This is a genomic window from Arenibacter sp. F20364, assembly GCF_023015905.1.
In the GTDB taxonomy this organism is placed as follows: domain Bacteria; phylum Bacteroidota; class Bacteroidia; order Flavobacteriales; family Flavobacteriaceae; genus Arenibacter.
Map to the genome: position 1 here is coordinate 1 of NZ_JALKBD010000016.1, position 57,671 is coordinate 57,671.

Here is a 57,671-nt window from a genome sequence, read left to right on the forward strand (position 1 = left end):
ACAGGTAGAGAGACAGTTAAAGGTATGAGTTATAAACTGAAGGTTTCCAGATCGTCATTTCGAATGCATATGAGAAATCGCACATCCAGCTCCCGGCCAGTATGTGCGACTTCTCGTCGTCCCGAAAAGGGACTCTGTCGAAGTGACTAGCGTTGTCTCCAAATTAGAATTGAAATAACTTTCGGCCGCTAAAACGATATCATATCAAAACATTGGTTATAAAATGTTTAGTAAAGTTGTCAATGGTAGCCTGCCTGTCTGTCCGAATAGCCGATGCCAACCAAGCAGGCTCGAGGGGACAGTAACATTTTTTTTGAATTTACACGAAATCAATGTCTTACAAATATTTTTATGCCGAACTCCCCTTCTATTATCAATGGAATAACTACCCATTTTGATCAAAAAAGAAACCCCGATGAATTTCATCGGGGTTTATATATCTAAATAAGTTTATATCGCTATTACCAGCTTACTTCCTCGGTCTCGCCATTGGGATAGGTAACGGTGCCTTTTTGATCACAGCTGCCAGTACCAAAGTCCAGGGAAGCCGTCATATCACCAACTTCCAACTGCATTAAACCAGTTGTAATAAAGGCACAACCCAAGTTAGCGCCAAGCGGTTCGGCCACTGTAAATTCGTACTTAATACCGTTTACAGTAATATCCCAATCTCCTGTACAGGTAACATCGGCTCCTTCAGCATTGATCTGATCCAAATGCCAGCTAAGCACTTTATTTCCCTTCCAATCAATAATGTCGCCATTGGCATCCTCAAAGGTGGCATCGGTAACTACAGTAAAGGTTGGACTGTTGGAATCTGAAAAGTCAAAAGAAAAGGTCTTGGTGCCGTTCAGCAAATGGCCGTTAAAGGTAAAGTCGGTAAAAGTAACTTCAAAACTCCCTGTGTTACCCTCCGTATTTCCATTGTTTCCAGTCAAAACAATAGTTCCACTTACGGTCTTACCGCGAATAATACATTGGTTATAGGCTACCGACATACTTTCCTCGGTAAATGTGATGGCAGCACAAGCAGAGTCGGTGTTTGATTTGTTACTTTTTCCAGCTTTGTCGTTGATCAACAATTCGGAAACCATCTCGTCCAATCCGTCCGAAATGGAATTGACCTGCATTTGCGACTTAACTTGTTCGCTTGTAAGACTTTCATTATTTAAATCGTTATCAGCATCATTGCTACAAGCAGCGATCAAAATAAATCCGAAAATCAAAACTAAATAATTAAATATTTTCATTGTTTGTGGGGTTTAAAACATATTTAACGCGGCTAAAATAAGCCCTTATATACTATTATGTTAAGAAAAACGCAATTTTTCGACTTACAGTATGTTTTATTAAGAAATATCTTACAAAGGTATTCGTTTTAGGACGATTTTAGCCTTGATTTTTGGATCTGGACCATTAAAAAACCACTTGATTTGCAGTATGTTATGGTGCAGTTAATCCAGTTGAAAGCTAAAATTGTTAAAATCATCCCGTTGATAGGCCATTTTTTGTGTAGTGGGCGATATGGCGAAATAAGGTGAAAATGTAGTGGTAATCACGGTCTTTCCATCAGGTAAAAACTCCATAATCCGTAGCCAACCGTCTCCCCCATTACCATGCCAACCGCCGCCAATAGCCTGGGCATTAAACGTAATTTGATTCACCTTTTTTCCGGCAACGTTCCTATCCACCCTAAATGCCGTATGAGCCTTAAAATTATCAGGGGAGCCAATATGGCCAGAGAAAACCATTTGTACATTTTTGGAAGGTGCCACCAGCTTTTCCCAGATGGCCTTGCCATAGTTGGCATCGGCTATGGGATAATTCTCTTTTTCCATATGCTCGTTTTGGGCATTTAGATAGGAATGGGTTAGCATTACCACGGTATGATCTTTATAAATTTCTTTAGAAATCTCATTGTTGGCCCACTGCAAAATAGTGTCCCTAGGCGCGAACTCCAGGTTCAGGAATAAAAATTTTCTTTGTTGGGGAGATACCAGTTCATAGGTGGCATTTTCTACCGAAGGCAGGCCGTCTATGTTCTTCCCCGCGGCCCGTAAGGCCTTTACATTCAATAAGTTTCTATGCACGGGAAAATACTGGCCGTAATTGGATTGTCTGTTTTCCACACTTTTATAGCCAAAATCGTGGTTTCCTGCCGCCAGGATATAGGGTACTTTCCCATCCAGACGCTCAAAGGCGTGAGACACGGCCCTCCATTGGTCCCTACTGGGCATATTTCCATTTACGTCATCTGGCACCAGAAGTTCGTTCTGCTCTACCAAATCGCCCGTACACAACACCATTTTTATATTTAGGGCATCAATATTTTCACTGATCCAGGCCGTCATGGTTTCCAAGGTGCCCTGGTTTCTTTCAAATTTCACGTAGGTCTGGGTATCCGGAACCAATATAATGGACCAAGAGTCCGGATTGGACAATTTGGGCGGGGCATAGGTTTCTTGTGCCTTTAAGGCCGTGGACAGTGTGATAAGGGAGAAAACAAAAAGACAATAGCGGTGTTTAAGGTTCATTTTGGTCGATTATTAAGGTTGCAGTGGATAAATTTAACCTTTTTAGCAAAGATAAAAAAGCCATTAACCATAGGCCATGAGCCACTGCTTTCATGTTTCCCAGGCCTTGGTTTGGTTTTTGGGATTTTAAGACCGTGAAAGTTGTTATAGGACTTCAAATATGATTATTTTCGTTCCTTACAAAAGTTTTAACGATACCCATGCCCGATTTCCAGAAGGAATTAATTCCTTACCTAAAAAAGTACTTTGGTTATGACCGCTTTAGAAAGCAACAAGAGGCCATTATTACTTCTGTTTTAAAAAAGGAGGATTGTTTGGTAATCATGCCTACCGGTGGTGGAAAGTCCATTTGTTTTCAGTTGCCTTCCCTCTTGTTCGATGGCACTACCCTAGTGATTTCCCCTTTGATTGCTTTGATGAAGGATCAGGTAGATGGACTTATTGCCAACGGTATCCCGGCAGCTTTTTTTAATAGTAGTCAGTCTGCCGAGGAACAACAGGCTATTTTGGACCGCACCCATAAGGGGGAACTAAAATTACTATATGTGGCCCCGGAAAGTTTACAGGGCCTATCCCCTATTTTAAAAGAGGAATTTGTTAGTTGTGTGGCGGTGGACGAGGCACACTGTATTTCCTCCTGGGGGCACGATTTTAGGCCGTCTTACCAACAATTGGGATTTTTAAAGGCATCCCTGCCCCTAACGCCGATAATTGCTTTAACAGCTACTGCGGATAAAGCAACCCGTCAGGATATTTTGGAACAATTGCAGATTCCCAAGGCACAGCAGTATTTGGCTTCTTTTGATAGAAAAAATATAGCCCTGGAAGTAAGGGCAGCACACGATAGGGTCTCCCAAATACTTCAATTTATAGAGCAGCGGCCGGATGAATCTGGCATTATATATTGTTTGAGTCGAAAATCCACCGAAACCCTGGTCGAAAAGATCCGCAATAACGGTATCAAGGCAGCGGCCTACCATGCCGGTTTGGATTTTGAAAGTCGCAACAAAGTACAGGAAGATTTTATTTTCGACAAGACCCAGATCGTATGTGCTACCATTGCCTTTGGGATGGGGATAGACAAATCCAATGTACGCTGGGTAATACATTATAATATGCCCAAAAATATTGAGGGCTATTATCAGGAAATTGGCAGGTCCGGAAGGGACGGTCTACCGGCGCATGCCCTTTTGTTCCACAGTTATGCCGATGTAATCCAGTTGCAAAGATTTGCCGCAGGGGCCACCAATGAGGAGGTGCAGCTGGCCAAGTTGGAACGCATGAAGCAGTTTTCGGAAGCATCGAGTTGTAGAAGAAAGATTTTATTGAGTTATTTTGGGGAGTATTTACAGGCCGATTGTGGCAATTGCGACGTCTGTAAAAATCCACCGCAGTTTTTTGATGGTACGATAATAGCGCAAAAGGTTTTATCTACTATAGCCAGACTAAAGGAGTCCGAAGCTACGGGGACAGTAATAGACGTGTTGAGGGGCGCCCAAAATGCCAACATTCTGGATAAAAATTATCAGGAAATAAAGACCTATGGCATAGGGAAGGATATTTCATGGAACCATTGGCAGCATTATACCATACAGCTTATAAACCAAGGCCTCTGTGAGATTGCCTTCCATAAGAACAACGTTTTGCGTCTGACGGATTTGGCCAAGGCTGTATTGTTCAATAACGCCAAAGTACAATTGAGTCAGCCCTTGTCCAAAGAAGAACAAATGGCGGTCCGCAAGGGAAGTAAGTCCAAGCCAGTCAATGAAAATTCCCTGTTTGAAAAACTTCGGCAATTGCGGTTTCATATTTCCTTGGAGGAGAATATTCCTGCCTATTTGGTTTTTAACGATGCCACCCTCAAGGAAATGGAGTCCAAAAAGCCAGTGACCAGTGAAGCTTTTAAAGAGATCAATGGGGTGGGCCAACGCAAATTGGAGGTTTATGGGGAGATGTTCATCAATGAAATCAAGGCCTTTGTAGAAGCAAAACCCAAGAAGAAGAAAAAGAAGACCAGAAAATCGGATACCGCTTTGGAAACCTATGAGCTGTTTAAGACGGGGGTAACCGTGGAAGAAATTGCGGAGACCAGGGGCCTAAAGCCCAATACCATTTTGGCCCATTTGGAAAAGTTGTACCATGATGGGAAAGACATTGATATCTACCGACTAATATCTAAAGACGATGTAGCCAAGGTAGCCAAGGCCAAGAAAGAACTTAAAACCCCGGAAGGCCTAAAACCCTATTTTGAGCATTTTAAAGAAAAAATGGAATATTCTACCATCCGCCTCGCTCTGACCGTGATTGAAAAGGAGGCGATTTTATAAGGAGTTATAAGGTAGGGTACGGAGTTGGAAAGTTGAATGTTCAAAGTTCAAGGCTTAGTCAGCTTAAAGAGTTTGCAGTGGGCATTAGAAAGTTCAAGGTCCGGACGGAGATTGAGCCTGCCTACCGGCAAGGCAGGCCTGCCCGGCCGGTAGGCGGGCGTAGTCGAAATCGGTGTTACAAGGGAGTGTTAAACAGTAATCAGTAAATAGCTGATGGTTAGCAGTTTGCAGTTCCTTATTTAAAATACTTCTCGATACAATTTTGCTCCACTTCGTTATGCAAAATCACTCGAAGTGACGGGTAGCTCCGGTCGGTGGGTTGAAGTTCAGGGTTCAAGGTTGAAAGTACCATCGTCAGTTCGAGTGGAATGCCAGTAGGCATTTTGTATCGAGAACACTTGATGGGATTGAAAGCCTCTAATCAGAGCGAAACAAAAAAGCTCCTTCCCCTAAGTAAGGGAAGGTGGAGAATACGGAAGGGGTTCAGGGCCCTTTCTTTAGGGAAGGAGCTAAAAAATGGTTACAATTGCATTTAAAAACTAAGGGATACCTTGCCTCTGACAAAAAAAGGTGTCCCAGGGGTAAAATGGATTTCCTCTACGGCTTCCGTTTCGTTGAACAATCTACTGGTGGTCGCAAATTGGGTCTCGTTCCATTCCGTATCAAAAAGGTTATCTACGATGAGTCCAAAATTCCAATTCTTCCATGAATAATTCAGATTGAAATCGGTTACAAAATACCCTCGAGCAATAATGGAATTATCTTCATTGGCCGGTCTGTCCTTGATAAAGCGATAGTTCACTCCCCCCGAGAAGTTTTTAAGCCCCTTAAAGGTAATTCCTCCAGAAGAAGTCAGGTCGGGCGCCAAGGGAATATAATCCTCCCCACTTGGGTCTTCCGAGCTTCTGGCATAAGTGTAATTAACATCGCCATAGGCGTACAACCAGTCGGTTAACTGATACCGAGCTCCAAAGTCCACCCCATACCGTTTGGTTTTACCACTGGGTTCCACAATACCCGCATCACCTACATATACAAACTCCTGCTCCAAAAAAAGATGCCAGAGCGCTATATTTAATACCAATCGGTCTTTGGGCTTGTAAATAGTTCCAATATCCGACCCAAATGCCAACGGCAATATTTCTTCACCGCTATTGGCGGTTACTACCCTGGTGTCATTGGAATGAAAACCGATACCCGTTTTTGCATACAACTGAAGGTCCTGGGACGCCTGGTAAATAGCGTTTAGCTTGGGACTGATGATGAGCTTGTTTTCACTGGATTGGTCATAGGCCTCCGTCAATAGATTTTCATAATCGAATTTTAAATAATCCAGACGTACACCAGGATTAATGTTCCACTTGTTGATTTTGTAATTTATATTTAAGAATCCATAGGCATTCAACTCATCAATATTGCCATATGCAAGTCGGTCCAAGGTAGTCTTCCTGTTTAGGGTATGGGAAAGCTCTACCTCGTTAATGTCGTCGTATCTAAAGCCTATACCCGTATTGAATCGGAATTGAGAATTATTGTGGTCCAAGTGTATGGTTTTATCATAACTGGTTTCTCCTCCAATGAGGGTTCTATTTTCCTTTTGCTTTATTTGATCGCCATTCACGGGATCCTCAAGGAAAAATGTAAAATTGGAATAAAGTTCAAAATCATATTTTGAAATAAAAAACTTGGATTTAAACCGACTGTGCTGGTCCAATTGTTTGTCATGGTTTAACAAAAGGTTGGTGCGGCTGGTATTGCCCCCTTCCGTATCGTCTATGGCGCCAAACCGACCAATGCTTCCGTTGTCTACTGCCCGTTGGGGAATTTGTCCCGAGGCATCCCATTTGCTCTGAAAGTGCGAGGCGGTCAGATTCACTTCGTTTCCGGCATCGTCCTTATGGTTATACCGGCCCATAATGTTTATTCTATTGAAATTCTGTGGAGATTCAAAGACGCCATCAGAAATCATATATTCAGAGGCTATATAGGCATTGTCATTATCGCTTTCCAAGAGTTTCAGCATCCCCAAACCCCGTAGGGTATTATACTTGCCGACTTCCATGCTAACCACATTTTTATCCAAAGTCTTCTTGGTGGTCAGATCCACATATCCGGCCGTATTAAAGTTTCCTTTATCGGCATAGTAAGGCCCTTTTCCAAAATCTATATGATCTATGGTTTCCGGTATTATAAAATGCATATCGGCGTAACCCTGACCATGGGCATGGGAAACCATGTTTACGGGCAAACCATCCACATTTATAGCGATATCCGTTCCGTGGTCTATATCAAATCCTCTTAGGAAAATTTGTTCGGCCTTACCGCCACCGGCATGCTGACCAATGATCAGGCCAGGGACTTTTCTAAGGATTTCTTGAGAGGATTTGACGGGGTTATTTTTGACGTCTACGTTTACGAAGCTACTCATAGCGTTTATATTGGATACCAATACTACTTGATCCAAAGAAACCGCAGCTTCCTCCAAGACGATCTCAAGAGTGGTATCCAATTGACTTTCGGTTATGAGAAGTTCTTTATTCTTAAAGCCAAGACTATAAAAATAGATGCGATCATTAATGCTTACGTTGGCCAAACTAAAGGCCCCGGAATTATTGCTGTAGGTATAATTTCCGGTATTCTTATTGTACACTCCTACTCCACTTAGGGGAAGGTTGTTTTGGCCGATTATTGTTCCATTTATAGTATGGGCACTTAAGGCGCTAGAAAGCAAAAGGAGAAATAAACAAAAGGTATTTTTAATCATTGTTATAGTTTTTTTCAGAATAGCCAGCCGCTATTCCTGATATATATTTTATGGCATATATATCCTGTTTAGGGGTTTAGCCTTAACAAGAAGATGATGAATGCCTATTTTTTAAAGTGTCTTGGGAGCTGGCAATAACAATGCCTAGGAAAACCAAATAAGCACAGAGTAGCCCTTGGATTCCTTTCAATAATTATCATGCCCCGAAAATTAACAAAGTGGTCTTGGGGGAGGTACTGATGGATAATGTATTCCTTTTGAAGTGTTTTCCTTTATGTTGGAAAAATGGGTTTTTTCAAATGTCGGTATAGGCTGGTAAGTAATGTACATTGCAACCACCAGATGCTTGTCATAATCCGACTGTACTTCCATCTTTTTATTGTCTTGATGATCTGGGATAGAAGCGCTAAATGCCATATTCACGAAATCTATAACCTCATGACTGTGGGATTCTGAATTGTGTGGGTGGGAATGGCCATTTAGGCCTATTTCAATTGCTCCTTTATGCTCGTGGGCTTCTGTGGAATAGTTTGATGTCCCATCTTGGGATTTACCCTGCCCGTCATGGTCATTAAAATCGTGGGTGTGGGAGGCAATGGAGTGATGACCTAATCCTTGATGAAGTCTATGGGACAAAAAGTGCATCAGTTCCGGTAATTCCTGCTGCAAGGGGGCCACTAGATAGCAGATGCCCATAAAGACAGCTACACTTTTGAACAACCACGGCCTCAAGCCTTGTACATTTTTCTGGGTCACGGATACCTTTTTTATACTCTACCTACGGAAAATTTATGCGATGGGTTTGTTTTTCGCGGAAAAATATAAAATCACAGCGATTTAACTGTTAAAATAGGGTGAAACATTCTAAAGTAATTGTCCAGAATCGAAGATTGGATATGGAGGATCTGAAGAAGGTAGTATTGAGTATTGAGTATTGAGAAGTGGGAATACAAAGATCCAAAAGCCTAGATCCTAGATGATAGGTATTTATAAGTGTCGAAAGAAGAAAGTTCTAACGAAATTTTAATAGTTGGTTATAAGTAGTATGTGCGACTTCTCAATCGCCTGAAAAAGGCTCATGTCGAAGTGACTGCGGTGGTATAATCTTTGGATTTTCACAACCCTCTGTTTTCGGCAATAACGAAGCTATCTCCTTTCGTTACAAGGGAGGAGACTTAAGTTTTTGACCATTCGGAAATGGATCAGGCCAAAGGCAAGGAGTAATGAGAAATGGGATTAAAAAGAACCAAGGGTCTAGATGATAGACATTTATAAGTGTAGAAAGTTCTAACAAAATTGGAATAGGGCCCATTGGATTGATGGTGTGATCATTAGTTTATAGTATGATATTTAAGTAATTGATTTACATAGTTTTACAACTTTAAATACTAATTGTAAAATATTTTTAAATCCTTATTGGGATTGTCTGGGGAGCGATATAGCCGTAGATATAGAGCAAAAAAATTAACAATTAAACAACAATTTAATTCCAAATGCGTTCTTAAAAAAAAGTAATTTTATATCACAAAAAAAGTTAGATATGTCATTTTTATCACCACAAATTGAAGCTTTGGCTAAAAGAAAAAAAGAACTATCTCTTGTAAAAAGACCGGATTCATGTGGTATTTTTCAGGAATATGGCAAATTCGAAAAGATTCAAAAGCCTGAAGAGCTGAAATAGCAGCCCTTTAGCGTATTTTTAATCTTTTGGGAACAAGCTCTTGTCCAATCCAGGAATGAGTTTCAACGCATTCTTGTAGTATAACTTTTTAAGTACTTCATCCGGTAGGTTCATTCCGTACATGGCCCAGAAAGCATGGTATTTTTTGTGATATGGAAAATATTCGTCATCGGATTCCAATACCCGAAAATAGGTAGGGAATTCTTCCGGTTTCCAACTGTCCTTACCAAATAGGACTCGGTCCTGATATTTCACAAAAAAATTATGGGCATTTTTGGGTTGTCGGCCCAGTTCCGCAATGATGGCCCCTATACCGACATACATATTGGGCATTTCGTCCATTAATTTCCCCAAAGTACCCAGATCATTGGCATACCATCCCATATGGGCATTGATAAACTTTGTATTTGGGTGTTTTTTAAACATTCTGTGCTGCTCCCCAATAATTTGTTCCCAGGAAGCTGGATCTGTATCCGAGCGTTTTCTACGGGGGTGTGTTTTTAGTTCCAACCATCTCTCGTTATCCGAATTTACTTCATCCCAAAAGGGTTTCGGGTCTGCGGAGTGGATAAGTACCGGGACGCCCAATTCACCACATTTTTCCCAAATGGCACCTAAACGGTCATCATCTACGGCCAATCGTTTTCCCGAGGTGTCGGTATTCCGTAACCCTAGACTCTTATAGACCTTAAGTCCTTTGGCTCCGTTCTTAATATCCGCCTCCAATTGGGCCACGGCCTTGTCCGACCAGCCGGGTTTGCCAACTCCATCAAAATCCACATTGGCAAAAACCGCAAATCTGTTGGGATAATGGTTCTTTATGTTTTCCAGAGATTGTTTTATCCTTTCCCCGGACCCACCACTGAGGTTGACCATGATTCCCAAGTTGAGTTTATCCATATCACTGATAAGTAGGGATAGGTCCTGTGTTGGCATTTGATACTGATGGCCATGAACATCTATAAATGGGAATTTGGCCCTATGTATTTCCTTTCCCGGCACTTTCAGGGTAGAAACAGGATTGTATTCCTCGAAACTCATGTTCTGGGACAAGGCTTCATTGGAAAAGATAATAAGCAAAATACAAAGGGGGGCTAAATTCTTAAAAGTCATTTCGTCATTAAATTAGATTCTAAATTTATGTTATATAACGGACAACCTAAAAGTTTGAAGCAAAAAAGTATTTGGAAAATGAATCCATGCCAATAGGGTTGCAACTGTTGTTTTGAGTTTGTCTCTTTCTGTATTGCGGTTTTTTCCACCTTGAACCGTAATACTCACCACTTTTTGACGTCATTGCGAGCAAGGCTACCACCAGGTAGACGTAGCGTGGCAATTTGTTTGTTAATGGAGAGATTGTCTTTTTACCGCTGCCAACTTATTAAGAAAGAGATTGCTTCTTCGCCCTAGCTCCCTATCTACCGATAGGCAGGATCGCAATGAGGTATTTGGTTTTGGCCAACGCATTTTGAATTCTTAAACCGTAGTATTGCTTATATGCAGTTCCCGACTCCGCTTTAACGGACAGCGTTAATATATGAGTCCTTGAACCTGCCTACTGCCAACCGCTACTGCCAACTCTATTATGAAACACTGTAAAGGAATTTGGGAATAACCAAATGTCCAGACTCTAGTCTCCAGAATCTAGGCCCCTTCTCACCTTCTCGTATTCCTCCTTGGTATCAATATCCAGCTCTTTTCCGTCAGCGGAAATACTTAAAACATCCTTAAGCTTGGTTTTGATAATATCCCTAGCCCCAAAATCTGAATTCAATTCCAATAGTGCCTCAAAATGGATTTTCCCAAAAATGGCGGGTACTCCTACCCTATTGTCATATTGGGTGGCCACTATGGTATGTTGGGAATTGGAAAAAGTATCGATCAGCGTATTTAAATATGGTACGTCTATCAAGGGTTGGTCTGTCAACATCACTAAAATACCATCATATCCTTGGTCCTGCTCCAGAAGCTGTTTCGTACCCCAGGCGATGGAGTTTCCCAATCCCATTTTCCAGTTGGGGTTATGGACGCATGCCGTACCAGAGAAATCGGTTACTTCCTTTATTTCATGGGTATAGGCCCCCAAAACCGTCAACACGTTGCTAGCCTTGGAATTTTGTGCATTTTTTAAGGCATTACCTATAAAAGTGCTGTCTTCCCAGGGCAACAATTGCTTTATGGCCTTCATGCGGGAGGAAGTCCCGGCCGCCATGATCAAAATGGCTATATTGGATAGTTTAGTCATTAATCGTGAATCCCGGTTTCTTTATTTTTCAAGAGCATAGGTTCTTTGTTCCTGACGACCGATAAAATTTCGGCAATAATAGCTATGGCAATTTCCTGAGGGGTCTCGGCCCCAATATTGAGACCGGCCGGGCCATGGATTCCGTCCAGAAAATCGTAGGTAATCTCCGGGCTAAGTTCCATTAGTTCGTTGAATAGTTTTTCCCTTCTTTTATGAGGCCCTAAAAGTCCTAAATATATGGGTTTTGAATCCTTTAATGTCAACAAATACTTTAAGTCTTTAGAGTAGCTATGGTTCATGAGGATAATGGCGGTATGTTGATCCACTTCGGCCAAAGGAAAGCCCTCGGGCAATATGCCCAAAAAATCATGGGCACCTTCAAAATCCAAAATATTTTTCTCCTCGGAGGGGTCGGCTATAATGGTGACTTCCCATCCGGCCATGGCAGCAAAATTGCATAACTGTACGCTATCATGCTCGGCACCAACAATAAATAGCTTAAAACAGGGTTTCATGCTTTGCTCAAATACCTCAAGCTTCTCTTGGGTACGGAACCCTGGCAATAGCGGCAATTGCTCTTGACTAAATATGACCATGGAGCCGTAGTTGGCATTGGAGCCCTCTTTTTTTTCAAAAAAGGATTGTATTTTAAAACGCTGTCTTAATGCAATGGTTTGTTCAAAAGTTTCCAAGAATACCTTATCAGGTCTAAAGGCCTCCAGTAAAATATAAAGAATACCCTCACACCCAAGTCTATATCGACCGTCATAGGTCATTACCTTGGATATATCATCGGCAAAAACGGACTGTGCCTGTCTTACTACTTCCTTTTCAACACACCCACCACTTACAGCACCGATCAAATGTCCGTCTTCCAATATCAACATTCTAACCCCAGGTCTCCGGTAAGAGGAGCCGTCCAGTGCCACAACGGTGGCTAAAACACATTTTAGGCCCTTGGAAGTGGCAGATTGATATTCGCGTATAATTTTTTTTAGTTCGTGTGTCATAATTATAATAAATCTCTGGTCGGGACAAAAGGGACCAACTCCCCTACTTCATATGTATTACTCCTAGGTTCGAGGACTATAAATCCATCTGTATCCACCAAGCTGCAGAGGTCGCCAGATCCATTCTCTTTTACCAAAGAAGCAATTAAATGCCCTTGGTTAAATGCAATTTTAGCTCTTAACAACAAAGTTAAATCCCCTTTTACGGCTACAGCTTCCTTTAAAATTACATCAATTTTTGGCAGCGGCACTCCCAAGGATCGTTTTAACCAATCCCTGAAGTAGACATTATAATTAGCAAAGGTCGATACAGGATTTCCCGGAAAGGAAAAAACAACTGTTTTTGTTTCTCTTTGAATTCCGAACCAAAATGGTTTACCGGGCCGTTGAAATACCCCGTGAAATATTTTTTCTACGCCCAGTTCATCCAATACTTGCGGAATAAAGTCGAACTTGCCCTTGGACACCCCGCCGCTCAAAAGCACGGCGTTATGCTCTTTTAATGTATTGTCAAGTGTTTTTTTTATGTGGTCTTTTTCATCAGGCAGGTGTAGTTTGTTAGGGGCAATACCCTCTTGGGATAGAGCTGCAAACAAGGTATGGATATTGGATTTTCGTATTTGGTGGGGCAAGGGCATCTCTTCTACTTCTACCAGTTCGTTGCCAGTGGAAACAATGGCCACTTTTGGAAGTGTTCTTACTGAGATCGATGCTTTGCCCACAGCAGCCAAGACCCCTATTTCTGCAGCTGAAATAGCACTGTGTTTTTCCAAAACCAGATCTCCTTTTTTCTGATCGCTGCCGTTCAGGTGAATGTCCTGTCCCCGGGTTGGGTTTTTGGTAAGGGTGGCCGATCCGTTTTCAATAATGAGATGTTCGTACATCACTACGGTATCCGCATCGTTGGGAACCACGGCCCCGGTCATTATTTCAATACAATTATCACTGTCCTTTAATTGTTGGGACGGCATGCCTGCAGCCAATACCCCTTCTATTTTAAAAGTAGTCAGGCCTTTTTCAATGGCATCGTAATTTATAGCAATGCCGTCTTTGGTTGCCCTGTTAAATGGCGGAAAATTTCTATCGGCAATAATATCTTCTGCAAGTATACGTCCCATAACTTTTTGTAGGGAAACCTGTTCATTGCCAAAGTCCTGGGATAGGTCCAATACTTTTTTATACGCGTCTTTATAGGAAATCATGGAACACAAGGTACAATTAATAGGAGATTTGTTAAAGGGTTATCTTTTGTATTTCTCGCCAAGTTATGGGTTTTACGTTCTTTTCTTTTAACAAATTTGCCGTATCGGGATTAGTAAAGAAATCAAAATCCATTTGCCGCCATTGGGAACCAAAATTGGGATGGTCCACGCAGATTTGTTTCATTTCCATATTGTCAAAGGCTGGGTGGATCAAAATCACATTTAAGCCCGCCTTAAGGGTATTGATCTTTTGGGTATACAATTCAGCCAAACCGGTACTTTTCATGGCCTTTAAATTACCTAGGTGCACTTCATTCACTATGTTATCCGATTCTAGGAGCGCATCAGGGTTCCCAATATCCATAAGCAACTGATCGCTTAAAAAAATAGGCAGGTGGTATTCTTTGCCCAACTCCCTGTAGACCTCCAAGAGTTCTTTGGTTAAGCCCAAGGTGAACATATGTGAATCCAAATGGGTGGGTTTGATTCCAGCTGCCAATGCCGTATCAATTTGCGCCTTAAGTTCTTTTTTAACCTCTTGGGGTTTGGCCAATTTCTTAACCAACTCCCTTTTGGCATGGAAAAACCCGTGATCGTCCACCAAGCTTGGCACTTCGGAATACGGCAGCAACGGACCAAATTTATAGTGCTTCCATTCGCAGGTCAAGGTTAAATGGATACCACAGTCGAAATGAGGGTGATGTTTGGCGAAATTGGCCATATCCCGAAACCAGGGACAAGGCACCATTATACTATAGGAATTTACAATTCCCATTTCCAGGGCTTGTATAGTAGCTGCATTTTCCGAACAGGATAATCCAGCGTCATCGGCATGAATCATTAACAGGATATCATTTTTGCCGTATCCCAATCGTTCCAGGTCGTAATGCTTAGCCATGTAATTTGGTTGTTTAAACAGCCTTAGCCAGGTTAAAATTAATTTTATCCGTGAAGGGCAAGGAATCTGTCCACTCCCCCTTCAATATTGAAAAGTTTAAGTTGTTTGTTTTGTTCCAATAAAAGCCTAAATGCCATTTCACTTCTTTTTCCGGACTGACAAAGCAAATAGACGGGGCTTTGGAAATCCAATTCGTTTATTCTGCCCTTTAACTCATTCAGAGGGATATTTACTGCTTTTACTTGTGACAAGGAAAAATTTTCGAATTCCGTTTTGGTTCTTACATCGATTATTTGAACGGACTTACCACTGCTTATTTTCTGTTCAATTTCCGCAACACTTATGCTTGGACTTGTTTCACATAGCTCCGCCCCATAGGATTTTAGGAGTTTTTTTATAGTCGCATTTTTAGGTTGAAGATTGAAATTAATGGTTTGGTAAGCTTGATTTAAACCATTGAACAACAATAACTTGCCACTAAGAACTTCTCCTACTCCGGTTGTTGCTTTTACAGCTTCCAAGGCCTGAAGATTTCCTATGATTCCAGGAATCACCCCCAACACCCCATTATCATTGCAATTCGGGATTTCTTCTAAGGAAGGCATGTTTGGAAACAAACATCTATAGGTTGGGCCGCCTTTATAATTAAAGACGCTAAGTTGTCCCTCGAAGCCTTGAATGGCACCGGAAACAAATGGTTTTTTTAAGATTACACAGGCATCGTTGATCAAGTACCGTGTTGGGAAATTATCGGATCCATCCAGTACAATATCAAATTGTGAAATGATTTCCAAGGCATTGTTCCTGGTAAGAAATGTGTCAAATGTCTTAAATTTTGATGTTGAATTCTGTAGCCTTAATCGTTCCAGCACCACCTCTATTTTAGGCCTTCCAAGATCACTTTCGGTATATAGGACCTGGCGCTGAAGATTGGTAATTTCAACTATATCCTGTTCCACAATGCCTATGGTGCCTACCCCCATGGCATTCAGGTATAAGAGCGCAGGAATTCCCAGGCCACCGGCTCCAACGACCAAAATACTGGAGTCTTTCAGCTTTTGTTGGGCTTCCGGTCCAAAATCTTTTAAAACGGTCTGTCTTTGATATCTATTGAAATCCATCTCTAGGTAACAATATTAATTTTACATGTTCTATACCTCTTTGGTCCAAATTAATTTGGTGAAAGTTTTAGCAGTACCTTTTCATAATCTTCCTTGAAGTTGGCATTCCACAACACTTCTTCGTTCTCTGGAAATACCAACTTAACATTCTCATTGATCAGGAATTTACGAGGGCAAGTACCTGGCCCGTTCTCCAGATAATCCAAGGATTTTTTTAAACCTGTAGGTTCCCAAATGGCGCATAGTGGTTCAGGTAGGCCACTTTCCCTAGTGGCAAAGGCAGTGGCTATTTTGTCAGGATCTCTAGTCCCGATCAACTGTTCAAGTGCTTGTTTGTCCATCAAGGGCAAATCGCAGGCCAAAACCAACCAAGCTACATTTGGGTTAAAATTGTGGGCGCTTAAAAGTCCGTTATAGGGTCCTTTGTATTGGTTTTGATCAACAATTAGTTGGTGCTCTGACGAGAATTCGGAAGCCTGTTCTCCTCGGATGCTCATATAAACGTTGTCGCATACCGTCTGCAGGAGTTGGTATAGGTATTCCCGTTGTGGTATACCATGATATTCTATCAATCCTTTGTCCGTTCCCATTCTGGTACTTTTTCCGCCGGTAAGTACAAGACCATATATTTTTGAGGAGCTCATTATTTGTAGTTGTCTTTTAATTGCTGTGCCAAGAACAAGATAGTGCTTGGTAGTAGCTATTTGGTATTATCCACCGATGGAGGTCATTGAATTTTGAAATATTCCATCATATTTTTCCTGTTCCTCAAAACCGGTTTTGGATCTACTGCCTATAGCCTTAAGGATATGCTCTTTAATTTTGGATTCTGCATTATCCCCTCTCATTACGTCCCTTAAATTCATTCTAGGTTTTCCGTATAAACAGGTGATTACATCGCCCGTCGCCGATATTCTTAATCGATTGCAGCTACCGCAAAAGGTTCTGGTAAAGGAAGGAATTAGTCCAAAAGTACCCTGGTGACCTTTTATCTTGTAATTAATGGAGGTTGATGTTTTGGGCGATTCCAATTTGGTTATATCTGGATATTCCGATTGTATGTGGTCCAGTATTTTTTTATAATCCCAAGTAATGGTGTTGAAGGATTTACTCCCGCCATTGAATGGCATTTCTTCCAAAAACCGAACGGACACGGGATAATGCTTCATTACCTCTAGAATAGGTATTATATCCTGGGTATTCTGATTTTCGAGGGCGATAAAATTGATACGTACATTGAAACCTTCAGTTATCAACTTTACCAAATTACCATATACGGTATCATATTGATTGCGTCGGGTGATCCTTTCAAAGGTTTCCTTATCAATGGCATCCAAACTCACGTTGATATTTTTGATACCCAAGGATTTTAATTCTTGAATATAGGGGCCTATCAATGTGGCATTGGTGGTAATGGAAATATCGTTCAATCCCTTTAAAGTGGAAAGTTTTCGCAATAATACCATTAGGTCCTTTCTAACAAAAGGTTCACCACCTGTAATCCTAATTTTGTCGATCCCCTGCCCTACCATGATTTCACTCAATTTACAGAGTTCTTCTATGGTGAAAAGCGATTTTTTTTCGGCAAAATTTATCCCTTCAGAAGGCATACAATAGTTGCATCGCAGGTTGCAGCGATCTGTAACCGCCAAGCGCAGATAATTTATTTTCCTATTGTGATTGTCTATCAGCATTTATCCTCTTTTTTTACTTATCCCCCGCTTACTGGTGGAATTAGTGCAATTTCATCAAAATTATCGATTATGGTGTCATCATTTGCATAAGAATTGTTCACGGCGATGGCCAGAGATGATAATTTTTTCAATTCAGGGTACATTTTTCCCAAATAATCCTTCAGCTCTTTAACGGTCTTGGATTTTTTCGACCCAAATTCACTGGAGCTGGGCATGGACAGGGTTGAGGTACCTATAATGTCTTTGGTTATACCAAAAAGTAATATGGTCATATTATCCAATTATAGCTTTAGCCGGTACTTGCATCAGTTCCGGGAATTTTGAAAATGGCTGTTGGGTAAATCTGTTTCCCGTAGCTGCCTTAAGTGCATTGGCAACCGCTGCTCCAGCTGGGGGCAATGTTGGCTCGCCAAGGCCTGTTGGTGCTATTTCATTTTGTATCAGATGGGATTCTACTACCGGTATTTCCCCCATCCTTATCAAACGGTACTTGTCATAATTCTGGGATTGTGGCTGTCCTTCCATAAAAGTGAGATCGCCATACATGGCATGTCCAACCCCATCTATAACACCACCTTCTATTTGATTTTTGGCGCCCAAAGGATTTACCACAATTCCGCAATCCACTACACAGGTAACTTTTTTTACGACAGGCATCCCATTTTCAATTTCAACATCGGCCACTTCCGCTACATGGGAATTATGGCAATAATAGGCAGCAAAACCTTGGTAGATTCCGTCAGCTTTCTTTCCCCAACCTGATTTGTCCACGGCCACTTTTATAACATTCTGCATACGTTCTGGGGAATATTCGATACGTTCATCCGTAGTTCCCTTAACTTTTTCCAATAGATCCAAACGCAACTGAATGCGATCTACTTCCATGGTTTCTGCCAGTTCATCAAAAAAACTTTGTTCGGCAAAGGCCAGGAAATTGGTATAGGGGGCCCTCCAGGCACCGGTAGTGATGTTACTTTGATAGTTGGCCACATCCACTTGGTAATTCTCTATGGCCCCGGCAGGGAAGAAATTGGGTATTAATCCGTACATGTTCCCCCCAATGGCAGCCTCTTTTAAATGGTAGGCAGATACTTTCCCATCTCTTATAGCTGCTTTTATTCTATATTTTATTGCCGGTCTATAGGTGCCGGCCGTCATATCATCCTCACGTGAAAATACCAACTTGACAGGTTTTTTTACGGCATTGGCAATTTCAGCAACCTCGTAAACAAAATCCCCATATAATCGCCTTCCAAAACCTCCTCCCATGCGGGTCATTTCCAAATGAACGTCTTTCACGTCCCTACCCAACATACCCGCTACCGCAGTGGCAGCGAATTCGGGTGTCTGTACAGGCCCAACCAAATGAATTTTTTCGTCGGTAATATTGGCGAAAAAATTCATGGGTTCCATACAATTATGTGGAAGGAATGGCGATTCATAGGTGCGCTCCAAAATTTTATCGGCCTGGGAAAATGCTTTATTTATATCCCCGTCCTTTCTAAGGGTCTTGAACTCCTTTCCATCCAAAAGTCCCAGTAATTGTTTATCCTGAAATTCAGTGCTTTCCAAAGTGCTGTCATCTACCCAAGTAGCAGATATGGCTTCTTTTGCCTTTAGGGCTTCCCAAGTAGTTTTGGCAATGACCACCACTTTATCACTTTTACCCAAGGTCACGGTCCAATTGCCTACCCCTTCTTTTGAAAGTTCTTTGGCCTTCTCCCCTATTCTGATTACATCCAAAACGCCCGGCATGGCCTTGGCTTTGGTATCGTCATAGGAATCCAATATTTTACCAAAAGCAGGAGGGCGCAACACACTGGCGTATACCATGCCTTCAACCTTATAATCCAACCCAAAAAGTGGTTTTCCGGTAATTATTTTATCAATATCCACATTGGGTGCATCGGTTCCGATAACTTTAAAATCCTTGGGTTTCTTAAGTGTTACGTTTTCCGGTACTTCCAAAGCCGCTGCTTCCTTTACCACATCGCCATAGCCCAAAGTCTCCCCTTTGGCATTGGTGATTACCCCTTCCGAGGTGGTACATTCAGATGGATCAACGCCCCATTTGGCGGCCGCGGCATTTACCAACATTTGACGTGCCGTAGCACCGGTCTGCCTCAAAGGCTCCCATCCAAGTCGGATAGATTGACTCCCGCCAGCAAGCTGCCGGGTATAATTCTCGGTATCCAAAATACCCTGTTGTACATATACATTCTTCCATGCGACATCCAATTCTTCGGCAATCAACATAGGCATTGCGGTTTTTACACCCTGTCCAATTTCAGGATTGGGCGAAAAAATAGTCACCGCACCATTATCGGCAATTTTTATAAAGGCATTAAAATCATTAAAATTTAGCTGTGAAATATCTACCGGTGGTTGCACCTTGGGTTTACAGGCCGTAAAGAGGTTGAAACCTATAAGGAGTCCACCACTGGCCAGTGAGGAAGTTCTAATAAAGGACCTTCTATTAAATGTTATGGATGATGTTGACATAATTTTTTGTTTTTTATCCCTAGTATTTCAAGGATATATTTTTTATTGGTACTTGAATATGGTAATTGGGATGCCCTCATTGGCCAAGGACTACCCTATTTTGGTAGCGGCAATTTCCACGGCCTTATGGATCCTGGTGTAGGAAGCACATCTACATATGTTCCCGTGCATGGCTGTCTTTATTTCGGCTGAAGTAGGGTTCGGATTCTTGTCCAAGAATGCCGAAGCGGTCATTATCTGCCCCGCTTGACAATACCCACATTGTGGAACGTCCACTTCTTTCCAAGCCTGCTGTACAGGATGGCCGCCATCTTCCGATAGCCCTTCAATAGTGGTGATCTTTTGTCCGGCCACAGAGGCTATCGGCAAAGAGCAACTTCTTACTGCGTTGCCGTCCAAATGTACCGTGCATGCACCACATTGGGCAATACCACAGCCATATTTGGTTCCTAACAAGTCCAAATGATCGCGCAAGACCCATAGTAAAGGGGTGTCTTCCGCAACATCTACACTTTTGGTAATTCCGTTAACATTGATGTCGTATTTTGGCATAGTCGATGATTTTAAGTTGAAAAATTGTAATACTCTACAAGTTACCAAATTTAGGAAAAGTATGTGTTATTTTAACAGTTTGTTAAGGGGGGTATAATATTCTTATTGTCGTCGCTTTAAATAGGGATTGATAAGCACCATGGCATAAAAACCAAATAATAAAACTCCTTTTATTTAAAAGGAGCTTTTATCCAAATAACATTCCACGTTGGGATGCAACCATAAAAAGGAAGCTGGTAAGGAAGTGGTTATTTCCCTACTCAACAATTTTTTGATGGCTTTTTTCTTGCTAGGGCCCGTTACCAAAAGAATAATTTTCTTCGATTTTAGAATGTTGGCCATGCCCAAGGTTAGGCCATAGGTGGGTTTGGTATTCATTTTATTGGCCATGGGATGCTTTAAGGAGGATTCGCTTAAATTGGCAATATGACAATCAGGAATCAGCGTTTTTGAAGGTTCGTTAAATCCTAAATGCCCATTTTTTCCAAGACCTAGTATACAGATGTCTATTGGACCGTGTTCCTGAATTTCATTTTCCATACGATAACATTCCTTTTTTGCATCTGTTGGGCTACTATCGAAAGAAATATAATTGCTTTTAGGAATCTGTAAGGGTTCCAAAAGTTTTTCTTCAAGATAATAATCATTGGTACTGGTATAGTGTCCATTGGTTCCACCCCATTCATCCAGTTTGATGATCTTTATTTCCTTAAAAATCTTTGGGTTGCTTTGGTAGGATTCTGACAATTTCCCGTAAAGCCTTGTGGGTGAATAACCTGTGGCGGTACAGATCAATTGCTGTGGCTTCTCTTTTATTTTGGGCAATAGGGAATCAAAAGCCATTTGGCTCATATTTTCATAATCGGTACAGTAGTGTATCTTCATAACAAGCCCAAGCATTATCTTTCAATGGGATAGTTAAAATACAAAAATTTGGTTTTGGTCTTGCTTTGGGCCCAAAGTTTTCAACTTATTTTTTCAAACCTTTAGTATTGGACATCCATAAGGGGTCGTGCTATTGCCGATTAAAAAACCTAATTTTTGAATTGTATATGGTGTACGGATTGGTTTTCAAAAAAATGTGAATAAAGTCTTTAACAAATATTAACACCTATTTTTAATCGAATTATAATTTTAAATAGTTTTGAGCGTTCTGCTAGGTGAACGTTAAAAATTATGAAAATGAAATTATATATGAAAATGGCGGCTATCTGCTTCAGTATGGCCTTATTTGTTTCTTGTGGAAATGCTGATGATGATGTTGAATTTGGAGTAAATGGTAACGGTGGAGATCTGGGTCTTGGAGAACCGGTGGACGACTGTTTAAATTTAGGAGATGGGGAATTGGTCCTATCCATACAAGATCAATACACCACTCTGCCCGGTAAAGTGTCCATCTTTTTTAAGGTCTCCGATACAGATGGGGATCCCGTTCCCGGACTCAAGGCAAGTCAGTTTACCATATATGAGCAGGGTAGAAATGATGAATGTTTTAATACAATATCCACTTCCGAATCTTTCGCTAGAATTTCTCCCAACTCGCAAATTTTCAACAACAATACCATTTTGGTGCTGGATTTGAGCAACAGTGTTTTGAGCAGTAGTATGGAAGAATTGAAATCGGCCTCCACAAGCTTTGTAAACAATGTGATGCCAGAGGTGGATACACAATCTTTTAAAATGGCGATCTATTGGTTCGACGGCGAGGACAAACTACATGTGTTAAAGGAACTTACCCATATAAAGCAGGATTTGGTGTCTTCTATTCAAGGAATTACTGCAGATATCAGCAATGATCCATCTACCGATCTATATGGAGCGGTTATTAAAGCTACGGACAAGGCCGAAAAATTGTTGGCAGAGAGTACCACTAATGACCGTATTGGTGCCGCATCGGTAGTTATATTTACCGATGGTACCGATCAGGCTTCCCGTTACACCCAAAGTGCCGCTTTAAAAAAGGTGGATAATGCCAACAAGAACATTGCTTTCTTTAGTATTGGATTGGGAGCGGAAATTGATGCTGACATTTTGGGAAAAATAGGAAAGACTTTTAGTGTGTATGCTGGAAATAAAGAGCAATTGGAAACTACTTTCAACGATATTTCCTTCAGGGTTTCCGAACAGGCAAACAGTTTTTACCTGTTTGAATACTGTAGCCCAAAACGGGATGGAAGTGGTGAGAACAACCTGGCCATTCAAGTGAAGGAAGGTAACAGGCAGGGTGCGGTACAAACTAAATTTAACGCAAAAGGATTTACGGGAGGTTGTGAATAACCTAATTTAAAATTCTTTAAATCAAAGAGTTAGAGTATCAAATTGTTTTGATGCTCTTTTTTTTGTTAAAATTTCTTTAAGGCATGACATCTTTTTCTGCTATATGCCCGTATAACCTTACAGAAAACTATTTGTAAATTTTTTAACAAAAAAGAAATGAGAAAAGTAACGTTAGTTGGTTTGATGGGAATGGCGGTTTTGGCCTCCTGTGTATCTAAGAAAAAATATGTAGCTCTTGAAGGGGATTTGTCCAATACAAAAAGCATGTTGACAAAAACCCAAGTTGAAAAAGAGGAATTGGAATCCAAAGTTTCTAAAATTGAGGCTAGGGTTGCGGAATACAATGAAAAAATAAATTCCTTACAGGAAATCAATGATTCCCAATTTACTTCTGTAGATGATGTTGCTGTTATGAGCAACAATACAAAGGCAAAAATGAGAGCTACTTTGGCAAAAATTGATCCTAGTGAATTGGCCAAGGCCCAAACCTTGGAAGATTCCATGAATCTTGCCATTTCTTACAATTTGAAGAAATCCATTGCTGATGACGACGATGATATTAATATTGACATTAACAAAACTGTTGTAATGATCAATATATCCGATAAATTATTGTTTAATTCCGGAAGTTACAGGGTAAGTAATAAAGCCAACACTATATTGGCCAAATTGGCAGAAGTTATCAACTCTGAGCCTAGTATGGAAGTTATGGTAGAAGGGCATACCGATTCTAAAACCATTAGCACCGAAATGTTTCAGGATAACTGGGATCTAAGTGTAAAAAGAGCCACTTCCATTGTTAGACTTTTACAGAACAAGTACAATGTAGATCCTGCTAATTTGATAGCAGCGGGTAGAAGTAGCTACTTGCCTTTGGTTGAAAACAACAGTAAGGAAAACATGGCTATAAACAGACGAACAAGAATCGTAATTATTCCAAATTTGGATAAGTTTTTTGCGCTTTTGGATGCTGAATCCCTTTAAGATATTATTTATTATAGAATTTTTGTTTTAGCTTAAAAAACCCCCGATGCGCGCATCGGGGGTTTTTTTATTCTTTTTTTGAGGAAATATGGTGTACAGGAAATTTCTATTTCTTGGTTACTTTATATTCAACACCTTTAGTATCTTGTGATAAACCTCATTGTTTTCATAAACACCTTGGAACTCTTGTGAATGGGGTCCGTAGGCAAAAATAGGAACCATGGTGCCCGTATGATCATCGGTAGTGAAGTCGCCCTCGATCATTTTATGGTCCATATTCCCCTGTGGCATGGTGAATCCTGAGGTTTCGTGATCTGCCGTTATGACTACCAAGGTGTTCCCCGTTTTGTCCGCGAATTTAATGGCTTCAGTTATGGCTACATCAAAATCTATCCCCTCTGTGACTATACCGGATACTTCATTCCTATGTCCGTACGAGTCTATTTGGGCTGCTTCCACCATTAAAAAGAAAGGCTTTTTCTTGGCGTTTAAGAATTGAAGTCCATTTTTGGTGGCTTTCGCCAATATATTTCCTCTACCCTCCAAAAAGCTGGGAACATCGTTTTCCGCGATGAACAATCCTATTTTATCTTTTTTGCTAGCTCCTAATTCTTTAACATCCTTCAGTATGGAAAAACTCTTTTCCTGTAATTCGGTTGTATTAAATATGGATTCCCCTCCCCCGACGAATAGTGAGAGCTTACTTTTTAATAAATCTTGGACGATGCCCTCGGTATCATCCCTATCCTTTTGGTGGGCATAGAAAGAACTGGGGGTGGCCCCAACAATTTTATCAGTGGTGATAATTCCCGTTACAAATTGATGTATATCTAGCAATTCGGTGATATTTACTAGGGGTTGCCCGTTAGGGGCCATACCAATAGACCTGTTATAGGTTTTTGTGCCAGTGGCCAAGGAAGTGCCTGCAGCAGCTGAATCTGTTGTAAAGTCGTCCGAAGATTGGGTTTTAATAAACCCTATGCTTTTCAATTGCGTCAGGGTAAGGCTGCCTCCATTGGCCAAAACCGATGATGAGATTTGGGTAAGCCCGTTGCCATCTCCTATGAGCAATATAACATTCTTGACATGCTTTTCCGTTTGGTCGGATTTGTAGGAGGGCTTGTATACATCAGATTTAGCCTTGTTGTAATATACCCTGTCCCCCAAGGTTTGTAAATATACGGATGATTTATCTGGCATATCCGTGTTTATATAGTCCACCCCCAAATCATGGAAGGCTTTCCATGCGGTCTTGGAGTCCGGAGTGGCCCAAAAACGGAACGGCTTGTTGTAAGAATGCGCTTTGTCTATCGTTGTTTTTACTTTTTCCAGATCCTGGGCGGTTAGTCTTCCCTTTCCGTTCCATCTGGAAAATTTATAAAAAGGTAGACTGATCAGTGCTACTTTTTCCCAGGCCTCAGTGCTGGGAATATCGTCCAAAGTTTGATAATCGAACTTAATGAAGGACGGATATTTCATATACTCTTCCGGTTTAGGTCTATTTCCGGATATGACCATGGTAATTTTGGGATTGTTGATTATGTTGGGATACTTTTCCAAAACACTGACTATCTTCGCTAGTGTGCTATAGGTTTCCGACTTTATATCGATTAATAGTTGTAATTCCTGTTGCTTGCCCAGCTTTAACTCCAACACCTTTTGTATTGGGTCCAAATACAAGCTTTCTATAGTGTGGCTTGGTATAATATCTACTTCGTCATGGGTAGCATATAAGGCGTCGTTCTTAAGAAAAACATCTACTTCAATAGAGTTTGCCTCATTGGCATAGGCATCCCAAAACGGTGCAGTTTGTAGATAATCGTTATGGGAATGTATTTTAAAGGAATTTGTTTTCTGTCCCAATACCATTTGTAGGGACAGTAAAAACAGCAATAAAAAAAAGCGAATGGATTTAAACATTGAAATTTATTTATATGACTATTGATACTAAATTTTGAGGTGCTAATAACTTTATTACCCATTTAATTGTCAGAGACAATTAAATGGGCTGGACCAATTTAAACAAAACTAAATAATTTCTTCGGCAGAAATTGTTACATAGGGATAACTTAACCAAGATATAAACTGTTCCAAATACAGGTCCTTGAAAAAAGATGCTTATAAAGACCTCCAAACAAGACAAATCGAAAAAAATAAAAAGGAAGGTAGGGTTTTTGGCTAGATAATTGTTCTAATAGTAACAACCCTTATCAACCTATGTTCGCAATGAATGCTAAAAACTAAATTTTGTAACACTTTAAAAAAAGAATATCATGGTTGTAATCAACGACATTTTTAAGTATAGCGCTATCAGCGAGCTATCCAATGGGTTAAAGGGCCTTGTGATAACTATTTTCACCTGTATTGTAAGCATTCTATTTGTAATGCTCTACTGGATCCTTGTTTATGGGGATAGTATACGTATTTCTTATGGATATTAGAATTATCTTAAGATCAGTGCATTTTTAAAATTCCCTTCTCCCGACTTTAGGTCGATCAAAAATCCATTGATAACCGCATAGCGGGGTTTGCCCTGTTCTTCCAATATAAAGTTAGGAATAACGCCTACTCTCATTTTAAATTGTGGTATTTTGTAGTCCTTTCCTATAATGTTGAGGGGAAAGGTTACATAATTTTCGCCCTTCGGAATGTTCTCCACCCTTACGTAGGTAAAGCCCGATCGTAGAAGATCCAATGCCTTTAACTCTGAAACCTCTTTTATGGAGGATAGGGTTTTTGGGTATACCTTTCCTCCTACCATGGAGTAGCCTTTTCCTTCCAAAGTTTCGTAACCATAATAGGTAGATAGATCCCCTTGGTCTACTACCCTACTACTGTTATAAAAGGTTCTATGCGCTGTGCCATCAATTTCCAATTGGTGTATCCCCACATCTAAAGTATAATTTTTACCCAGTAAATTATAGGTGAGGTTATTCAGTTTTAGATCGAAAAGTTTTCGATCATTTTCGGGGATTTTATCGTAGTCCGAAATCGGTATATTTTTGTAGTTCCCATTCGCTATAGTGTAGATGGCGGATAGAATGGAAACATAATTCAATTTTCGGATCTCCTGTTTTTCAGGATCATTTTTAAAACCTCCGGATTCTATTAAAATAGCACTTGTTCCCCACTTTTGAATATTGTCTCCAAAGGCCCTTGGCTCAAAATCGTCGTTATAGCGGCCTACTTGTCCAGGGGCATATTCCTGAATTATTTGATTCATATAGACAATCACCTTCATAGCATTGGCCCGGACTTCGTTGATATCCTTTTCGTAATTAAAGGCCGGTGCCAAGTAGGAGATGGTAGCAGGCTTATCCGTTCTTTCCGCGTTGTAATACGTGCTCTGGTCGTGAAGATTAAATCCGAAATCTGCATCCAAACTATCCCTAACCCTTTTTAAGGTCCTTCCCTCGGGCGATTGCAATGATAATGCGTCCCTGTTAATATCTATTCCCAAGGTATTTCTTCTTTGATATACTTGAGCCCCATCCGGATTGAGAATAGGTAAAAAATGCAATTTTAGATTTTTTAGGATGTTCTCCTTTTCCGCCTTGAAATCGCCACTGGTCAAAAAATTGAAAATATCAAAAATAGCTTGGGTGGCCGTGGGTTCATCACCATGCATTTGCGACCATAGAAAGACATCGGTAGCACCTGTTCCAATACTTATTAGGGAAAGGTTGCGCCCTTCGATGGATTTCCCAACAACCGCAACCTTGAATTTGGGATGGGCAGACAGTTTGTTTATTAGTGGCTGAATATCATCAGGCTTTATCCGTCTTTTGACCAATGAGGGTTCCTTGTATTTTTCATAGGATGCATATAAGCTGGAAGTAAAATCCTTTTCCTGTCCATAGCCAGAAAATACTATTAGTAAACAAAGGATTAGGGCAAATTTATGTGATGTCATATTATTGTTTTGCTAGTGGTGTAGGTTTAAAATTAAGTTTTTTGGTTGCTCTTTTTACTCTTTTTAGAAATTTTTCACCGGGATCGGTCTTTACGGTCCTATAGCCCTCATCTTTCTCCAACCACAGTTCGTGATCTTCAAAATGAGTATACTCATAATGACCAATTACGTAATCTATATCGTATTTGGATTTTAAATATTTTACCAGCCATTTGTTTGATCTTAATTGTGCCCTGGTGAGTTTGGTATCCCCGGTTCCTCCGACATTTTCTATGCCAATGGCACAATGATTTAGACCTATTACATGTCTGGCCATGGTGGTTTCTGGCATTAACCTATATATTGTACCATCTTGGTCTACAAGAAATTGGGAAGATACGTTTAAACCACTGGCCGAGCTTATCTCGGGCCTCCAATCTGGCAGGGTTGACAATTCAAAGGCTTGGTACGATTTTTCCAGTGTCGGGATTACGGTCCAGTGCAATACTACCATCTTGGGTTCTATAACCGGTTCATCTTGTATTAGGTCGTAATGATCGGATAAATATTCCAAGGTAAGATCTTTTCGTTCTTGATCAAAAATGATGGGTTTGTCTATTATTTCACGGTTTACGGAACATGAGATGGCCATAAAAAGGGTGCACAAAAGTAAGCTCTTCTTCATTCTATTTTTAGTATATAAACTTGGGCAATAAAGATACAATATCATTTTATTTCTGTAGAATCCCTTTTTACCCTGTAGTGGATGGTTATTTTTTTTCGCCCCCATTCCAAAGCTTTTTCCTTGTCCTCCCCCATATAGATGTCGATCCTATTTTTCCATTTGGAATGCATCTTATCCTTTACCCAATAAATACCGGTATCCCCTTTTAGCTTTACTTGGGTATTGTACTCCAGTCCCAAGGGAATCAGGTCTTTGGATACGGCAATTATTTTCATACCGGGTTTTAGCGAATCGCCCCAAGCGGTAATTCCAGGATGGATTTTAGAGGTTTGTGAGGGAAAGGAATTGTAGGCGGTGGCCGTTACCCTAAGCGGCTTCCAAACATAACCATCATCCACAACTTTCTCCTTGCAACTGGCCAAGGACAATAGGATACCCGGCAAAACCAACCATAGTATAATCTGCCTACCCTTAGCGCCCAATGTACCCAAAATATTATTCACACCAATTATTTAGATTAAAAAACCAACAAAATAGAGAGTTTGGTATTAAGTAATTAGAAAACTATTAGATTTTGTTTTTATCACTATACCATCTTTTTAGCCATCTGGAAATGCCCTCCAAGCCGGGATATATGATTCTTTCCGTAATGTTTGCCTGATCTAGCTTATCCCTTATTTCCCACTTTAATCCTGATGGAATAATTACTTTCTTTAAATACTTGGGATGGTTTTTAAGCCAGTCCAATGGACTGGAATCCGGATCCAGCATAAATGAAAAAAGAGCAAATTGGTTAATTATACGATCGTCAAGGGAGGGTGGCTCGAAAAATATCATTGTATTGGCGTTCCGACTCGAAAAATCATATAGTTCTTCTATGGAATTACCTATAGTTTGTTTTAGCTCCATGGAGCTAAAATAGAAAATATCTTTGCTTAATATAGGTGTTTTGAGCTCTTCCGGAAGATGCTCTCTTAGTGCTACATAATTTACCATCCAGATGGCTCCGTCCAAATTATAAGTGCCCATATCCTCTGTTAAAAAATGTAAGGCAACATTGGGAGAGTGGGTCCAGTCAATTAGTCTTGTAGGAAGTCCGTGGTGCTGTCCCAAGGAAATCCAGTTCCAGAGGTTGTTATAATCATCGATCAAAGTGTTAATAGGCGAGTACTTCCTAAAGTTTCTAATCATAGTGGCTTCTACTTTTGAAGCTATTCTTCCTAATCTTTGAAGGCTGGTCTCCAATCCAAATTGGGCATTATAGACCCCCCTATAGGCATACGGAGATCGAAACCTATCGATCTTTTCGTCTTTTTCATTAAACAAATACGCTTGAAGTTCCAACCAACTCTTAGGCTCAAATAATTCGAAATCTTCCATTTATCTGAATAATTTAAGTGCGGACCCAAATTGGATCCAAATGATGATATAAATTCTGTAAAACATTTAAATGGTCGGCAATAGCCTTGTAAAGGGCCGAAGCGTACTCTATTGCTATATTTTCTTTGTGAAACACAATATTCACATATATATCATTCCCAAATTGCATCGGCCACCCTTCCCGAAATGTTAATTTAGGAAGTTTAGGAATAAAAGGAGTGTGCAAACCATAAAAATAAAAATGGCAATCGACTTTTCATGCGTACGTATAGCTCAATCTTTTTTGCTCAAATCCAATCGGGAAATAGCATGTACTAAAGATAATAAAATGAGTTTGCTTGTAAATATAAAACAGCTGGTAATGGTACATTATTGGTTGACGCTCTTTTACGGTGGTCATGACCGTAAGTATTTGGAATGAGGCCCAATCCTTGTGTTTAGGAATCTTTTACCGGCAAAAATTTGATTCTAATGTATTCATTTCAAGTAGTAGCTCCCAGTTTTTTATAGTCGGTAAATTATCAAAATATCATATTATGCATCTTTCACCACATAAATAGCCTATTTCCCAACATTAATTTCTTTCAACGGCACAACCCTTATACTTTAGCAGTGTAATAAAAAACGAATTAATAATTTTTTCATTTTCATATAGTGTTCTCGTAAAAGAGCTTTGTCTTAAAAGATAAGGCTCTTTTTAGTTTTAGTCCGTTTGGGATTATTAATAGTTAAGGAGTAATTGTTTCATTATGGCATTGTTACATTAAATCACTCCCCTACCTCAACGATCTGTGCATTGGCCATAAACAATTCCTGCATCCGCTCCATTCGGCTATCGAACTTAGTGGAAAAAATGGCATACTGACATCTGTCCAAACTTTCAGGGATTCGGATGACATCGGAAAAAGGGCTGGGTTTGGACAAGAATTCTGCATCGTCTACAATAAACAACTTTAGCTTTCCTAAATTGATGCCGTTGAGGTAAAAAATCTTGCTTAATCTTTTAGGGGTAGCGATAACAATATCCACTCCCTCAAAAATTTCATTCCGTTGTGCTTCTATATTGTGTTCTTCATAAACGGAATAAATACGAAGGTCCATTCTTCTTGTAAAGCGTTCAAATTCACCTTGTAGGGTCAAAGCGGATTCCTTGTCCTTTACAAAGATGAGTGCTCGTGGCGCCTCTTCAAAGGCCGCACAATCCAATTTCTGAAGTGTACTGATTATGATCGACGTAGTTTTACCGGCACCGGCAGGCGCTATACCAAAAACACTGGCTCCCCCTTTAATTTTTGAAAGAATCGCTTTTTGAAAGGGAAGAGGCTCCTTAATTCCCTGTTGCCCCAACACTTCTCTTAACTGTTCCTGTATTTTTTTGAATGCCATATTAAGTATTATCTATTCCAATTTTAATTCTTTGTAATTGTTAAATAACAAGTTTCTCTTGCCTAACCACAACTTTTGATCACTTCACAACAATAGTTTTTACTCCTAGGTTTTCTATCCTACTTTGGTCGTGTAATAAAGAATTAATAATTTTTTCATTTTCATATAGTGTTCTCGTAAAAGAGCTTTGTCCTAAAAGACAAGGCTCTTTTTAGTTTCTAAGGTTTTGGAAAGTATAAAAGATTAAGGGATCCAGTTGTTCTTGCCAAAATTGGGTTTTCGTTTTTCCAAAAAGGCATTTCTTCCTTCTTCTGCCTCTTCCGTCATATAGGCCAATCTTGTGGCTTCACCGGCAAATACCTGTTGCCCTACCATACCGTCATCGGTGAGGTTCATGGCGAACTTTAACATTTTTATGGAAGTTGGCGATTTTTCGAGTATTTCCTGGGCCCAATCATAAGCCGTGTCTTCCAATTCCTCATGGGGAATAACTGCGTTTACCATTCCCATTTCCAAAGCCTCTTGGGCCGAATAATTCCTGCCCAAGAAAAATATTTCCCTGGCTTTTTTTTGTCCCACCATCTTTGCCAGATAGGCAGAACCGTACCCTCCGTCAAAACTGGTTACATCGGCATCTGTTTGTTTAAAAATAGCATGTTCCTTGCTGGCCAGCGTTAGATCGCACACTACATGTAAGCTGTGACCTCCCCCAACGGCCCATCCCGGAACCACGGCAATGACTACTTTGGGCATAAACCTTATTAACCGTTGTACCTCCAGAATATTCAGTCGGTGCATGCCGTCTTCCCCAACATAGCCCTTATGGCCCCTAGCTTTTTGGTCACCTCCGCTACAAAAGGAATACACCCCATCTTTGGTAGACGGACCTTCGGCAGAAAGTAGCACAACCCCTATACTTGTGTCCTCTTGGGCGTCATAGAAGGCCTGGTATAGTTCACTTGTGGTCTTGGGCCTAAAGGCATTTCTAACATTGGGCCTGTTAAAGGCAATTCTAGCAACGCCATCACATTTCTTATAAGTGATATCCTCAAATTCCTTAACTACTTTCCAATCAATTTTTTTACTCATTTCTAAAATGGTTTAACAGTTATCAAAGATAATACTCTTTATTTTGATGATTTTCTACTTATGGTTTGCTATTTTTTTCCGCGATCCATTTGGACATAAACTTGGTACCGGCCAAGGTATGATGCAAGAGCATGGCACCTATAAAATTGTCAGCCCTGTGGCCTTTTATATTCCTGCTTAACCGTTCAATTTTATCCCTTAATTTTTTTTGCAAAACAGCTTTGTCATAAAAACTATTTATAATGTGGGTTCCGTTTTGTCGGGCAACGGACCACTTTTCTTCATTTTGGTACAGGCGAACGGCAGCCTTTGCAAAAGAACGTGGATCATTGGCGATAACTCCGTTCCATGGCAAGTTTTCGCTGATGCCTTCAGCGCCAATTTCTGTTGTTATGCTCGGCGTACCGACTAACATGCCACGGAGTAATTTGCCCTTTATTCCCGCTCCAAAATTTAGGGGGGCAAGATTTAATCTAGCCTTGGAGATAACCTCACTTGCATTATCGGCATGACCCATGATATGAAACCCTTCTTTTGGCTTGTTCAATTGCTTAATGCTTTCCGGCATATAAGCGCCGTAGATAAAAAGATCTGTATTGGGCAAATCACTTCGGATAAAAGGCCAAATGTCCCTCTTTAGGGTTTGGATAGCGTTTACATTTGGAGCATGTTTTCCATTGCCGATACAGACAAAGTCCTTTTTTTGATCGAATTGGAGCCAATTGTTTTGTTTCTCGTCATCAATGGCGTCAAACATAATAGGTAAATGCAATAGTAAACCGTCATCCATTTTTATAGTCCTCTTCAGAAGCTCCATTTCATATAGGGAAATGATCAAACTAAGGTCGCATCTATAAATACTGGCAATTTCCCTTTTTGTCTGATCTTGTTCCAACCAAAATTGTTCTGTAAAGGGAACGGACTTCTTATACGCCAGCTGTCTGCTAATCCTAAGGGAGTGTAAATCTTCGGTGTCCAAAATACGTAGGGCGTTTGGAGCATTTTCCACAACACGCCAACCAAATTGTTCTTCTGTCATAAAACGATCGAAAAGCACCATGTTCGGATTTAATTGCTTTATAAAGGTATCAAAACTGGAATGGTTTAGGAGAATGGCCTTTTTACTGACCCCAAGACTGTTGAGATCATAGGAAAAATCGCTTTCAGCTGCAGTACTGGCAAAGGTAATCCCATAGCCCTGCGTTAGAAAGAAATGTATCAATTGCAGCATTCTGCCTCCAGCTGCCGTTGTATTGGGCTCCGGCCAAACATAGCCTATGATCAGTATTTTTTTATCCATTTTTGGAGAGCGTTCCTTTTTAAAGTCGCTTGGCGAATTTCTGGGAGATTTTAGAGCGTAATTTACGCTCATAGTCCTCTTCCAGCCACTCTTTGTAGTTTTTGGTATTGTTCATGATACAATAGGAATACTGCCGTACGCGGTAAGCAATCTCTTCCTTTAATTTTTTTGCCAGGATACGGGCGTCAAAAACATCTTCACTATTCTCCACGCATATGGTGGCGTGCTGTTCAATACTGTTCTCCAGAACGGTTTTGGATTTTAGCCCCTGGGCAAAAACCTTTTTGTATTCTGCCTTTATGTCGAATTCGATATTTTTGGACTTGCTAAACAAGGCCTTTAAGTCGGCCGGCATTTCATACACAAATTCCCGTTCAATCTCTTCATCATTTTTTATGCTTTCCAAGAAGAAATCTGGGAAGTGAAAAATTTCCTGCCAATCTATGGGGGCATTCCAAAGTCCAAATCGGGCCACGTTGTTTCCAAGATCTACCACCGTAAATTCATTCTTGTTCGGCAATATCCTGGAACCCCTTCCAATCATCTGAAAATATAGGGTCAAGGATTTGGTAGCTCTGTTCAAGATAATGGTTTCCACGGTAGGTTCATCAAACCCAGTGGTCAGGATACTGACCGAAGTAAGTATGGCATCAGGGGTTTTTGAAAACCATTTTAAAATTTCCTTACGTTCCGACGCACTGTTCTTATTGTCTAAATGCCGAATGTTGTACCCCGCCTTTTTAAAGGTGTCCAAAACATATAGTGAGGTGTTGATGCCGTTATTAAAAATAAGGGTTTTGGTACCTTTCGCAATCTCCTCATAGGCATTTACCAATTTGGTAAGCATGTTCTGGTTACCGTATAACTCATCCGAAGATTTTACCGTATAATCACCGCTAATGCCCAATTTTAAGCTTTTAAGGCTTACGTCGTAATTGTACATATTGGCCTTGGCCAAAAAATTCTTGTCAATGAGCGATGAAATGGATTCTCCCACGATCAATTTTTGATAGTGGTCCTTCATAGGCAGTTTTATGTTGGAGCTTAATGGTGTTGCGGTTACACCGAGGATAATCGACTTCTTAAAATATTTGAATAATTTTCTAAAGGAATTATAGTGGGCCTCATCAATGATGACAAGTCCAATATCATTTATACTTACCTTATCGTCCTGAAGCCTATTGTTCAGGGTTTCTACCATGGCCACAAAGCACATATATTGGTCTTGGTCGTGTAGCTCCTTTACCTCACTGTTTATTATTTTATTTTTAACGCCAAATCCCTTTAACATTCTTGAGGTTTGGCTGCTCAATTCAATTCTATGGGTCAGAACTACTACCTTTTTATTGGTCTTATTAATATATCTTTTGGCAATTTCAGAGAAAACAACAGTTTTACCACCCCCTGTGGGCAATTGGTATAAAAGGTTCATATCGTCCGGGGATTCCTCCAAACACTTAAAAATGGTGTTCAGGTCTTCCTCTTGATAATCATAAAGGGTTTTTTCTGTACTTTCTTTAGGTAGCTCCAAACGGGAAATGAAATTTTTTAAAATTAAGAAAAATCAAACCTTACAAAATTAAGAGTTTTTTGTGCCGGTTTCAAATTTATAAGGCAAAAACATGAAATTGGGATTGCTTATGGAGTACATTTAAGAAGAGAACTCCCTAGGGCAAGGTAGTACAAAATGCGTTTAAAAATTAGAAAATGAAGCTAGCTTGTGGTTAATCTATGATATCCAAGGATTTGGAGAAGTCCTCCCTATTGGGCCAATTGTGATCCTGGCTAAATATATAACAGACAACAATTCTGTCCTTAAAATCGCTTAAAAGGGCATTTAATGAAACAAATTGGACCAATTCGTTAAAGGAATTCCCCATACTTTTATAGAAAGCCTCAGGGACATTTTTTTCTAAAGAAAAAGACTGCGCCACCTCTAGGTTGTAAAGCATAAGGTCGGCCGTTAAATGTGGGTCTACGCCCAATTTCACGAAATGCTTTATATATTTTTGGGCAACAGACCTCCTAGCCTTGGCTCTTTTTCTTTTTATTGGAAAGTACTCATTGGATATTTTTATTTTTGCTTCCTGCACCAGCTTATCTTCCTTGGGGTTGAATACAAAATCATAGTATTCCTTAACTACTGGAAATCTGTGATATAAGTCGATCAATTGCTCTTCTAGTTCCTTTTTTTTTAATTCGGATAAATATTTTACCAATGCTCTTTTACTCATTCTCCCTATTAAATCGATTTGAATTTAAGAATTGCAATTTCCCATTATAATATCAAAAAATGGCACAAGGAAGTAAATTAGTATTTTAATAATTGGATTCCACAGTGAATATCATAAACTTCTCATAAATTATGTATAACTAATGCCGCATCCCTTGGAAAAGACATAAAAAAAAGGTATAATGAGAGATTAACACTTCAAAATCCAAATAAAAAATATATGAGGCAACTAAAGATTATCAAGCAGGTTACGAATAGGGAATCAAAATCACTAGACAAATATTTGCAGGATATCAGTAAAATAGAGTTGATCACGGCAAATGAAGAGGTTGAATTGGCTCAGAAAATTAGGGATGGAGATCAAATTGCCTTGGAAAAGCTTACTACAGCAAACTTAAGATTTGTAGTTTCGGTTGCCAAACAATATCAGAATCAGGGTTTAAAGCTACCTGATCTAATAAATGAGGGAAATGTAGGATTAGTTAAAGCGGCCAAGCGTTTTGACGAGACACGGGGGTTTAAATTTATTTCCTATGCGGTGTGGTGGATACGTCAGGCTATTCTACAGGCACTTGCCGAACAGTCCAGGGTTGTTCGCTTACCATTGAACAAAATAGGCTCCATAAATAAAATTAAAAAAACATTTTCGTACTTGGAACAGGCCCATCAACGGCCACCATCACCCGAGGAGATAGCCAAAGAATTGGAAATGTCCGTTAGCGAGGTAAAGCAATCTTTAAAAAATTCTGGAAGGCACGTTTCCATGGATGCACCCTTGAAGGAAGGAGAAAACTCCAGTCTATACGATGTAATACGTTCAGGGGAGTCACCACGACCGGATAGGATACTTTTACAACAGTCATTAAACACCGAGATCAATAGGGCTTTGGATACGCTTTCCCAAAGAGAGGCAGATGTTGTTAAATTGTACTACGGTATAGGTGACCAGCAATCCATGACCTTGGCGGAGATAGGGCTGACTTTTGACTTAACACGGGAAAGGGTTAGACAGATAAGGGAAAAAGCAATTAGAAAGCTTCGTCACAACTCCAGGAGCAAGTTGCTCAAGACTTATTTAGGATAGGTTGTATAAAACAAACAGGCCGAATAAATAGTATTTATTCGGCCTGTTTGTTTTTAAAAGCAATTGGATTAAGAATAACTCAATTTACTGATATTGAAATCAATTAGAATTTCATTTAAATCTTCAATGAAGTTTAAATAAGCTGTGTTGTCTGGATTTTGTTTTGCCATCTTAATAGGGGTTTTTTAGATTTTGAATTCCGGGCAGAACTACATGTAGTCCAACTCCGCCAATTCGTTCAAACTTAAAATTTCATTTAAATCTTGTAGGAATGCTAGGTATTCCTCTCCGTAGGTGTCGTATAACATAGTAAGGCTTGGTTTAGGTTATTATTATTGTTTGGGTCAATAATCATATGGTAAACATATTTATTATCTCTTTCCACACCAATTAAATGTTGTGTACAAGTGTTTTTTAGTTGTAAAGTGTACAGTTTATAAAGTTTAATCCTTTTATGGGCAAATGATTTAAGAACTTCCATTTAATTGCTGACCATACTTATTACTGTAACTGTAAATGGCGCTATTAACTTATTTCCTAAAAATTTTATTGGTTAGGTCCTTTAATTGGTCCAGGAAATTTATTTCCTCCAATTCCCCCAGATTTTTTTCACTTTTATAGCTACTACTATTGTAAAAGGTAATATGCTCTGAGGTGGTAATATCAAAATCGATTTCGAACAAGTCGTTATAATCAAAAGTTTCTTCCTCTATATCAATAGGTGTGAATTTAGGATCCGAGGATGCTGCCCTATCGTTTTCAGGGGTTCTCCTATTGGATGGTGCTTTTGGGGCAAAATTTGATTTGGCCTTTTCAAAAGTTACCGAAGGGTCTAAATGCAGTTTTTGAGGTTTATTGATGGCCTTTTTTAATTCCGCGTTATGATTGGAAGGGCTTAACATCCCGTCTGTAGACAACTTCTGTAATTTAGCTTCTATATACAGTGAAACCAACATTGCCTTTTCCCCAATAACTTTGTCCGTATGATTGTGGAGGGTTTCCAAAAAATACAAATCGCTAAGATCACCAACTTGTTGCATCTCTTGAAGTAATAGAAGTTGTGATTCCCTATCCAAAGAGTTGAACAAATGGTTAAATACATAATGTTCCCCGAAATCTACAATATTGTTGTCGACATCCTCCTCATCGATATCCATGGGATACTCAAAAAGGAACTTCAATATTATTTCTTTGATAAGATTGGCAATGGATTCGTTTTCTTCCTCATCCAACATTTCATTTAATAAAGGGACTTCACGAATATCCCCCATTTCTGCAATGGAATGTAGTAATTTCACTTTTTTAGACTCCCAATCGGTGTAGAACTTGGCAGCCGGTAGTTTCATTTCTCCGAGATCCAATAAATTCTCATCTTTCCCTATGGCCTCTGCCCTACTCTCTTCCTCTACATGGGACTTCAATATGTCACTAATTTGTTTTTTCATATAGGGATCTAGGACCACCTCATAATCCACTTCAAAATCATTAGGGTTAATAATTGGGTCTGATTCCGATTTTATTTCTTCGATTTCCAATATTAAGGGCAAAAAATCGATGTTTAAAAAAGAGGCCTCCTTCTTCTGTGGGTTGTTAGGGGAAAGCATATCATTTTCCCCGTAAATTTCCTCGTAGATCGCCTCATAAGGGTTTCTTTCAAAACCTTCCATGCCCAGGCATGCCCTTAAGAACTCCAAATCGTTGGTAATCATCAGCACTTCCTGTATTTCGGGACTGCTACCTTCATTGGGATCCTCATTATTTGTTACCAACGGAATAAAGTCAAGATCAAGCTCCTCCTCTCTTAATGAATCAGGTTTGATACTGGCATTTTGAGAATTGCTGTCCAAAGGCCTATTATTTTTAGGTTGTTCCATTATTGATTCTAAATCTTTTAAATTGTCGTTAACATCTTTGTTATGCTTCAGCATGGTGCTATTCTCGGTGGTTTGGGCGTCCAAATGTTCCGAGTTTTCAAAGGCATCTATTTGTAGTCCAAACTCTTTGGACATTTTGTGGATTATTTGTCTTGTACCGTCATCAAAGTCAATATACATTTCCAGGAGGATATTGGACATGATTTGTTGGTTGTCTGTCCGGTGTAAAAGTTTCCATAATTCTACCTTGAGGTCTATCAGCTCCCTTTTCTTTCCTTTAATATTTCCTTGGTCATATAGCAATAGTTCACATATTATTCCCCGTATTTGTTTCATTTTTGCTTCCTTATTGTTCCGCTTTATTAGTGTACTGCTTCTTAAAAGGAATAGGATAGTCAAATACATCAGGGTCAACAAAACGAATAAGGTCGTAAGATCCCATAACAGACTGGTATGTATTTTGGGTATATTCACCTATTCGCACTTTTTAGTTTTATCAATGTTTATTTCCCCTTGTTTTAATAAGCATCAGTTCCCTGTCAATGGCCTTCTCTACCATGGGATATGCCAATATTAATTGGTCGTATAACCTTCCAATTTCCTGAAGATCCTTATTGTTCTTACAGCATACTGTAATATTATCTACAAGGGAATAGAGGTGATCCGCTCTCATCATGGAAAGTCCCGTTTTAACCTTGTGGGCCGCGAAACCCAAACGATTAAAATTGCCTTCGGGAATATATATATTGGCTCTACCAATAAAATCCAGCATATTTTGTTTAAATAATCCAATCAATTCCTCCAGCAGGTCTATTTCGCCCATGCACTCTTCCAATAAATCTGTTAAGCTGACTTCCCAGGCTTCCTTTTTTAATGAAAAGTGGGCAAGGCCTGTACTAGGTTCAATTAGAGATTTGGACTCTTTATCCTTTTTGTATTTAAATAAAGTGGTCATTAAATCATCTGGGCTATAGGGTTTCAGGATATAATCATTTATACCCAGTGCTTTACATTTGTTTTTATCACTAATGGTAAAATTGCCTGTCAATGCTATAATGGGTATGTTCTTGATATGATTATTACTGGAGTCTCGAATTATTTGGGTAATTTGATATCCGTTCATTACCGGCATTCCAAGGTCCATCAGGACTAAATCTACCCTATGATTTTGCATATAATCCATTCCAGCTAGGGCGTTATCCGTTACAAATACTTTACACCCCCAAATTTTTAGGCGCTGTTCAATTATTTTTTGAATGAGTATATTGTCCTCAAAGACAAGTAGGTGTAGTCCTTCTATGTTTTTATCGGTTGTATCTGTATTATTGGAATCTGACTGGAGGCCCGATGTTTTGATCTGTTTGCCTTTTTTATAGGGGAGGGTGAACTTATAAGCACAACCATCACCCAAGGTGGCCATTGTTGTCAAGGAGCCATTTAGGATTTGTATTATTCCCTTTACCATGGCAAAACCAATCCCTGAACCGCCTATATCGGTTTCCATATCTTCAGTTAATACAGTATTGGGCCTTAAGGTGTTTTTTAATGTTCCGGAAGGCAAATCCCTTATTTCAAAATCGAGTTCATAGTAATTACTGTTCTGCTTACGAAGCTTAATTTGTAGAAGGATATTTCCTTCGTCAATCAATTTTATCGAATTTCCTATGAGGGTAAGCAGAATTTGGGACAATTTGGATGGATCTCCCAATAGAATTTCAGGAATTTCGGTATCCAAATCCACCTCTAGGGTAACATCCTTGTTAGTTATTAGGGTGTTGCACAGATACATGGTATCCCTAATAATGCTGTAGAAATTAAAATCGATACTTTCAAACCTTTCTTTTCCGGAGGTGAGCTTGGTATATTCCAATAGCTCATTGATTATTTCCAAAAGGTTGTTGGAGGAGGTAGATATGGAATTAAGATGGGATATTTGTTCTGAGCTTAGGTTGCCGTCTTTTAGCAAATCTACCGACTCAATTATTCCATTAATTGGGGTTCTAATTTCATCACCTACTTTTGCAAGAAGCCTGCCTTCCACTTGGCTGGTTTTATTTTGTAAAGTATTTAGCCTTTGTTTATTCCCAATGGTCAAATCAAAATCTTTGTTTTTGGTATTGGAGTTGGAAATTTTTGATTTGGGTCCCAGGACTTTTTCCTCAAGACGATATTTAAAGGTCATAAAGGATTTTTTTAATAAGGAAGCTTCCTCAGAGGTTAATTCCTCGAAGGAGAAATGGTTTAGTTGACCTTCAAGATTTGTCAGATGGGATAGTAGGTTGTTGGTTTTCAATTTTTAATAGTTTGGGTTCTGAAAGTCTAAAACTCCCCTTTTAAAGTTCCGTTTACAATTAAATGTTATCTACGCTTCGTTTTATGTTGTCAAATGCCGTTATTTGTATGTATCAAACCCTCTAAGTATGAAGTATTTTATCGGATTTATAGGTATTTTAACGATTATGGCCTGTAAGGAAAAACAAGAAAAATTGACAGAGTCGCTCCCAGAGAAAGCTGCACGTATACACGAAAACGTGATCACCATAGATACCCATGTTGATATTAATGTGTCCAATTTTACCGATACTATAAACTATACCCAGAAACTGGACAACCAAGTAAATTTGCCAAAACTTATGAGTGGCGGACTGGATGTTCCCTGGTTGATAGTGTATACTGGCCAAGGAGAATTAAACGAGGCTGGGTTTGCCAAGGCCAAGGAAAATGCCATGGCAAAGTTCAATGCCATACATCGATTGTGTGAGGAAATAGCCCCGGAAGTGATAGATTTGGCCTATTCCTCCAACGATGTCTACCAAATTATAGGTTCTGGCAAAAAAGTAGCCATGATAGGGGTTGAAAATGCTTACCCTATAGGCGAGGATCTGTCGGAATTTGAAAACTATTATAATTTAGGGGCAAGATATATTTCCTTATCCCACAATGGGCATAGTCAATTCTGTGATTCCAACACTGGTGAGGCCGATGGCGTATGGTTGCACAACGGGCTAAGCGACCTGGGAAAAAAGGCCGTTCAGGAGATGAATCGGTTGGGAATAATGATCGATGTATCCCATGTATCCAAAGAATCCATGAAACAAATGATAGCCTTGTCCAAAGCGCCTATTATTGCATCCCATTCCTCAGCACGGGCCCTATGTGACCATAGCCGGAATTTGGACGACGAACAATTGTTGCTCATGAAAGAGAATGGAGGTGTGGTACAAACGGTGGCCTTTAGTTCCTATTTGAATACAGAAAAGCATGAGGTCTATGCTGCCTATTTAAAAGATTTTCAAAAGGAGGTAGCCGATTCTTTGGGAATAGATTGGTATACCTTTGATGAGTTTGCCGATCTGTCCGAAGAAAAGAAAAAGACCTTTATGGAGAATTACTCCAAAGTAGTTGGGATGGCCAAGGCTAAGGTTGGTAAGAGGAAAGATCAACCACAGGCCGTGGATGTGGCCGATTTTGTAGACCACATTGATTATATGGTGAATTTAATTGGTATCGATCACGTGGGAATCAGTTCCGATTTTGACGGTGGTGGAGGCATTGAAGGGTGGTCGGACGCGTCCGAAACCCCCAATGTAACCCTCGAGTTGGTTAAAAGAGGTTATTCTGAAGAGGAAATTGCACAACTTTGGGGAGGCAATTTACTACGGGTATTGGATCAGGTACAGGAAGTGGCGAACGCTTACGCCCTTAATTAAACTTCTGTAGCCAGACGATCCCTTACAAATTCAATTTTGGTCTTGCCATGTGGTTTGGGTTTTCCATCCGCACCTAAATTGACCATTATGATATTGTCTACCGTGACAATAGTTTCCCTGGTCATTTTATTCCTAACTTCACAGTTAAGTGTCAAGGAAGTCTTTCCAAATTTTACCACGTCTATGCCTATTTCAACGATATCACCCTTTAATGCAGTGCTCATAAAGTTTATTTCGGACATATACTTGGTAACCACTCGTTTGTTTTCCAACTGTATAATGCTATATAGGGCGGCTTCCTCGTCTATCCAGGCAAGTAACTTGCCCCCAAATAAAGTACCATTGGCGTTTAGATCTTCCGGTTTCACCCATTTTCTAGTATGAAATCTCATGTCTTTTATTTTTATTGCAAAATTAGTAAAGAAATTTGCCCCATAATACTCTTCAAGTGGAAATGTCAACCGATTTAGGTAAATCTAAATTACATCTTAATTTTTTGTTCAATTTGGGAATTAATGTGGGTGATAATCATTAGATTCCCATAATTCTCGGGCAATATATTAGTAGGATTATTCTTGATTAAATTGAAGTCTATTTTGTAATACTAAAATTTTTTCTTTTGGTTTTTCCCTAAAATCAGGACATTGTTCCTAGTGCATAATAACAATGTTCATAACCTCGTTAAAAACTATACAGAATTGCCGAATATGGGAAAACCCTAATTCCTACCTTTATAAAAACACCAATGATATGAGCAATAGGTCCCATAGTCTTTTGGAAATTCGTCCTATAATCCCTTCAGCGAAAGTAACGGAAATTATGAGCAGTGATGAGAGGTTTCAAAACCAAACCTTACGTCCGGTAATAAAAATGCAAAACTCCTTACTGCTTTTGGTCTTTCAGAATTACATCACTAAACATAAAAATAGTTTTTATGACTTAGGGATGCAAAAACGTCTGATTTTTATAGAAAATGCGATCCAAAAGGACATTAAGTTTAGAAATTCCTTAAAAGGAATTGTCATAGGCCAATTTACCACAGAGGAATATGAACTGTACATACTTAATTCCTCCTCTTTAAATAAGCGTATGATGCAAATGGTCATTGAACGCATTAAGGATCAGGTTCAATTTTTTGAAAAAGTTTCACTTCAGACGGTTTAGACTGATTAATCCAAAAGTGATTCCCCGTTAAGATTGGTTGTGAGTATGTCGCTCATTAAATCAAAATACGGCCGTATTGCTCGGAATGCATGGTCTACATTTGTCATAAAATCGGGATCCAAAACTTCTTTGTCGGAAAAATTTTTAACAAAAATGAATTGTTTCCTTCTGATCAGATCAATGTTGGGGTGATCTTTGTTGAATCCGGATGGGGAAGTTTTTAATTCATCGCCCTGCATTTCACCCCAAACCTCCTTGAAGTTTTTTTTATTCATTATAGAACGGATTTCCGAGGCGTCGGTTTCGAATTCCTTTCTTATTCTGAAGAGGTCTTCTTTATTGGGCCCCCAAAATCCAGCAGCAATAAAGGTTTCATTGGGTTTTATACGTAAATAGTATCCTCCGCGTAAGCGTAGTCCAGCTCTTGAAAAAGAACCGGCAAAATGGGTCTTATACGGAGTTTTGTCCTTTGAAAATCGGACATCCCTATAGATTCGGAACATTTTTGATTTTTCAATATCATCATGGACTTTTAATTTGTCCATTAAGGAGGTATAAAAACTTTTCACCCCTGTTTCCAGCTCCTTGAATTCACTTTTGTGTTCCGTGAACCATTCCCTAGAGTTGTTTTTTTTAAGGTTTTCCAAAAATTGAAACACATCTTTCGTAATTACCTCCTGTTGTATACGACTCATAACACATTATCTTTGTGCTAAAGTTAACCAATTTAGCACAAGCCGATTTTGAAATAATGGTTAATTTTGAACGTATAATTAAAAGTGCAAATGGATAAAGCATCTATAATAAAGAATATCAAGGAGCATAAAAATCAGCCTAACCTGAGGTTTGAACTTAAGGAAAGAACTGAATTGTTTACCAATCGTTTGTTCTATTCCCTTTTCGATATAGATACACCGGTAGATGAAAATCTGGATCTATTGGAAAAGGAGTTTGATACCTTGGTTGATTTGGCCTGTTGGCAGGTACATAAACCTTGCAAAAAGGTTTGGGAGAACTATGTAGTGCGTTTGCCCAAAATTCTGGAAAAATTAAATTTGGATGCCGAGGCCATTGTTAATTGCGACCCTGCTTCCCTGTCCATTGAAGAAGTTTATATGGCATATCCAGGTTTTTATGCCATTGCTATATACAGGCTTGCCCATGAACTTTATATTGATGGCTTTCCACTGGTTCCCAGGTTAATGACGGAATATGCACATAGGCAGACCGGTGTAGATATCAACCCGGGAGCGCAAATAGGAAATTCTTTTTTTATTGATCATGCCACAGGGGTGGTAATTGGTGAAACAGCAATAATTAAAAACAATGTAAAAATCTACCAAGGGGTTACCTTGGGAGCTTTATATGTTGCCAAAAAATTGCAAAAAACAAAGCGTCACCCCACCATTGAAAATAATGTTACCATATATGCCAATGCCACTATCCTTGGAGGGGAAACAGTTATTGGGGAAAATTCCGTAATTGGGGGAAATGCATGGATTACAGAATCCGTGCCTGCCAATTCAACTGTGTACCATTCTCCTATCATTAAAATAAAAACCTTGCCGCATGTCTCATAGTATATTGGATATTATAGGGAATACTCCCTTGGTATTATCAAAAGTTGTCAATATCAATCCCAATGTTAAACTTTTTTTTAAGCTGGAAGGCAATAATCCAGGGGGAAGCGTAAAGGATCGTGCGGCCTTTAATATGATAAAGGAAGGTTTGGAACGTGGGGATTTTGATGTAAACTCCAAATTGATAGAAGCTACGAGTGGAAATACTGGTATTGCATTGGCCATGATTGCCGGAATATATGGATTGGATATAGAATTGGTCATGCCCGAAAATTCCACCAAGGAAAGGGTACAGACCATGAGGGCATATGGGGCCAAGGTAACACTTACCCCTGCCGATGTTGGCATTGAGGGTGCCAGGGATTATGCTGAATTAAAGGTTAAAGAAGAAGGTTATGTCATGATCAATCAGTTTTCCAATGATGATAATTGGAAGGCCCATTACAAAAGTACCGGTCCAGAAATTTGGAGGGATACGCAGGGGGAGATTACCCATTTTGTGTCTTCCATGGGTACCACTGGAACCATAATGGGTACATCTACCTTTTTGAAAGAAAGGAATTCCAGTGTTCAAATCGTGGGGGTGCAACCCGCCGATGAAGCCAAGATTCCCGGTATTCGCAAATGGCCTATAGAATATCTCCCTAAAATTTTTAATCCCAAGAAAGTGGATTCGGTTTTAGAGGTTACAGAACAGGAGGCTAGGGAAATGGCCAAGCGATTGGCGAAGGAAGAGGGTATTTTTGCAGGAATGAGTAGTGGTGGGGCCGCTGCAGCCGCAGTGAAATTGGCCCAAAGTTTGGAAGAAGGAATTATTGTTTCCATAGTGTGCGACCGTGGAGACCGTTATCTTTCCTCGGACCTATTCGATTAATAAGAATCCATTAAATTGGAAGCTATAGCCAACCCTTCTTTTTAAAATAAAATAAAAGGCCAATGAAGATTGCTATCATTAGTCCCCATACATAAAAGTATCCGTTGGGGTACTTCAATTCTGGGATATATTCGAAATTCATTCCATATACCCCAACAATAAATGTAAGTGGAATAAAAATAGAGGCCATAATGGTAAGTACTTTCATTACCTCGTTCATTTTGTTGCTCATGTTGCTCATATACATTTCCATAAGGCTCATGGACATTTCCCTTAATATATTGAGACTTTCATTTATTTCTATACAATGATCCAAGGCATCCCTCAAGAATAATTGGGTGTCTTTCGCTATTAACAAATGTTCGCTATCTATTAATTTATTGATCAACTCCCTCATTGGGTACATATATCCTCTTATCCTTAGGACCTCTTTTTTTAAGTCCTGGATGGCATGGGCTGTCTTGGAGCTTGGATTTTCATATACTTCCTCCTCCAAGGCATCTATTTTATGGTTTACATTTTCAAGTACCACAAAATAATTGTCTATTATGGCGTCCAAAAGGGTGAAAAATAAGTAGTCTGCCGGCTTGCTTCGTATACGTCCGGCTTTGGCCCTTACCCTATCCCTAATGCTATTGAAAACATCATCCTGCATTTCCTGAAAAACAAGAACCGTATTCTCCATTAAAACAATGGCCACGTGTTCTGCTACCAAATCATTCTTTTCATCCAAATAGAGCATTTTAAATGCTCCAAAAATATAGTTGTCGTATTCGTCTATCTTTGGCCGCTGATGGGTGTTAACGGCATCTTCAACAGTTAGGGGGTTCAAGGAAAAAGCTTTGCCAAGATTTTCTATAAATTTTTCATCACTTATTCCAATAACATTTATCCAGGAAATTGTGGGAGACGCTTGGAAGGCCACAATTTTATCGAAGCTATCGATGGTGTACACATCAACCCCCGATTCTATGATACTATTTTCATCATATTCTAATACATAGATGGTACTTTTGGCTCCTTCCCTATTCCCTAGGTAGGTTACGGTTCCTGGAGCCTTTCCAGTTTTGGCGAGCCTTTTTGAATGTCCTTTGTGCGTCGACTTTTTTTTGGCCATAGGTTTTGGAATCTTAATAGTAACCTTATTATAATTTTGTTATTTGTACTAATTTATACAATCCGCCCCGTCCAAAATTCAACGGTACTACATTTTATATCATTTTTTTGAGATTTCCAAACAAAGAATCTGATCTGGGTGTTATTTAAACTGTAGATCGTTCAGCACTAGTCCAGAGCCAGGGGCAACATAGGTCAACACAATGTTGGATTGTCTTTTTAATGATGCTACAATATGCGATGAGCTTAATTCTCCCTTGCCCACTTGAATCAAAGCTCCCATGATCATCCTAATCTGATATCGCATAAAACCTTCCCCGGTGATGTGCAGCGCGTAGCTCACTTCTGGGAAAAAGTTGGCCTCCAGTATTTTATTTTTTTTTATTTCACATGATGCTATAGTCCTAAGCACTTTGGTATTAGGCTGTAGCCGCGCCGTATAAGATGAAAAATCGTGTGTTCCCGTGAAAAGTCGGGCACAGTCCGCCATTAAATCCACATCCAGTTTGTCTATGATATTAGCTAGAAAGGGTGCACAAAAGGGGTGGTTTTTTTGTCCGCAAGAGAAAAGATAAACATATTCCTTTAGCTTGCTTTCCTGAATGATATTGAAGTTTTCCTTAATCTGGTCAACGCTTATTACACGAATATCAGGGGGAAGGTTTACATTAAATTCATTCATAAACGTGTTAAGGTCCTCAAGAGGGGCCTTATCCAAAAATAATTCAAAGGCTGTGTTTAAGGCAGAAACTTTTGCATCTGTACGTCCGGCTCCAAGAATCTTGAATTTGGAGTTGGGCAAAACAAATTTTAAAGTCTTTACAAGCATACCCTCCACCGTTTTTTGATTGGGCTGCTTTTGCCAACCACTATAACGGAAACCTAAAAATTGAACACGTATTAAATAGTAAAAACGAGGTATCTGCATCTGGTCTGTAGCTTCAGTAATTAAACCCGAAACAACCTGTTAGCAAGGCAATGACATGGTTGGGCCGGATTTTGGTTTGGTTTTTGAGTGTGCTTTTAAAATGTATATGCATGAGTTCATCGTGGTTTTTGGCACTTCCTCCAAGCCCCATTTTTTCTATCTTATATTTCTGCCTATTCAACGAAATTTGGACCGAGGTTTGTGCTTTATGTTGTAATTATGTTGAAAATTGTCCTAAATCTTAAATCGTTAATTATGGAAACATCTGTCAAAGGAACGGCTCCCAAAATTAATATAGTACTTACCATTATTACCTTGGTTTCACTAATATTCCTGAGTTTTTATGGAATGTACGGCAATACATTCATTTTCAATAAAATAGAAAATTATCTTTTCCCATTTTTGACCATTACACACTTTTTGTATCTATATGTACTATGGTTTAAAATAACCGAAAAGGAATATCCCGATATGATCATGAAAAATATTGAGTATATCATGTACGGTATATTACTCGTCTATTTATATAAAATATCAGAGACCATTGTAATATTTGGTTCCCAAAATGAATTTCAGGACCATGTTATTCCCAGCTCCTTTGTACCCATGGGTATTTTGATCATTACTATGCAATCCTTATTGATCGTACTTACCATATGGTCCTTTGTCATTAGAAAGCAAAGGGTAGGTAAATATGATTTTGATTACTTGAATAATCACATCGATGCTTGGGAGTAGCAAGTTACATTTTACAATCCTCTTATAAAACTGCCGTACACATCTTTTATCTGATACCCTACGGTGTAGCGCTGTTTGCTTAATTTTTTATGTGCTACAAGCCCCCACAGCAACAATTCCTTAAGAAAATAGGTATCTTCCTTTTTTATATCAGGTTGGTATTCCTTGACCAATCGTTGAAGGGGAACAATGCTGTCTAGCTTTTCCTGATATTCCTTGTCGGTAGCATCATCCAACAAATCAAAACCTTCACCATCAAAAAACCAACTTATCAATTCGTCATAAGGACCTGCGGCATCCTTGCGCTCCAATTTATCGATCTTTGGGAAAAAATTTTGAAAGAGCGATTTCACTGCATCTTCGATCAGTATTTCAGCAACACTTCCCGATCCTTCCTGTTCCCCTTCATAAACCAATTCAATCTTTCCGATTATAGAGGGAATAACGCCCATAAAATCACAAAGTCTTACCATGGTGGATTCTTGGCCGTTTTTCAATACTCTCCGTTCCGCGGTGCTCATTAAGTTTTCGAAGGAAGTTATGCTCATCCTGGCGCTGATACCACTTTTGGCATCTACATATTCACTTTCCCTGGCCTCCCTACTTATTTGTTCCAAGAGATCTTTTGCCAAATCGGGGACATAAACGGCCTCACTTTGTCGATTGTCCAATTTGGATTCCTGTTCGGTAATTTTACGTGCAGTTTCAATGTCTTCGGGGTAATGCGTTAAAATTTGTGATCCTATCCTATCTTTTAATGGGGTTACTATACTACCTCTGTTGGTATAATCCTCAGGGTTTGCGGTAAACACAAATTGTAGGTCCAATGGCAATCTCAGTTTAAAACCCCTTATTTGAATGTCGCCCTCCTGTAAAATATTAAAAAGGGAAACCTGTATCCTCGCCTGCAAATCCGGCAATTCATTGATTACAAATATACATCGGTTGGCTCGTGGGATCATTCCGAAATGGATTACCCTGTCATCTGCGTAGGACAACTTTAAATTGGCCGCTTTGATGGGATCAACGTCACCTATTAAATCGGCCACCGTTACATCAGGAGTAGCCAATTTTTCATAGAACCGATCACTTCTGTGCAACCAGGAAATGGGTGTTAGGTCACCGTGTTCCTTAATAGTTTCTATGGCAAATCGAGAGATGGGGCTTAAAGGATCGTCATTTATTTCCGAACCGGCCACTATTGGGATATATTCATCCAATAAATTTACCATAAGCCTAGCCAATCGTGTTTTGGCCTGTCCTCTAAGGCCCAATAGATTAATATTGTGCCTGGACAATATGGCTCTTTCCAATTCCGGCACTACGGAGTTTTCATAGCCCCAAACCCCAGGAAATGTTATTTCATCAGATTTTATTTTTTCAATTAAGTTGGCTCTCAACTCATCCTTTATTTTCTTGGTTTTGTATCCTGCCTTTTTAAGCTCTCCTAGGTTTGTGATTTCCTTATAATTCAATTTCATATTGAGTAATTTGTTTTTTTGGTATCCCTGTCCATATAGGCCGACAGGGTTTGATGTCTTTTATTTTTTCAAACCAATGTAATGGTTTGGTCTATTATCCTTTGAGTCTTTTCCTCCTGTTCTGTTCGTAATCCTCAAAGATCATTTCACCAAGACCCTTTAGGCCTGTAAAGAAGGCCTTTCCCTTATTGGCCTCCGTAAAATGTCTTACAAATTGCGTTAAATAGGGGTCCTTGGCAATCATGAAGGTGGTTATTGGAATATGTAGCTTTCTTGCCTGTCTGGCCATGTTGTAACATTTCTCTACAATATAATCGTCCAAGCCCACACTATTTTTGTAATAGCTGCCATCTGCCAGTCTTATGCAGCTGGGTTTACCATCGGTTATCATAAATATCTGCTTGTTCGTATTTCGCTTTCTTCGCAGCATATCCATTGCCAATTGCAAACCGGCAACGGTATTGGTGTGATATGGACCAACTTTGAGGTAAGGCAAGTCTTTGATGGGAATTGGCCAGGCGTCGTTGCCAAAAACTAAAATCTCCAGGGTATCTTTCGGATAGCGGGTAGTGATAAGTTCGGCCAAGGCCATTGCCACCTTTTTTGCAGGTGTAATGCGGTCTTCCCCGTAAAGTATCATACTATGGCTAATGTCGATCATCAGGACCGTACTCATTTGTGCCTTGAATTGGGTATCCTCTACCACCAAATCCTCTTCGCTTAAATTGAAATTGCCAATGCCATGGTTAATCTGGGCATTTTTTAAGCTCTCGGTCATAGAAATCCGCTCTAAACTGTCCCCGAATCTATATTCCCGGAATTCTCCGGTATGCTCATCGCCCCTACCGGACAAACCGGTCTTGTGATTGCCTGAACCGCTGCGTTTTAACTTACCGAAAATTTGGTTCAAGGCAGCCTGCCTTATGATTCGTTCCATTTTAGCGGTTATGGATAAATCGGCATTTTGCCCCCCGGAACCATCTCCGTCACCTTCTTTTGGATCCTCCTTGAGAAACCCTTTCGCCTTGAGATCCTCTATAAAATCATCTATGGTATAATTCTCATCTGTAAGTTCGTACTCCTTGTCCAACTCCCTCAACCAATCCAAAGCCTCATCCACATCGCCCGAAGTATGTGTAATCAGTTCCTTGAAAATATCAAAAAGCTTTTCGAAGGGAGTTTGTTCTGGGGCTTCATAATTGGAAAATCGAAACCCTTTTCTTTTATTCATAGCCATACTATAAAATTACTTAATTTGGTCTAGACCATTTCCTTTTTAAAGAAAACTTAACGGTTTACGTATATTAGTATCGCTTGGATTATACAAACCTTTCATATTACAAAGCATTTTTTAGCACTCCCCCACTATGGACAGGAGAATTGGACGGCTTAGGACAATTTGAGTTTCCGGAAGTTGGTTTTGAAAATTTCGTAACCGTGACCATCCCTTCCAATTTAAGGTTGGGACACAAAATAGAACATATTTTTCTACAACTTATACAGCATTCCCCCCAATACAAAGTAGTGGCGCACAATATCCCTATCAGGAAGGAAAAAATTAGTTTAGGGGAAATAGATTTTTTATTGCAAGATGTTGATAGTCAAAAATTTATGCATGTTGAATTAACTTATAAGTTTTACGTGATACCCGAGAACACAATACCTATTGAGCGTCAATTGATAGGGCCCAACAAACGCGATTCCTTTTATGCCAAGAAAGAAAGGATTATAAATCACCAAATTCCATTATTAAAGACGCCTGAGGGTATATCTGCGTTGCATCGGTTTAATATTAGGACTTCTGAACTACAGCATCAGGTATGTTTTAAATCCCAATTATTTATCCCTTTTATGGAGCGTAATATGGATGTAGCCCCTCTTAACGCCAATTGTATTAGCGGCAAGTGGATTTCTTTCCAAAAATTTAATTCCTCTGTGTTTTTTAGCCATAAGTATTATATACCTACCAAGCCAGAATGGCTTTTGGAGCCACATTTAGGCGTTAAATGGCAAGTGCATAGTGAAATTTTGGATTTGATTTCAAATAGAGTGGAAAATAAAAATTCCCCACTACTCTGGATGAAATCAGATAATTTGACTATTGAAAAACTTTTCATCTTATGGTGGTAGGACCATTGAAAATAGTCCTTTGCATGACGTCTATTTTGCTGTGAAAAAATAATAGGATTAGGATGGGTCTGCAATATTGGAATAAAAGGTTCGTTTTTATATGACAAATCTTTAAACCCCAGCCCCGATGAAAAAAATTTATTTATTGTTCTTTTCTTTATTAGTTTTTTCAATGGCCGAAGCAAAGGATGATTGTGAAACAATCTATTCTACGGCTTCATATGCCTTGAATCATGCTAAAAGCGCGTTGAAGGCTAACAATTATGATCATCAGAAATACTATTCAGGCAAGGCCTTGGAGTCTTATGAAAAACTATTTAAGTTATTGGAAGGAAGTCAATGTGAAGGATTGTCGGAAAAAGTACAGGACATTATAGCGGATGCCTTAAAGGCTGCCGATCCTGCGGATTGGGACAGAGGACGTTATTACAGTAAAAAGGTATTCAACAGCACCCAAGACCTAATAAGCTATATGGATAGTCGGACAGAGGTGGCAGGAGTTGAGATTACCCCGTAGTATTTAGGTTATATAACCAATACTGATAAAGCAAAGAAGTCATTGTTTACTAGATCAACAAAATTTTAAGTTGTTGAACAGGTATACAATGACTTTTAATTTTTATTCGCTTTAAAAGGTTTATTCCACAATTCCCAAAGGAGCGGTAGTTTTCCAGTTGCCCCTAGTAAAATCTGGAAACTCTTGAGGAGCCCCATTTTGGGCTACAGAAACCTCGCTTAAAGTTCCTACGGCACTCCAATAACAACCTTCGTAAACGTTTTGGTCTAATGGCAGGCCATTGCGTAGGCACTCGATGATTCTATACCTCATTATAAAGTCCATTCCGCCATGTCCGCCCATTTTGGTTGCCAATTCTCCCAAACGCACATACAGGGGGTGTTCGTATTTTTCAAAAATCTTTTGCAATTGCTCGCCTTCTGCCCATTCGTGGTGGTTGTCGGGGCCACCTTCTACCCCACCTTCCAAGGCAATTCGGGTCGGGAACCCAGCCAAGGTTCCTTTAGTTCCTTGAATCAGATTATGTCTTGTATATGGCCTAGGGCTGGTTTCGTCCCATTGCACCATAATAGTCCTTCCCATGCTAGTTTTAACGATGGATGTATTTATATCCCCTCCTTTAAAATCAAGCTTATTCCATTGGTGGTCCGCAGGAAAATTCTTGGCGGCATAAAGATTACGTCCTTTGCCGGGGGAAGAGAATGAGTTTATAAATTTAAAATTATCTTCTCCCCTAGCTAAATTCATATATTGGGCAACCGGACCCAAGCCATGGGTAGGATAAAGATTTCCATCGCGGTTGGCATAATGATAGGTACGCCAGGATCCAGTACCACGCTCTACCTCGTTCATTTGACCCCTTAGTTCATGGATATAGGAGGCTTCCCCGTGAAGCAACTCCCCAATAACACCTTGTCGGCACATATTTAAGTAGAGTAATTCCTCCCTGCCGTAGTTGACGTTTTCCATCATCATACAATGCTTCTGGGTGTTTTCGGAGGTATCAATTATTTCCCACATCTCTTCCATGGTAAGGGCTATGGGTACTTCAACAAAAACGTGTGCCCCACTTTTCATTGCCTCAATGGCCATGGGGGCGTGTAATTTCCATGGGGTACAAACAAAAACAGCATCTGGCTTTTCCTTTTTCAGCATTTTTTTCCAGTCGTTTTCCCCATCGGTGTACAAGCTTATTTTTTTATGCCTGGTACCGCCGCCGTTCTCCTTACATACTTTTGCCGATTTCTCGGCCAGATCCTGGTACAAATCACTGATAGCTACTACTTCTGTACCCTCAATGGCCGCAATCTGATGGGCATGACCTGATCCTCTGGCCCCTACACCAATAAACGCACATCTTACCGTTTCCAATTTAGGAGCAGAAAATCCACCCATATACATGGCGCCAGGTAATGGTGGCGGAGTATTATATGGATTGTTGCCGGTTATTGAATTGGACCATGCCGGGGTCATTGCCAAACCCATTCCTGCAATGGATGTTTTTCTTAAAAAATCTCTCCTATTTGATTTCATAGCCTATACTCTTGTTAATGTTATTAATTAATCATTGGAATTTTGAAGATAAGTTAATTTTTTATACAAAAAAATACCATGACGGAAATTAAACATTTTTCAAGTCATTTGAAAAATATAGACAGATTAATGCCGAGATTGCAGAACTTTTACAATGTCGTTAAGTTTAAAGCCTTTGGCCTGTAGCAGTATCAGGTAATGGAACAAAAGATCCGCACTTTCATCCTTAAAGAGTTGATCGTTGTCGTCCTTGGCCTCAATAACGACCTCTACGGCCTCTTCCCCTACTTTCTGGGCTACTTTGTTGATGCCGCTCTTAAATAGGGAGGAGACATAGCTGGGCTTAACTCCTTCGGGAATTTCAGCCTTTCCCTCAGCCTGTTCCTTTCTATTTTGAATAATGTTCTCCAATTCGGAAAGAAATCCGAAGGATGCATTGTTTTCCTGTCCCCAACAGGTACCTGTTCCCTTGTGACAAGTTGGCCCATCAGGATTTACCATAACCAATAAGGTATCATTGTCACAATCTAGTTGTATATCCACTAGATTCAAAAAATTACCGCTTTCCTCCCCTTTGGTCCATAGTCTGTTTTTTGTTCTACTAAAGAAGGTTACTTTACGGCTGTCCACTGTTTTTTTATATGCCTCTTGATTCATATATCCGAGCATAAGTACCTTTTTGGTAATCTCATCCTGAATAATTGCTGGAACCAGGCCGTCGTTATTTTTATTAAAGTCTATGTTCATGATTTTGGTTTCCATTATGGTTTTATAATCTAATCGGTATATTATTTCTTTTTAACTCTTCCTTCAAGTCTTTAATTTCAATTTCCTTGAAGTGGAAAACACTGGCGGCTAGGGCTGCATCGGCTTTTCCCTTTACAAAGGTGTCTGTAAAATGTTGCATATTTCCAGCACCGCCCGATGCTATAATAGGAATATTCAATTCGGTAGATAATTTTGCCAAAGCTTCATTGGCAAATCCGTCCTTAGTGCCGTCGTGATTCATGGAAGTAAATAGAATTTCACCGGCTCCGCGGTCTTCCACTTCCTTGGCCCATTGAAAAAGATTTAGTTCTGTAGGTACTTTTCCTCCTACCAAGTGAACTATCCATTCCCCATCAATTTGCTTGGCATCTATGGCTACAACAATACATTGGGAGCCAAATTTGGCGACCAGGTCGTTGATCAATTGAGGATTTTTTACGGCTGATGAATTTATGGATACCTTATCCGCGCCATTATGCAGTAGTATGTCTACATCTTCCACGGAGGAAATGCCACCGCCAACAGTAAAAGGAATATTTACTTTTTCAGCAACTCTCAGCACTAAATCGGCCAAAGTTCTCCTCCTTTCCTCTGTAGCTGAAATATCTAGAAAAACCAATTCGTCCGCTCCGGTTTTAGCATAAATTTCGGCCAATTCCACTGGATCTCCTGCGTCTCGCAGATCTACAAAATTTATACCCTTTACAGTTCTACCGTTCTTAATATCCAAACAAGGGATTATTCTTTTTGTTAACATTAGGTACTTTTATTTTTGGAATTTGGAGCTAAAACTTATTATAGTTCTTAATACCATGAATGGCTTGCCCGAATAATTCTACGACCATGTTTTATAAATTATAAGTCGAGAATAAATTTTTCCAATTGTGTTAAACTAATTCTATTTTCATAAATGGCCTTTCCAATTATGGTTCCTTCACAGCCCAACTCGGCCAATTTTGGGAGTTCATCAAAAGTTGAAATACCGCCACTGGCAATCAGTAATAATTTTGGGCCACAAGCTTCCAAAATCTTACGGTACAGATCAAAGGAAGGACCTTCCAGCATACCATCTTTACTGATATCTGTACAGATAACCCCTCTAATTCCCTCTTTCTGATACCCCTGAATAAAGGGAATCAACTCCTCTTGGGATTCTTCCGTCCAACCGGATACGGCAACCATCTCATCCTTGGCATCCGCTCCGAGAATAATCTTCTCAGGACCGTATTTAGTGATCCAGGAAATGAAGGTTTCCCTATCTTTTACCGCAATGCTTCCACCAGTAATTTGATTGGCGCCACTTTCAAAGGCAATCCTTAGATCATCATCGGTCTTGAGACCACCACCAAAATCTATTTTCAAATTGGTATTGGAGGCTATTTTTTCCAATACCTTATGATTTACGATGTGTTTGGATTTGGCTCCGTCCAAATCTACCAAATGGAGGTATTCTATACCATGGGCTTCAAATTCCTTTGCCACCTCCAAAGGATTCTCATTGTAAATTTTTTTGGTATCATAGTCTCCCTTGGACAGTCTAACACATTTTCCTTCTATGATGTCTATGGCAGGTATTATTCTCATTTTTTGTATTTAATTAAGTCCCGATCATTACGCAGGTCTACTGGGGACTATATGCTATCAATAAAATTTTTAAGAATCTGTTCCCCTACTTCACTACTCTTTTCCGGGTGAAATTGAGTTCCATAAAAATTATCTTTCTTTAAAGCCGCACTATATCCCAAACCGTATTCTGCTTCCGCAATGGTTTCCTCGCAAACTGGGGCATAATAACTGTGTACTAAGTAAATATGCTCCTTTTCTTTTACGTTCTTGAACAAATGGGATTTAAGATTGGTAATTTCATTCCATCCAATTTGTGGAACTTTTACCTTTTTGGAAAATCTGACCACATCCACATCAAAAATGCCAAGGCCCTGGGTATCCCCTTCTTCCGAGGAATGACACATTAATTGCATCCCCAGGCAAATCCCCAATACCGGTTGTTTTAATTGGGGAATAATCTGGTCCAATTTACTTTCCCGTAATTTCTTCATGGCACTGCTGGCTTCTCCGACCCCAGGAAAAATAACTTTATCGGCCGACATAATCTCATCCGCATCATGGCTCAAAATGGCTTCATAGCCTAAGCGTTGAAAGGCAAATTTAATGCTCTGTATATTTCCAGCCCCGTAATCTATAATTACTATTTTCATTTTCTTTGTCCCTAGGACATATTTATTTCTTCTACAATACACCTTTGGTACTTGGCAGTACCATTTTTTCAACATCGCGCTTCACCGCCATTTTAATGGCTTTGGCAAACACTTTAAAAATGGCCTCGATCTTATGGTGCTCGTTGGTACCTTCTGCCTTGATATTTAGGTTGGCCTTAGCCCCGTCCGTAAACGATTTAAA

Annotated in this window: 53 protein-coding genes (1 of these 53 running past the window's edge); 13 read left to right on the forward strand and 40 right to left on the reverse strand. The window is 39.7% G+C overall.

The window, feature by feature from the left end; translation table 11 throughout:
• Positions 1-461 precede the first annotated feature (461 nt).
• Both MWU84_RS13925 and MWU84_RS13930 read right to left on the reverse strand, forming a co-directional pair.
• Complete coding sequence (locus MWU84_RS13925) at positions 462-1,250, reverse strand: hypothetical protein (protein ID WP_246902343.1); 789 nt, start codon at positions 1,248-1,250, stop codon at positions 462-464.
• 204 nt (positions 1,251-1,454) lie between these two features.
• Positions 1,455-2,534 carry a metallophosphoesterase gene (locus MWU84_RS13930; RefSeq protein ID WP_246902345.1) on the reverse strand — a complete coding sequence of 360 codons (1,080 nt, stop codon included), beginning with the start codon at positions 2,532-2,534 and terminating at the stop codon, positions 1,455-1,457.
• A 200-nt stretch (positions 2,535-2,734) separates the two neighbouring features.
• Between MWU84_RS13930 and recQ the strand changes: the two genes are divergently transcribed.
• Complete coding sequence (gene recQ, locus MWU84_RS13935) at positions 2,735-4,861, forward strand: DNA helicase RecQ (RefSeq protein WP_246902347.1); 2,127 nt, start codon at positions 2,735-2,737, stop codon at positions 4,859-4,861.
• 532 nt (positions 4,862-5,393) lie between these two features.
• On the opposite strand, the gene MWU84_RS13940 is transcribed toward recQ, so the two are convergent.
• Positions 5,394-7,625, reverse strand: a complete 2,232-nt coding sequence (locus tag MWU84_RS13940) for a TonB-dependent receptor (RefSeq protein ID WP_246902349.1) — start codon at positions 7,623-7,625, stop codon at positions 5,394-5,396.
• Positions 7,626-7,835: 210 nt separating this feature from the next.
• Complete coding sequence (locus MWU84_RS13945) at positions 7,836-8,381, reverse strand: hypothetical protein (RefSeq protein WP_246902351.1); 546 nt, start codon at positions 8,379-8,381, stop codon at positions 7,836-7,838.
• A gap of 784 nt (positions 8,382-9,165) precedes the next feature.
• On the opposite strand from MWU84_RS13945, the gene MWU84_RS13950 reads away from it, so the two are divergent.
• The gene (locus tag MWU84_RS13950) at positions 9,166-9,306 is read left to right on the forward strand and encodes a hypothetical protein (protein WP_246902353.1); all 141 of its coding nucleotides are present in this window, start codon (positions 9,166-9,168) and stop codon (positions 9,304-9,306) included.
• A gap of 18 nt (positions 9,307-9,324) precedes the next feature.
• Here MWU84_RS13950 and MWU84_RS13955 read toward each other — a convergent pair whose 3' ends face one another.
• The 12 genes from MWU84_RS13955 to MWU84_RS14010 all read right to left on the reverse strand — a co-directional run bounded on the left by MWU84_RS13955 (position 9,325) and on the right by MWU84_RS14010 (position 21,415).
• Positions 9,325-10,419, reverse strand: coding sequence for an amidohydrolase family protein (locus tag MWU84_RS13955; RefSeq protein WP_246902355.1), 1,095 nt, complete (start codon positions 10,417-10,419; stop codon positions 9,325-9,327).
• 517 nt (positions 10,420-10,936) lie between these two features.
• Positions 10,937-11,551 carry a nucleotidyltransferase family protein gene (locus MWU84_RS13960; protein ID WP_246902357.1) on the reverse strand — a complete coding sequence of 205 codons (615 nt, stop codon included), beginning with the start codon at positions 11,549-11,551 and terminating at the stop codon, positions 10,937-10,939.
• Positions 11,551-12,561 carry an XdhC/CoxI family protein gene (locus tag MWU84_RS13965; RefSeq protein WP_246902359.1) on the reverse strand — a complete coding sequence of 337 codons (1,011 nt, stop codon included), beginning with the start codon at positions 12,559-12,561 and terminating at the stop codon, positions 11,551-11,553. The genes MWU84_RS13960 and MWU84_RS13965 overlap by 1 nt, the downstream gene beginning before the upstream one ends.
• A 2-nt stretch (positions 12,562-12,563) precedes the next feature.
• The gene (locus MWU84_RS13970; RefSeq protein WP_246902361.1) at positions 12,564-13,763 is read right to left on the reverse strand and encodes a molybdopterin molybdotransferase MoeA; all 1,200 of its coding nucleotides are present in this window, start codon (positions 13,761-13,763) and stop codon (positions 12,564-12,566) included.
• 31 nt (positions 13,764-13,794) lie between these two features.
• Positions 13,795-14,661 (reverse strand): polysaccharide deacetylase family protein, encoded by an 867-nt coding sequence (locus MWU84_RS13975; RefSeq protein WP_246902364.1) that lies wholly within the window; start codon positions 14,659-14,661, stop codon positions 13,795-13,797.
• A gap of 44 nt (positions 14,662-14,705) precedes the next feature.
• Positions 14,706-15,782, reverse strand: a complete 1,077-nt coding sequence (locus MWU84_RS13980) for a HesA/MoeB/ThiF family protein (RefSeq protein WP_246902373.1) — start codon at positions 15,780-15,782, stop codon at positions 14,706-14,708.
• A gap of 50 nt (positions 15,783-15,832) precedes the next feature.
• Positions 15,833-16,426, reverse strand: coding sequence for an NTP transferase domain-containing protein (locus tag MWU84_RS13985; RefSeq protein ID WP_246902375.1), 594 nt, complete (start codon positions 16,424-16,426; stop codon positions 15,833-15,835).
• A gap of 66 nt (positions 16,427-16,492) precedes the next feature.
• The gene (gene moaA, locus MWU84_RS13990; RefSeq protein WP_246902377.1) at positions 16,493-17,476 is read right to left on the reverse strand and encodes a GTP 3',8-cyclase MoaA; all 984 of its coding nucleotides are present in this window, start codon (positions 17,474-17,476) and stop codon (positions 16,493-16,495) included.
• Positions 17,477-17,493: 17 nt separating this feature from the next.
• On the reverse strand, positions 17,494-17,748 hold the full coding sequence (locus MWU84_RS13995; RefSeq protein ID WP_246902379.1) for a MoaD/ThiS family protein: 255 nt from the start codon (positions 17,746-17,748) through the stop codon (positions 17,494-17,496).
• 1 nt (position 17,749) lies between these two features.
• Positions 17,750-19,978, reverse strand: a complete 2,229-nt coding sequence (locus MWU84_RS14000) for a molybdopterin cofactor-binding domain-containing protein (RefSeq protein ID WP_246902381.1) — start codon at positions 19,976-19,978, stop codon at positions 17,750-17,752.
• Between the two features lie 90 nt (positions 19,979-20,068).
• The gene (locus tag MWU84_RS14005; RefSeq protein ID WP_246902383.1) at positions 20,069-20,530 is read right to left on the reverse strand and encodes a (2Fe-2S)-binding protein; all 462 of its coding nucleotides are present in this window, start codon (positions 20,528-20,530) and stop codon (positions 20,069-20,071) included.
• Positions 20,531-20,704: 174 nt separating this feature from the next.
• Positions 20,705-21,415, reverse strand: a complete 711-nt coding sequence (locus tag MWU84_RS14010; protein WP_246902385.1) for a galactosamine-6-phosphate isomerase — start codon at positions 21,413-21,415, stop codon at positions 20,705-20,707.
• 297 nt (positions 21,416-21,712) lie between these two features.
• Here MWU84_RS14010 and MWU84_RS14015 point away from each other — a divergent pair, with 297 nt between their 5' ends.
• A complete protein-coding gene (locus MWU84_RS14015; RefSeq protein WP_246902625.1) occupies positions 21,713-22,807 on the forward strand; it encodes a VWA domain-containing protein in 1,095 nt (364 codons plus the stop codon).
• A gap of 156 nt (positions 22,808-22,963) precedes the next feature.
• Positions 22,964-23,791 (forward strand): OmpA family protein, encoded by an 828-nt coding sequence (locus tag MWU84_RS14020; protein WP_246902387.1) that lies wholly within the window; start codon positions 22,964-22,966, stop codon positions 23,789-23,791.
• A gap of 117 nt (positions 23,792-23,908) precedes the next feature.
• Here the strand turns inward: MWU84_RS14020 and MWU84_RS14025 are convergent, their stop codons facing one another.
• Positions 23,909-25,711, reverse strand: a complete 1,803-nt coding sequence (locus tag MWU84_RS14025; RefSeq protein WP_246902390.1) for an alkaline phosphatase — start codon at positions 25,709-25,711, stop codon at positions 23,909-23,911.
• 353 nt (positions 25,712-26,064) lie between these two features.
• On the opposite strand from MWU84_RS14025, the gene MWU84_RS14030 reads away from it, so the two are divergent.
• Positions 26,065-26,232, forward strand: a complete 168-nt coding sequence (locus MWU84_RS14030; RefSeq protein ID WP_246902392.1) for a hypothetical protein — start codon at positions 26,065-26,067, stop codon at positions 26,230-26,232.
• Positions 26,233-26,234: 2 nt separating this feature from the next.
• Here the strand turns inward: MWU84_RS14030 and MWU84_RS14035 are convergent, their stop codons facing one another.
• From MWU84_RS14035 to MWU84_RS14075, 9 genes are all read right to left on the reverse strand, one after another.
• Positions 26,235-27,704, reverse strand: coding sequence for a M14 metallopeptidase family protein (locus tag MWU84_RS14035; RefSeq protein WP_246902401.1), 1,470 nt, complete (start codon positions 27,702-27,704; stop codon positions 26,235-26,237).
• Between the two features lies 1 nt (position 27,705).
• Complete coding sequence (locus MWU84_RS14040; RefSeq protein ID WP_246902404.1) at positions 27,706-28,368, reverse strand: peptidoglycan recognition family protein; 663 nt, start codon at positions 28,366-28,368, stop codon at positions 27,706-27,708.
• A 41-nt stretch (positions 28,369-28,409) separates the two neighbouring features.
• Positions 28,410-28,871 (reverse strand): 3D domain-containing protein, encoded by a 462-nt coding sequence (locus MWU84_RS14045; protein WP_246902406.1) that lies wholly within the window; start codon positions 28,869-28,871, stop codon positions 28,410-28,412.
• A 64-nt stretch (positions 28,872-28,935) separates the two neighbouring features.
• Positions 28,936-29,748, reverse strand: a complete 813-nt coding sequence (locus MWU84_RS14050) for an FRG domain-containing protein (protein ID WP_246902408.1) — start codon at positions 29,746-29,748, stop codon at positions 28,936-28,938.
• Positions 29,749-30,516: 768 nt separating this feature from the next.
• Positions 30,517-31,134, reverse strand: a complete 618-nt coding sequence (locus MWU84_RS14055; RefSeq protein ID WP_246902410.1) for a DEAD/DEAH box helicase — start codon at positions 31,132-31,134, stop codon at positions 30,517-30,519.
• A 243-nt stretch (positions 31,135-31,377) separates the two neighbouring features.
• Positions 31,378-32,223, reverse strand: a complete 846-nt coding sequence (locus MWU84_RS14060) for a 1,4-dihydroxy-2-naphthoyl-CoA synthase (protein WP_246902412.1) — start codon at positions 32,221-32,223, stop codon at positions 31,378-31,380.
• 58 nt (positions 32,224-32,281) lie between these two features.
• Entirely contained in the window at positions 32,282-33,595 is a 1,314-nt protein-coding gene (locus MWU84_RS14065) for a glycosyltransferase (RefSeq protein ID WP_348647875.1), read from the reverse strand.
• On the reverse strand, positions 33,543-35,054 hold the full coding sequence (locus tag MWU84_RS14070) for a DEAD/DEAH box helicase (protein ID WP_246902416.1): 1,512 nt from the start codon (positions 35,052-35,054) through the stop codon (positions 33,543-33,545). The genes MWU84_RS14065 and MWU84_RS14070 overlap by 53 nt, the downstream gene beginning before the upstream one ends.
• A 193-nt stretch (positions 35,055-35,247) precedes the next feature.
• The gene (locus MWU84_RS14075) at positions 35,248-35,757 is read right to left on the reverse strand and encodes a DUF6155 family protein (RefSeq protein WP_246902418.1); all 510 of its coding nucleotides are present in this window, start codon (positions 35,755-35,757) and stop codon (positions 35,248-35,250) included.
• Between the two features lie 219 nt (positions 35,758-35,976).
• Here MWU84_RS14075 and MWU84_RS14080 point away from each other — a divergent pair, with 219 nt between their 5' ends.
• Entirely contained in the window at positions 35,977-36,840 is an 864-nt protein-coding gene (locus MWU84_RS14080; RefSeq protein WP_246902420.1) for an RNA polymerase sigma factor RpoD/SigA, read from the forward strand.
• A 530-nt stretch (positions 36,841-37,370) separates the two neighbouring features.
• Here the strand turns inward: MWU84_RS14080 and MWU84_RS14085 are convergent.
• Together MWU84_RS14085 and MWU84_RS14090 are read right to left on the reverse strand one after the other, a co-directional pair.
• Entirely contained in the window at positions 37,371-39,188 is a 1,818-nt protein-coding gene (locus tag MWU84_RS14085) for a hypothetical protein (RefSeq protein WP_246902422.1), read from the reverse strand.
• A gap of 22 nt (positions 39,189-39,210) precedes the next feature.
• Positions 39,211-41,007, reverse strand: a complete 1,797-nt coding sequence (locus tag MWU84_RS14090; protein ID WP_246902424.1) for a sensor histidine kinase — start codon at positions 41,005-41,007, stop codon at positions 39,211-39,213.
• Positions 41,008-41,134: 127 nt separating this feature from the next.
• Here MWU84_RS14090 and MWU84_RS14095 point away from each other — a divergent pair, with 127 nt between their 5' ends.
• Positions 41,135-42,424 carry a dipeptidase gene (locus MWU84_RS14095; RefSeq protein WP_246902426.1) on the forward strand — a complete coding sequence of 430 codons (1,290 nt, stop codon included), beginning with the start codon at positions 41,135-41,137 and terminating at the stop codon, positions 42,422-42,424.
• Here MWU84_RS14095 and MWU84_RS14100 read toward each other — a convergent pair.
• Positions 42,421-42,816 carry a hotdog domain-containing protein gene (locus MWU84_RS14100; protein WP_031444187.1) on the reverse strand — a complete coding sequence of 132 codons (396 nt, stop codon included), beginning with the start codon at positions 42,814-42,816 and terminating at the stop codon, positions 42,421-42,423. The genes MWU84_RS14095 and MWU84_RS14100 overlap by 4 nt on opposite strands.
• Before the next feature lie 358 nt (positions 42,817-43,174).
• Here MWU84_RS14100 and MWU84_RS14105 point away from each other — a divergent pair, with 358 nt between their 5' ends.
• A complete protein-coding gene (locus tag MWU84_RS14105) occupies positions 43,175-43,588 on the forward strand; it encodes a glyoxalase (protein ID WP_246902428.1) in 414 nt (137 codons plus the stop codon).
• 5 nt (positions 43,589-43,593) lie between these two features.
• Here MWU84_RS14105 and MWU84_RS14110 read toward each other — a convergent pair whose 3' ends face one another.
• Positions 43,594-44,274 carry a DUF2461 domain-containing protein gene (locus MWU84_RS14110; RefSeq protein ID WP_246902627.1) on the reverse strand — a complete coding sequence of 227 codons (681 nt, stop codon included), beginning with the start codon at positions 44,272-44,274 and terminating at the stop codon, positions 43,594-43,596.
• A 99-nt stretch (positions 44,275-44,373) separates the two neighbouring features.
• Between MWU84_RS14110 and epsC the strand changes: the two genes are divergently transcribed.
• Positions 44,374-45,168 (forward strand): serine O-acetyltransferase EpsC, encoded by a 795-nt coding sequence (gene epsC / locus MWU84_RS14115; RefSeq protein WP_246902430.1) that lies wholly within the window; start codon positions 44,374-44,376, stop codon positions 45,166-45,168.
• Complete coding sequence (gene cysM / locus MWU84_RS14120; protein ID WP_246902432.1) at positions 45,158-46,042, forward strand: cysteine synthase CysM; 885 nt, start codon at positions 45,158-45,160, stop codon at positions 46,040-46,042. The genes epsC and cysM overlap by 11 nt, the downstream gene beginning before the upstream one ends.
• A gap of 22 nt (positions 46,043-46,064) precedes the next feature.
• On the opposite strand, the gene corA is transcribed toward cysM, so the two are convergent.
• The gene (gene corA / locus MWU84_RS14125; RefSeq protein WP_246902434.1) at positions 46,065-47,159 is read right to left on the reverse strand and encodes a magnesium/cobalt transporter CorA; all 1,095 of its coding nucleotides are present in this window, start codon (positions 47,157-47,159) and stop codon (positions 46,065-46,067) included.
• Positions 47,160-47,300: 141 nt separating this feature from the next.
• Complete coding sequence (locus MWU84_RS14130) at positions 47,301-47,987, reverse strand: tRNA pseudouridine(38-40) synthase TruA (protein ID WP_348647876.1); 687 nt, start codon at positions 47,985-47,987, stop codon at positions 47,301-47,303.
• A 354-nt stretch (positions 47,988-48,341) separates the two neighbouring features.
• Between MWU84_RS14130 and MWU84_RS14135 the strand changes: the two genes are divergently transcribed.
• Complete coding sequence (locus MWU84_RS14135; protein WP_246902438.1) at positions 48,342-48,824, forward strand: hypothetical protein; 483 nt, start codon at positions 48,342-48,344, stop codon at positions 48,822-48,824.
• A gap of 11 nt (positions 48,825-48,835) precedes the next feature.
• Here MWU84_RS14135 and MWU84_RS14140 read toward each other — a convergent pair whose 3' ends face one another.
• Both MWU84_RS14140 and MWU84_RS14145 read right to left on the reverse strand, forming a co-directional pair.
• A complete protein-coding gene (locus MWU84_RS14140; RefSeq protein ID WP_246902440.1) occupies positions 48,836-50,305 on the reverse strand; it encodes a magnesium chelatase in 1,470 nt (489 codons plus the stop codon).
• Positions 50,306-50,399: 94 nt separating this feature from the next.
• The gene (locus tag MWU84_RS14145; RefSeq protein WP_246902442.1) at positions 50,400-51,542 is read right to left on the reverse strand and encodes a VWA domain-containing protein; all 1,143 of its coding nucleotides are present in this window, start codon (positions 51,540-51,542) and stop codon (positions 50,400-50,402) included.
• Between the two features lie 77 nt (positions 51,543-51,619).
• Here MWU84_RS14145 and MWU84_RS14150 point away from each other — a divergent pair, with 77 nt between their 5' ends.
• Both MWU84_RS14150 and MWU84_RS14155 read left to right on the forward strand, forming a co-directional pair.
• A complete protein-coding gene (locus tag MWU84_RS14150) occupies positions 51,620-52,435 on the forward strand; it encodes a DUF1853 family protein (RefSeq protein WP_246902444.1) in 816 nt (271 codons plus the stop codon).
• Between the two features lie 127 nt (positions 52,436-52,562).
• Positions 52,563-52,952, forward strand: coding sequence for a hypothetical protein (locus MWU84_RS14155; RefSeq protein ID WP_246902446.1), 390 nt, complete (start codon positions 52,563-52,565; stop codon positions 52,950-52,952).
• 120 nt (positions 52,953-53,072) lie between these two features.
• On the opposite strand, the gene MWU84_RS14160 is transcribed toward MWU84_RS14155, so the two are convergent.
• The 6 genes from MWU84_RS14160 to hisB form a co-directional block, all read right to left on the reverse strand.
• Positions 53,073-54,485 (reverse strand): Gfo/Idh/MocA family oxidoreductase, encoded by a 1,413-nt coding sequence (locus MWU84_RS14160; protein WP_246902448.1) that lies wholly within the window; start codon positions 54,483-54,485, stop codon positions 53,073-53,075.
• A 126-nt stretch (positions 54,486-54,611) separates the two neighbouring features.
• Complete coding sequence (hisIE, locus tag MWU84_RS14165; RefSeq protein WP_246902629.1) at positions 54,612-55,232, reverse strand: bifunctional phosphoribosyl-AMP cyclohydrolase/phosphoribosyl-ATP diphosphatase HisIE; 621 nt, start codon at positions 55,230-55,232, stop codon at positions 54,612-54,614.
• A 22-nt stretch (positions 55,233-55,254) separates the two neighbouring features.
• Positions 55,255-56,010 carry an imidazole glycerol phosphate synthase subunit HisF gene (gene hisF / locus MWU84_RS14170; RefSeq protein WP_246902452.1) on the reverse strand — a complete coding sequence of 252 codons (756 nt, stop codon included), beginning with the start codon at positions 56,008-56,010 and terminating at the stop codon, positions 55,255-55,257.
• Positions 56,011-56,108: 98 nt separating this feature from the next.
• The gene (gene hisA / locus MWU84_RS14175) at positions 56,109-56,837 is read right to left on the reverse strand and encodes a 1-(5-phosphoribosyl)-5-[(5-phosphoribosylamino)methylideneamino]imidazole-4-carboxamide isomerase (RefSeq protein ID WP_246902454.1); all 729 of its coding nucleotides are present in this window, start codon (positions 56,835-56,837) and stop codon (positions 56,109-56,111) included.
• Between the two features lie 47 nt (positions 56,838-56,884).
• Positions 56,885-57,469, reverse strand: a complete 585-nt coding sequence (gene hisH / locus MWU84_RS14180) for an imidazole glycerol phosphate synthase subunit HisH (protein WP_246902465.1) — start codon at positions 57,467-57,469, stop codon at positions 56,885-56,887.
• Between the two features lie 31 nt (positions 57,470-57,500).
• Positions 57,501-57,671, reverse strand: the end of a protein-coding gene (hisB, locus tag MWU84_RS14185; protein WP_246902473.1) for a bifunctional histidinol-phosphatase/imidazoleglycerol-phosphate dehydratase HisB. Its footprint extends 1,002 nt past the window's final position; the window shows 171 of its 1,173 coding nt (coding positions 1,003-1,173); its start codon lies off the right edge, out of view — the gene reads right to left on this strand; it ends in the stop codon at positions 57,501-57,503.

What these genes read in the sequence shown, in the direction of transcription:
- MWU84_RS13980 (WP_246902373.1), bottom strand. Translation starts at nt 15,782, where the DNA reads ATGGATTTCAATAGATATCAAAGACAGACCGTTTTAAAAGATTTTGGA.
- MWU84_RS13950 (WP_246902353.1), top strand. Translation starts at nt 9,166, where the DNA reads ATGTCATTTTTATCACCACAAATTGAAGCTTTGGCTAAAAGAAAAAAA.
- recQ (WP_246902347.1), top strand. Translation starts at nt 2,735, where the DNA reads ATGCCCGATTTCCAGAAGGAATTAATTCCTTACCTAAAAAAGTACTTT.
- MWU84_RS14025 (WP_246902390.1), bottom strand. Translation starts at nt 25,711, where the DNA reads ATGTTTAAATCCATTCGCTTTTTTTTATTGCTGTTTTTACTGTCCCTA.
- MWU84_RS14155 (WP_246902446.1), top strand. Translation starts at nt 52,563, where the DNA reads ATGAAAAAAATTTATTTATTGTTCTTTTCTTTATTAGTTTTTTCAATG.
- MWU84_RS14075 (WP_246902418.1), bottom strand. Translation starts at nt 35,757, where the DNA reads ATGAGTAAAAGAGCATTGGTAAAATATTTATCCGAATTAAAAAAAAAG.
- MWU84_RS13995 (WP_246902379.1), bottom strand. Translation starts at nt 17,748, where the DNA reads ATGACCATATTACTTTTTGGTATAACCAAAGACATTATAGGTACCTCA.
- hisIE (WP_246902629.1), bottom strand. Translation starts at nt 55,232, where the DNA reads ATGAACATAGACTTTAATAAAAATAACGACGGCCTGGTTCCAGCAATT.
- MWU84_RS14050 (WP_246902408.1), bottom strand. Translation starts at nt 29,748, where the DNA reads ATGGAAGATTTCGAATTATTTGAGCCTAAGAGTTGGTTGGAACTTCAA.
- MWU84_RS14140 (WP_246902440.1), bottom strand. Translation starts at nt 50,305, where the DNA reads ATGAAATTGAATTATAAGGAAATCACAAACCTAGGAGAGCTTAAAAAG.
- MWU84_RS13925 (WP_246902343.1), bottom strand. Translation starts at nt 1,250, where the DNA reads ATGAAAATATTTAATTATTTAGTTTTGATTTTCGGATTTATTTTGATC.
- MWU84_RS14105 (WP_246902428.1), top strand. Translation starts at nt 43,175, where the DNA reads ATGAGCAATAGGTCCCATAGTCTTTTGGAAATTCGTCCTATAATCCCT.
- MWU84_RS14100 (WP_031444187.1), bottom strand. Translation starts at nt 42,816, where the DNA reads ATGAGATTTCATACTAGAAAATGGGTGAAACCGGAAGATCTAAACGCC.
- MWU84_RS14060 (WP_246902412.1), bottom strand. Translation starts at nt 32,223, where the DNA reads ATGAGTAAAAAAATTGATTGGAAAGTAGTTAAGGAATTTGAGGATATC.
- epsC (WP_246902430.1), top strand. Translation starts at nt 44,374, where the DNA reads ATGGATAAAGCATCTATAATAAAGAATATCAAGGAGCATAAAAATCAG.
- MWU84_RS14135 (WP_246902438.1), top strand. Translation starts at nt 48,342, where the DNA reads ATGGAAACATCTGTCAAAGGAACGGCTCCCAAAATTAATATAGTACTT.
- MWU84_RS14160 (WP_246902448.1), bottom strand. Translation starts at nt 54,485, where the DNA reads ATGAAATCAAATAGGAGAGATTTTTTAAGAAAAACATCCATTGCAGGA.
- moaA (WP_246902377.1), bottom strand. Translation starts at nt 17,476, where the DNA reads ATGCTGATAGACAATCACAATAGGAAAATAAATTATCTGCGCTTGGCG.
- MWU84_RS14145 (WP_246902442.1), bottom strand. Translation starts at nt 51,542, where the DNA reads ATGGCTATGAATAAAAGAAAAGGGTTTCGATTTTCCAATTATGAAGCC.
- hisH (WP_246902465.1), bottom strand. Translation starts at nt 57,469, where the DNA reads ATGAAAATAGTAATTATAGATTACGGGGCTGGAAATATACAGAGCATT.
- MWU84_RS13960 (WP_246902357.1), bottom strand. Translation starts at nt 11,551, where the DNA reads ATGACTAAACTATCCAATATAGCCATTTTGATCATGGCGGCCGGGACT.
- MWU84_RS14030 (WP_246902392.1), top strand. Translation starts at nt 26,065, where the DNA reads ATGGTTGTAATCAACGACATTTTTAAGTATAGCGCTATCAGCGAGCTA.
- hisF (WP_246902452.1), bottom strand. Translation starts at nt 56,010, where the DNA reads ATGTTAACAAAAAGAATAATCCCTTGTTTGGATATTAAGAACGGTAGA.
- MWU84_RS14095 (WP_246902426.1), top strand. Translation starts at nt 41,135, where the DNA reads ATGAAGTATTTTATCGGATTTATAGGTATTTTAACGATTATGGCCTGT.
- MWU84_RS14080 (WP_246902420.1), top strand. Translation starts at nt 35,977, where the DNA reads ATGAGGCAACTAAAGATTATCAAGCAGGTTACGAATAGGGAATCAAAA.
- MWU84_RS14000 (WP_246902381.1), bottom strand. Translation starts at nt 19,978, where the DNA reads ATGTCAACATCATCCATAACATTTAATAGAAGGTCCTTTATTAGAACT.
- MWU84_RS13965 (WP_246902359.1), bottom strand. Translation starts at nt 12,561, where the DNA reads ATGACACACGAACTAAAAAAAATTATACGCGAATATCAATCTGCCACT.
- MWU84_RS14020 (WP_246902387.1), top strand. Translation starts at nt 22,964, where the DNA reads ATGAGAAAAGTAACGTTAGTTGGTTTGATGGGAATGGCGGTTTTGGCC.
- MWU84_RS14055 (WP_246902410.1), bottom strand. Translation starts at nt 31,134, where the DNA reads ATGGCATTCAAAAAAATACAGGAACAGTTAAGAGAAGTGTTGGGGCAA.
- cysM (WP_246902432.1), top strand. Translation starts at nt 45,158, where the DNA reads ATGTCTCATAGTATATTGGATATTATAGGGAATACTCCCTTGGTATTA.
- MWU84_RS13985 (WP_246902375.1), bottom strand. Translation starts at nt 16,426, where the DNA reads ATGAGCTCCTCAAAAATATATGGTCTTGTACTTACCGGCGGAAAAAGT.
- MWU84_RS14015 (WP_246902625.1), top strand. Translation starts at nt 21,713, where the DNA reads ATGAAATTATATATGAAAATGGCGGCTATCTGCTTCAGTATGGCCTTA.
- MWU84_RS14035 (WP_246902401.1), bottom strand. Translation starts at nt 27,704, where the DNA reads ATGACATCACATAAATTTGCCCTAATCCTTTGTTTACTAATAGTATTT.
- MWU84_RS13955 (WP_246902355.1), bottom strand. Translation starts at nt 10,419, where the DNA reads ATGACTTTTAAGAATTTAGCCCCCCTTTGTATTTTGCTTATTATCTTT.
- MWU84_RS14130 (WP_348647876.1), bottom strand. Translation starts at nt 47,987, where the DNA reads ATGCTTGTAAAGACTTTAAAATTTGTTTTGCCCAACTCCAAATTCAAG.
- MWU84_RS14065 (WP_348647875.1), bottom strand. Translation starts at nt 33,595, where the DNA reads ATGAGCGTAAATTACGCTCTAAAATCTCCCAGAAATTCGCCAAGCGAC.
- MWU84_RS14040 (WP_246902404.1), bottom strand. Translation starts at nt 28,368, where the DNA reads ATGAAGAAGAGCTTACTTTTGTGCACCCTTTTTATGGCCATCTCATGT.
- corA (WP_246902434.1), bottom strand. Translation starts at nt 47,159, where the DNA reads ATGGCCAAAAAAAAGTCGACGCACAAAGGACATTCAAAAAGGCTCGCC.
- MWU84_RS14010 (WP_246902385.1), bottom strand. Translation starts at nt 21,415, where the DNA reads ATGAAGATACACTACTGTACCGATTATGAAAATATGAGCCAAATGGCT.
- MWU84_RS13940 (WP_246902349.1), bottom strand. Translation starts at nt 7,625, where the DNA reads ATGATTAAAAATACCTTTTGTTTATTTCTCCTTTTGCTTTCTAGCGCC.
- MWU84_RS13975 (WP_246902364.1), bottom strand. Translation starts at nt 14,661, where the DNA reads ATGGCTAAGCATTACGACCTGGAACGATTGGGATACGGCAAAAATGAT.
- MWU84_RS13930 (WP_246902345.1), bottom strand. Translation starts at nt 2,534, where the DNA reads ATGAACCTTAAACACCGCTATTGTCTTTTTGTTTTCTCCCTTATCACA.
- MWU84_RS13970 (WP_246902361.1), bottom strand. Translation starts at nt 13,763, where the DNA reads ATGATTTCCTATAAAGACGCGTATAAAAAAGTATTGGACCTATCCCAG.
- MWU84_RS14005 (WP_246902383.1), bottom strand. Translation starts at nt 20,530, where the DNA reads ATGCCAAAATACGACATCAATGTTAACGGAATTACCAAAAGTGTAGAT.
- hisA (WP_246902454.1), bottom strand. Translation starts at nt 56,837, where the DNA reads ATGAGAATAATACCTGCCATAGACATCATAGAAGGAAAATGTGTTAGA.